Below are 57,671 nucleotides of genomic sequence, written 5' to 3' on the forward strand. Positions count from 1 at the left end.
GGGCAGAGGTGATTATCAGATCGGAGGGCGACCAGCCACGTTGCTGAAGGCTAACCGCCTTCCGTGATCCATCTTACGTTTAACTAAGCCTGCCCCCGCAACTGCGGAGGCAGGCTTTCCAGCATTTGGCCCCAATTCACGCAAAAAGTGACTTTTGTTACATCGGCGTGAACCGGTGCTCACCACCTAGAGGACGATGAGGCCCGTGGCGTTGGCGCGAGCGGCTTCAAAGCGCTTGGCGACATCGGCCCAGTTGGCGATGTTCCAGAATGCCTTGACGTAGTCAGCCTTGACGTTGACGTAGTCCAGGTAGAAGGCGTGCTCCCACATGTCCAACATCAGCAGAGGGGTGGTGCCGACTGCAACGTTGCCCTGCTGATCGTAGAGCTGTTCGATGAGGAGATTGCCGCCGATGGGCTCGTAGGCAAGGAAGGCCCAGCCGGAACCCTGGAGGCCCAGCGCTGCTGCGCTGAACTGGGCGCGGAAGGCATCGAACGAACCGAAAGCGTCATCGATCGCAGCTGCGAGCTCGCCTTCGGGCTTGTCGCCACCATCCGGGGAAATGTTGTTCCAGAAGACGGAGTGGTTGATGTGACCACCGGTGTGGAACGCAAGGTCCTTGGAGAGGCGGTTGATGTTGGCGAAATCACCCTGGTCGCGAGCTTCGGCCAGCTGCTTGAGCGCGTTGTTGGCGCCGGCAACGTAGGCCGCATGGTGCTTGCTGTGGTGCAGCTCCATGATCTTTGCCGAAATGTGCGGCTCGAGTGCTGCATAGTCGTAGCCGAGCTCGGGCAGAACGTACTCTGTCACGAAATCCTCCAATGTAATGGACTGAAGTCCGGTTTGGTAACTCTCGTTATTTCATCCGACCAGCGGGCCAGCCGGAAATCCTTGGCGAAGAAACCTGCTCTTGCCGCCACCGGGAATAACCCGCGGTGGCCTCAGAGTATTTCCTCCGCACTTTTTCGATTCTATGGGTGCGGACTACTCGTCCATCATTTCCGGAGTCACATTTGCCTCGGTGCCCGGGATGCCCAAATCCAAGGCCCGTTTGTCCGCCATTGCCAGCAGGCGGCGAATACGGCCCGCGATGGCGTCCTTGGTCATGGGTGGATCGGCAAGCCGGCCCAACTCGTCCAGGCTTGCCTGCTTGTGGGCTACGCGCAACGCACCTGCGTATTTGAGGTGGTCCGGTACGTCGTCGCCCAGGATCTCCAAAGCCCGGTCAACCCTTGCCCCCGCTGCCACCGCGGCTTGGGCTGAGCGGCGCAGATTGGCGTCATCGAAGTTTGCGAGCCTGTTGGCGGTGGCCCGGACTTCCTTTCGCATGCGACGTTCCTCCCAGACCATCAGAGCGTCATGGGCGCCCATGCGCGTCAACAGGGCGGCGATGGTGTCACCGTCCCGGATGACCACGCGGTCCACACCACGGACCTCGCGCGCCTTTGCCTGGATGCCGAGGCGACGGGCAGCTCCCACCAGCGCCAAGGCCGATTCAGGGCCGGGGCAGGTGACTTCGAGCGAGGACGAACGTCCAGGCTCGGTCAGGGAACCGTGGGCGAGGAACGCCCCGCGCCAGACTGCCTCTGCGTCTGCTGCCGAACCATTGACCACCACCGAAGGCAAGCCCCGGACAGGGCGCCCGCGTCCGTCCAGCAATCCCGTCTGGCGGGCCAGGGCCTCGCCATCCCGCACCACCCGGACTACGTAGCGGCTCCCCCGACGCAAGCCGCCGCCGGAAACCACAATGATCTCGCTCTGGTGTCCGTAGACTTCTGCGATTGCTGCTCGAAGACGACGTGCCGTGGAGGCAAGATCGACTTCGGCTTCAATGACGATTCGTCCTGAAATAATGTGCAAGCCGCCCGCAAAGCGCAGCATTGCTGAAACCTCAGCCTTGCGGACTGAGGATTTCTTGATGTCCAGCCGGGACAGTTCGTCCTTGACCGACGCAGTAAGTGCCATCGCGTGTTCCTAACTGTTCCCGAAAATATCGTGGTACGCCGCTGCCAGCAGCAGGGGATCATGGACGGGGCGGCGCCTCGACGCCCCTACTCTACCCAACACCACTTCAGCACCGATCATCCCCGCAGCCTTCTCGAAAGCCCTGAGATCCTGGATCGCAGCGGGATCGGCAAGGACCACGTCCACACTGAACTCAGGCGCGTAGCGGCGCAGGACATCCAGATGGTCGGCCGCCGACATGCCTGAGGTTTCCTTGGTTTCCACATCAAGGTTCATGGTGAGGCACCGCTTGGCAGCGGTGTCACCCAGGGCTTGCCGCAGCTCGGGAAGAAGTAAATGTGGCAGCACGGACGTGTACCAGGATCCGGGCCCCAGGATGACCCAATCGGCCAATTCGATGGCTGTCAACGCTTCAGTGCAGGCAGGGGCGTCTTCGGGCAGGAGCCGGACATCCTCCAGCTTCCCCGCCACTGCGCACTTTGCCTGCCCCCGGACGGTCTGCAACTGCTGGCCGCCGCCAGGCAACTCGACGTGCGCCTGACCTTCGATGGTGAGAGGAACGCTGGACATGGGCAGCACCTGACCCCGTGCGCCCAACAACGCGCCGGCCCATTTCAGGCCGGCGACGGTGTCGCCCAGGAGCTCCCACAGCGTAACGATCAGCAAGTTGCCCATGGCGTGGTGGTCCAGGGATCCACCTTTGGCCGTCCCGGCGTCGAAGCGGTGCTGCATCACATCACGCCAGGTCCGGCCCCAGTCGGTGTCGTCACACAGGGCACTCAACGCCATCCGCAGGTCTCCTGGCGGGAGGACGCCGTACTCGTCCCTGAGACGCCCGGAAGAACCGCCGTCGTCCGCTACTGTGACGATTGCCGTCAGCTCCGAAGTGAGCAGCCGCAGGGCAGAAAGCGAAGCTGCCAGCCCGTGCCCGCCGCCCAGGGCAACCACCGAGGGGCTCTTCTCTTGCTGACTGCCAGGGACGCCCTTGGGCGGGATCAGCGGCAACGGTCCCGTGAGGACGCCCACTACTCGCGTCCCAGGTCTCGGTGGGTGGTGGTCACGGTGACACGCGGGTACTGCGCCAGGCGCTTGGAGAGTTCGACGGCGACAGCCACCGATCGGTGTTTTCCGCCAGTGCAGCCAACAGCCAGTGTTGCGTAGTGCTTGTTTTCCTGGCGGTAGCCGTCCAGTACGGGCTCCAGAGCCCGGACATACCGGTCCACGAATTCGTGCACGCCGTTGGCGCCGAGCACGTAGTCACTGACGTCTTCGTCCAGCCCCGTATGCGGCCGTAGTTTGGGGACCCAGTGCGGGTTGGGAATGAAGCGGGCGTCGGCCACGAAGTTGGCATCCACCGGTAGTCCGTATTTGAACCCAAAGCTCATCACGTTGAGGCGGAGCGTTACAGGACCTGTGTCGCTGAACAGTTCAGTGATGGCCGTGGCAAGGCCGTGGACGTTGAAGTCCGAGGTGTCCAGGACGACGTCGGCGTGTTCGCGCAGCTCCCGCAGGACCTCACGCTCGATCCCAATGCCATCAAGGATCCTGCCCCCACCCTGCAACGGGTGTGGGCGGCGACCCTGCTCGAACCGGCGAACCAGGACGTCGTCGTTGGCGTCCAGGAAAAGCACCCGGAAGGTGATTCCGCTGGCGCTGAGGGCTCCCAGGGCCGTCTGGATATCGGTGAAGAGGTCCTTGCTGCGGACGTCCACCACCACGGCAAGTTTGGGGATTGATTTCGGAGCATGCGACACGATTTCAGCCAGGGTGCCCAGCATTTGCGGCGGGAGGTTATCCACGACGTACCAGCCGTGGTCCTCCAGTGCATCAGAGGCCGTGCTGCGCCCTGCCCCCGACATGCCGGTCACGACCAGCAGTTCCGCCTCCGGTGGCTTGACGGGCGTGAGGCCGTCCTGCTCCGTGCCGGACCCTGCCGTTGCCTCTTCCATCAAGTGTCCCCGTTTCGTTCGGAATGGTCATTACAGCAAGTTCTTACCCTAGCTAAGATTCAAGGATTTCGCCGGTGGTCATATTGACAGCGGGAACCGTTTCTCCAGCGTCATCCGTGGTACCGAGGTGCTGGACCACGGCAGCGGCCAACGCTGGCCCGATTCCCTTGGCGGACGTGAGTTCTTCCACAGACGCTGCCTTGATCTTCTTCAGCGAACCAAAGTGCGCCACCAGGGCCTTGCGCTTGGCTTCCCCCAAACCCGGTACACCGTCCAAGGCCGAGACCGTCATGGCCTTTCCGCGCTTCTGCCGGTGGAACGTGATGGCGAAGCGGTGGGCTTCGTCGCGAATCCGCTGCAGGAGATACAGGCCTTGCGATGTCCTGGGCAAAATGACGGGGAAATCGCTGTCGGGAAGCCAGACCTCCTCCAGCCGTTTGGCGAGGCCCACGACATAAACGTCGTCGATTCCCAGCGCCGCCAGGGCGCGGGCAGCAGCATTGACCTGCGGTTGGCCACCGTCCACCACCACCAGGTTTGGCGGATAGGCGAACTTCGCCTTGGGTGCCGGCATGGAAGGGTCCGACGTCGGCGCGTCACCCGCGCTCCGGGCCCCGGCTCGCGTCGGATTGACGATCTCGCCCGAGACGACGGGGACCTGGGCGGCCTTGTCTGTGAGGTAGTGCCGGAACCTACGCGTCAGGACGTCGTGCATGGCCGCGGTGTCATCGGCCGCAGCCGGGCCCGTAATGGAGAACTTGCGGTAATCGGACTTCTTCGGGAGTCCGTCTTCCACCACCACCATGGATGCCACCACGTTGGTGCCTTGGACGTGGGAAATATCAAAGCATTCGATGCGAAGCAGCGGCACCGGAATTTCCAAAGCTTCCTGTAGCTCCTGGAGTGCCACGGAACGGACGGTGATGTCTCCGGCGCGGCGCGTCTTGTGCAGTTTGAGGGCTTGCTCGGCGTTTTCGCGGACAGTGGACATGAGCGCTGCCTTGTCACCGCGCTGCGGTACGCGGATATCCACCTTGGCGCCGCGGAGTCCCCCTAACCACTCGCTGAGTTCGGCGTGGTTGCTCGGGTTTTCCGGTACCAGGACTTCCCGTGGGATCCGGCCCTGGACTTCGCTGTCTTCACCGTAGACCTGTTGCAGCAAGTGTTCGATGAGTTCCGGCGTGGTGGCGTCCTCCACCTTTTCCACAACCCAGCCACGCTGGCCCCGGACGCGGCCACCGCGTACATGGAAGACCTGCACGGAGGCTTCCAATTCGTCGTCATGCAGGGCGAAGACGTCTGCATCGGTGTCCTCGGCGAGGACCACGGCGTTGCGTTCAAAGACCTTCCGCAAAGCAATGATGTCGTCCCTGAGGCCGGCTGCGCGTTCATAATCGAGATCGGCTACCGCTGCCGCCATGTCCTTTTCAAGCCGGCTGATGAACCGTTTGGCTTCGCCACCCATGAAGGAACAGAAATCCTCCGCAAGGTCCCGGTGTTCATCCGGAGTGACACGGCCAACGCAAGGGGCCGAGCATTTGTCGATGTATCCCAGGAGGCAGGGCCGTCCGCTGGATTCCGCGCGCTTGAAAACGCCCGCACTGCAACTCCGTACCGGGAAAACCCGCAGCAGGGTATCCATCGTCTCGCGGATGGCGCCAGCTGTGTACGGGCCGAAGTACCGCGTGCCCTTCCTGCGTTCGCCGCGCATGACCTGAACGCGGGGAAATTTCTCCGCCATGGTGACAGCGAGGTAGGGGTAGGTCTTGTCGTCGCGAAACACAACATTGAATCGCGGTTTGAATTCCTTGATCCACGTGTATTCCAACTGCAGCGATTCCAGCTCGCTGCCCACCATGGTCCACTCGACACTGCTGGCTGCGTGGACCATTGCGTGCGTTTTGGGAAGCAGCCCAGCCGGGTTGGCGAAATATGAGTTCAGCCTGGAGCGAAGGTTTTTTGCCTTGCCCACATAGATGACCCGGCCATGGGGGTCGCGGAAACGATAGACGCCCGGGGTGGTGGGAATTTCACCCGTTTGGGGCCGGTAACTTGCTGGATCTGCCACGTTCCCAGTCTAGTGAACCGGACAGACACCCAACGCCACACCACTGCAGACGACGCTGAACGCCTAGTCCACCGACTTGCTCTGGTTGTAGCTGCTGGACCGTTCCTGACCACTGAGCACTGCAATGGCGTCCATGATCTTGTCTGTGACCTCACGGCGCGCGGGCAATGAATGATCCGGCCCGGTCTTATCAAAGTAAAGCGGCTCGCCGACCTTCATGGTGAAGTGCTGGGGGCGTACGGCATTCTTGTCCGCTGGCTGCAGCTTCTCGGTGCCGATCAGTCCCACGGGGATCACGGGCGCACCAGTGGTCAGGGCAAGCCACCCCACGCCGGTGCGTCCACGGTAGAGGATCCCGTCCCGTGAGCGGGTGCCCTCAGGGTAGATACCGATGCCCTTGCCCGCTTCGAGGATGTCCAGCAGGGTCTTGAGCGCCTGCACACTGGCTGCCTGCTCCCCACGCTCCACAGGAATGGAGCCCACTGCCTCAAAGAAGGACTTCATCACGGCGCCCTTGACGCCCTTGGTGGTGAAGTACTCGGCCTTGGCGAAGAAAGCCACCGGGCGGGGCATCAATGCCTGAACAATCACGCTGTCCAAAAAGGACAGGTGGTTGGGGGCAACAATGAAAGGCCCGTCCTTGGGGACGTTCTCCAGGCCAATGACGGTGGGACGGCATGTGGAGGAGATCAGGCCTCGGGTAGTCCATCGGATCGCATCAAAGACTGCCATCGTTTTGTACCTCGCTCAGGGCTGCCGTGCGGACAGCGTCAAGTTCTTCAATTTTGGTGCGCAGCTCACCTGTGGTTGACACAACGGCGACTGCTCCGGCTTCTTCGAGTTCACCATCCGGCGCGAACCCCCAGGTGACGCCGATGCAGTCCAGCCCGTTCGCCATGGCGCCCGCGACGTCCTGGTGCCGGTCCCCCACCATCACGGCCGGTTGGGAATGGAGGTCTGCGAGTGCAGCACCCACGATCTCTACTTTCCCCGACGCAGTATTGGCCCCCAGGGATTCGTCATCAGCCGCTCCACGGATGGAGACAAAGAAATCGGCGATCCCATGGTGCTCCAGGACCAGGCACGCTATGGACTGGGGCTTCTGGGTAGCAACTGCCACAGGCCGGCCGGATTCAGCAAAGAATTCCAGGAGCTCGTAGATTCCCGGATACAACGTGCTTTGGCCGATACCCGTTTCCTTGTAATGGCACCGATACCGCTCAATGGTTTCATCCACCAATTCGCTGGGGACGTTCGCCAAATGCAGCAGCGAATCACTGAGCTTGGGACCCACCATGGAATTCAGGACGGATTGTTCCGGGACCGGGAGATCCATTTCCCGGAGAGCCGCGGAAATGCCTCCCGTGATACCGCCTGCTGGATCGACAAGGGTGCCGTCCAGATCGAATATTACGGGCACCGTTGTTTGAGTCACCGGGTTAGTTTCTCACGAGTAGCGGCATGCCTGAAACTCGCATGCCGCTACTGGAATACTTCCAGGGTCTCGGAGATATTCCCTCGACGGTCTTTTGGCTGCCTTGCGGCAGCTAACCCAGAATCTCAGCCAGGAACGTCGCCGTATGGCTGTCAGTGGATTTAGCCACCTGTTCCGGAGTTCCTGTGGCTACGATCTTTCCGCCACCCGAACCGCCGTTGGGACCCAGGTCCACGATCCAGTCCGCTGACTTGATGACGTCCAGGTTGTGCTCAATGGTGATGACGGTATTGCCCTTGTCCACCAGGCCCTGGAGAACCATGAGCAACTTCCTGATGTCCTCAAAGTGCAGTCCGGTGGTGGGCTCGTCCAGGACGTAGATGCTGCGCCCGTTGGAGCGCTTCTGAAGTTCGGCTGCGAGCTTCACCCTTTGTGCCTCACCACCAGAGAGCGTGGTGGCCGGCTGGCCCAGCCGGACATAGCCAAGACCGACGTCCACCAAGGTGTTAAGGTGCCTGGCGATCGGTGTGAAAGCGGCAAAGAACTCTGCGCCTTCCTCGATCGGCATATTGAGCACATCCGCGATGGTTTTGCCCTTGTAATGAACTTCAAGGGTCTCCCGGTTGTACCGGGCCCCGTGGCACACCTCGCACGGAACATAGACGTCCGGCAGGAAGTTCATTTCAATCTTCAGCGTGCCGTCGCCCGAACATGCTTCGCAACGACCACCCTTGACGTTGAAGGAGAACCGACCGGGCTGATAGCCACGGACCTTGGCCTCGGTTGTCTCCGCGAAGAGCTTGCGGATGTTGTCAAACACGCCGGTATAAGTTGCCGGGTTGGAACGCGGCGTGCGGCCAATAGGACTTTGGTCAACGTGGACCACCTTGTCCAGATGCTCCAAACCCGCAACTGTCCGGTGCCGGCCAGCCACTTGCTTGGCACCATTGAGCTTGTTGGCAAGGACCTTGTAAAGGATCTCATTGACCAGGGTGGACTTGCCTGACCCGCTCACGCCGGTGACGGCGGTGAAGAGTCCCAGGGGGAAGGTAGCGTCAACGTTGTTAAGGTTGTTCTCCCGGGCACCAACAACCTTGAGCTCGCGCTTTTTGTCGTACTTGCGCCGCTTGGTGGGGATGTCGATCTTCCGGCGTCCGGAGAGGTAGTCCCCCGTCAGTGACTCTGTGTTTTCCAAGAGCTCCTTATAGGTTCCGGAGTGCACCACCTGGCCGCCGTGCTCTCCGGCGCCCGGTCCGATGTCCACCACCCAGTCGGCCTCATGGATGGTGTCTTCGTCATGCTCCACCACGATGAGGGTGTTGCCGAGGTCCCGGAGGCGGGTAAGGGTTTCAATGAGCCGGCGGTTGTCCCTCTGGTGCAGTCCGATGGACGGCTCGTCAAGGACGTACAGCACTCCCACCAGGCCCGAGCCGATCTGGGTGGCCAGTCGGATCCGCTGGGCTTCACCACCCGACAAAGTGCCGGAGGGACGCTCAAGATTCAGGTACTCCAAGCCGACATCCAAGAGGAAGGTCAGGCGGGCCTGGATCTCCTTCAGGACCTGGTTGGCGATCTGGGCTTCCCGGTTTGTCAGGGTCAGACTCCCCAGGAACTCTGCGCACTCCCGCATGGGCAAGGCCGCAACCTCGGCGATCGACTTTCCGTTGATGAGCACTGACAACGACGCCGGGTTGAGGCGCGCACCGTTGCACTCAGGGCAGGGAATCTGGCGCATGTACTCTTCGTACCGGTCCCGGGCCCACTCAGAGTCGGTTTCACCGTGCTTCCGGTGGACGTACTGGATGGCACCTTCGAAGCCGGTGCTGTACTTGCGCTCACGGCCAAATCGGTTCTTGTACTGGACAACAACCTTATGGTCCTTGCCATGAAGCACAGTATTGCGGACTTCCTTGGGGAGTTTCTCCCAGGAGGTCTTCATGGAGAAGCCGAGTTCGTGGGCCAGGCCCTCAAGGAGGCGGTTCCAGTACTCGGTGGTCGCGGTGCCCAGCGACCACGGGGCAATGGCACCCTCACCCAGTGAAAGCTCAGGGTTGGGAATGATGAGTTCTTCATCAACTTCAAGCTTGGTACCGATGCCACTGCAGGCAGAGCAGGCGCCGAAGGGGTTGTTGAAGGAAAATGAGCGGGGCTCGATCTCGTCGATCGCCAAGGGGTGCTCATTGGGGCACGCGAGATTCTCAGAGAAAGCCCTGATTCGTTCCGGGTCTCCGGCCTCGAGATCGACGAACTCGACCAATACGCGGCCTTCAGCCAAACCGAGCGCTGTCTCCACAGAATCGGTTAGCCTCTGGCTGATGTCTTCCTTCACCACCAGGCGGTCGACCACAACTTCAATGGTGTGCTTGAACTGTTTGCCCAGCTTGGGAGGCTGGCTCAGCTGAACCAGTTCGCCATCGACGCGTGCCCGGGAGTAACCCTTGGCTGTGAGTTCCTTGAACAGGTCCACAAACTCGCCTTTGCGCCCACGGACAACAGGGGCCAGGACCTGGAAGCGGGTGCCCGTCTCCAGTTCCAGGAGCTGATCCACGATCTGCTGGGGCGTCTGGCGGGCGATTGGCTCACCACAGACGGGGCAGTGTGGACGACCAACGCGGGCCCACAACAACCGCATGTAGTCGTAGATCTCGGTGATAGTGCCCACGGTTGACCGTGGGTTCTTACTGGTTGACTTCTGGTCGATGGAGACAGCCGGGGACAAGCCCTCGATGAAGTCCACGTCCGGTTTATCCACCTGGCCGAGGAACTGGCGCGCGTAGGCGGACAGCGACTCCACGTACCGACGCTGGCCTTCGGCGAAGATGGTGTCGAAAGCCAGGGAGGACTTTCCGGAACCAGAGAGTCCCGTAAACACGATCATGGCGTCGCGGGGAAGGTCCAGGTCCACATTGCGAAGGTTGTGTTCCCGGGCGCCCTTGACCACAAGCCGCGACAGGTCCGGCCTCGCGGGTTTGGTCTCAGGAACTGCAGGGACGCGGTTGGACGATTCGATGGCGGTATCTTCAGCTAAGGCTTTGGGCACTTACCAATGCTAATCGAAAACTTCTTCGAATTTCCATGTCGTGCCTCACACGCTACTGATCGGTATCAATCGGCGTCGTAGGCTGCCGCAAGAAGCTGCACCGCTTCAGCGAATGAAGCACCCTGGGCCTTCGCAGCGGCCGCATACTGTGCAGCGACATCCGCCAGGGCCCCCCAGCGGTCGTCCCTCGCACACACCACCGTGCCGTTGCGGCCGCGGGTAGCCACAACACCCGCTGCTTCCAGTTCCTTGTATGCCCGCGCCACCGTGTGGGGCGCGACATCCAGGACACCTGCCAGATTGCGTACCGGCGGAAGCTTTGCTCCTACAGCCAGGACACCGGAGTCGGCGAGTTCTATGATCCGCAGCCTCAGTTGCTCGAACAGCGCCACCGCGCTGCCGGTATTGGGGCGCCATGTGCCTGGGAATTCTCCTGCGGGGGTCATGATTCGCCCCGACGGAGTGCCGCCACATGAGGCGTTTGTTGTTCGAAGCGTCCTTGGTCCATGCCGAGAATTAGACCAGCGACTCCGCTACGGAACAAGCCATCCCGGCGCACCAAAGCCCTCGCTGCGGGAAGAGAAGCTGCGGCGTCGCTCATGCGTTCTTTCGTGCCACGGCAAAAATCCGCCGGAAGGAAAAGACCGTTCCGTGGGCTGTGGCCGGATAGGCCTCACGCAGCATCGCCGAGTACTCCTGTTCGAAGTCGGCTGACTCCTCCCGGGACAGGGCCGCCAGGACCGGTCGAAGCCCCGTACCGCGGACCCACTGCAGGACCGGGTCCTCGCCCGGCAGTACCTGCTGATAGGTGGTCTCCCACGCGTCAGCCGAGCAGCCGGCGTCGAGCATGATGCCCAAGTAGTCCGCAGGACTGCCTACTGCATCGTCATGCCGCAGCACGCCGTTCAACCGTGACGCCCATTGGGGTGACTCGGCCAGTTGGCGCATGAGTGTGTGGGACGGCGACGTGAAATTCCCGGGGACCTGCAGGGCAAACCATGCACCAGGTTTAAGCGAGCGCAACCATCCCCCCAACATCTCCTGGTGGCCCGGCACCCACTGAAGCGCGGCATTGGTGACAACAACATCGGTATCGGCATCCGGTGCCCACGTTGCAATGTCGCCTTGCGCGAACTCCAGTCTGCCGGACTGCTCCCCGCTAGTGGTCGCTTTGACCAGCGACTCAGCCTGGAGCAGCATCTCCTCCGACGAATCAATGCCCATCACGCGGGCATCCGGCCAGCGCTCTGTCAACGTGGCGGTCAGGTTTCCGGGACCACAACCGAGATCCACCACCTTCCTGGGCCCGCTGGACTGGACCCTTCCGAGGAGGTCATGGAATGGCCGGTCACGATGATTGCCGAACTCCACATATTTGTTCGGATCCCACTTCATTAGAGCCTCCTCGGATCTGGCTTCGCTGCTGGGCCGAGCCTAAACCGTGCGGGCACTAAGCTGGAAACCAATGAAACTTCTTGAGCAGCTCCCCGGTTCCACCGCCACCGGCCCGTTGGACCCGGACGAAATCTACACACGGTTCGTGCAGTGGACGGAGAGCCGCGGGCTGCAGCTGTATCCAGCGCAGGACGAAGCGATCATGGAACTCGCTTCCGGTGCCAACGTCATCCTCGCCACCCCCACAGGTTCCGGAAAATCGCTGGTGGCCATTGCAGCCCATTTTGAGGCGATGGCACGCGGTCAGCGGAGCTATTACACGGCCCCCATCAAGGCTTTGGTGTCGGAAAAGTTCTTTGCGCTCTGCGACATCTTCGGCGCCGAGAACGTAGGCATGATCACGGGTGATTCCGGGGTAAACCAGGACGCCCCCATTATTTGCTGTACGGCGGAGATCCTCGCCAACATTGCCCTCCGCGAAGGCGCATCGGCTGAACTCGGTTCCGTCATCATGGATGAGTTCCATTTCTACTCAGACCCTCAGCGCGGTTGGGCCTGGCAGGTTCCCTTGTTGGAACTCCCCCAAGCGCAGTTTCTCCTGATGTCAGCCACCTTGGGAGATGTGAGCCGTTTCGAAACAGGACTGACTGAGTTGACGGGCCGGACCACCACGACTGTGAGCTCCGCCGAACGTCCCATTCCGCTGCACCACTACTACCACCTGACCCCTGTGCACGAGACACTTGAGGAACTGCTTTCCACCAAGCAGGTTCCCGTCTATGTGGTGCACTTCAGCCAGGCAGAAGCCATTGAGCGTGCGCAGAATCTCATGAGCATCAACATGTGCAGCCGCGCGGAGAAGGACCGCATCGCGGAACTGATCGCAGGGTTCAGGTTTGCCGCTGGATTCGGGAAAACCCTCAACAGGTTGGTCCGCCACGGAATTGGCGTCCATCACGCAGGAATGCTGCCCAAGTACCGCCGTCTGGTGGAGCAGCTTGCCCAAGCCGGGCTCCTGAAGGTCATCTGCGGTACAGACACTCTGGGGGTGGGCATCAATGTGCCCATCCGGACAGTGCTGCTGACCGCTTTGAGCAAGTACGACGGCGTACGCACCAGGTCTCTTAACTCCCGCGAGTTTCACCAGATTGCCGGACGTGCCGGCCGTGCCGGCTACGATACCGCGGGCACCGTGGTTGTCCAGGCGCCCGATCACGTGGTGGAAAATACCAAGGCCATGGCGAAGGCAACCGCCAAGTTTGGCGATGACCAGAAGAAGTTGCGCCAAGTGGTGAAGAAGAAGCCTCCAGAGGGTTTCGTGTCGTGGGGCGAACCCACCTTCAAGCGTCTGGTTGAATCCGTACCAGAGCCCTTGACCTCCAGCTTCACGGTCACGCACGCTATGTTGCTCAACCTGATGGAGCGTCCGGGAGACCCCTTCCAGGCAACCCGCCGCCTTCTTAGCGAGAACCACGAGAGCCGCCCCGCACAGCTTCGGCTCATGAAGAAGGCGCTGGGGATCTACCGCGAACTGCTGGCCGCTGGTGTGGTGGAACGCATTCCGGAGGAGGAACAGGAGGCGGAGGGCCGGTCCGTACGCCTGACGGTCCATCTGCAGGCCAACTTCGCCCTGAACCAACCGCTTTCGCCCTTTGCACTGGCTGCGCTGGAATTGCTCGATCCGGAATCGCCGTCGTACGCCTTGGACGTCGTCTCAGTCATCGAATCGACGCTGGAGAAGCCGCGCCAGATTCTTTCGGCTCAACAGAAGAAAGCCCGCGGTGAGGCAGTTGCCGCCATGAAGGCCGATGGCATCGAATACGAGCAGCGCATGGCCATGCTGGATGAAGTCACCTACCCCATGCCTTTGGCGGAGATCCTCGGCGAAGCATTTGAGGTGTACCGTAAGGCCGCACCGTGGGTAGGCGACTTCGAGCTCGCGCCCAAATCGATCATCCGTGACATGTACGAGCGCGCCATGAACTTTGGTGAGTTCGTTCAGTTCTACGGCTTGGCCCGCTCGGAGGGCATCGTCCTGAGGTATCTGGCGGACGGCTTCCGGGCCCTTCGGCAGACCGTACCCCAGGACTCGCTCCGTGAGGATCTTGAGGACCTCATCGCGTGGCTGGGTGAGTTGGTCCGCCAAGTGGATTCGAGCTTGCTGGATGAGTGGGAAGAGCTCACATCCGGGCTGGCACCCACGCCGCATGACGCTCCCCCGCCCCCGCCACCACTCTTGACCGCCAACATCAGGGCCTTCCGTGTGATGGTGCGCAACGAGATGTTCCGCAGGGTTGAACTCTTTGCGGACGAGGACTCCGCTGCCCTGGGCGAACTCGACGCCGATGCGGGCTGGGACGCCGAACGGTGGGAAGAGGTCCTGGACGACTACTTCGACGAACACGACGACATTGGGACCGGTCCCGACGCCCGCGGTCCCGGACTCCTGATTATCACCGAGGGTCCCGGCATGTGGAAGGTCCGGCAGATCTTCGATGACCCGGCGCGCCATCACGACTGGGGTATCTCGGCCGATGTGGACTTGGCGGCATCTGATGAGAGCGGCACCGCAGTGGTCCGCGTCACGGACGTCAACAGGTTGTAGGCCCGGTCGCCGTGGAAGCCGTACCGGACGTGGCAGCCGGCCTGCAGGAGTTGCAAGCTTTCCGCAGGGAGCAGCCGGCTCCCTGCACAGGTCCACGTACATGGTGGGGCGGCCCCTTGGACGTCGAAGGACTGGCTCTGGGATCGGTTCAACTGGCAGCCACGGCGCTTAACGCACTCACGGGTTCGTCCGGCAGGTACTCAGTGGCCGCTGGGCCGACGGCGGCATCTTTCGACTCGCTGGGCCATCTCCTGATCTCAGACCGCAAGGCGCAGGGTTTCGCCCCGTTGTCCGGCTTCCGGGCCACCGCGGACGGCTGGATCCGCCTTCACGCGAACTACCCGCACCACGCTTCCCGGCTGATGAAGGCTCTCAAGGCAACCGGCCCGCAGGATGTGGACCGTACCCTTGGCTCCATGACGTCCCAGGAAGCCGAGGACATCATCGTTGCGCACAAGGGTGTGGCAGCGGCCGTGCGCTCGAGGGCGGAGTGGAAGGCGACGCCCATGTTCCGTGCCGCCACTGAAGGTTCTTGGGTGGTCGTGTCCCGTCCCGCCGGGCTGCGAGAGAGCCAGCGCCCGTCGTCATGGGTGCCTTCGAACGATCCGCACCGCCCCCTGGCTGGCTTGCGGGTACTGGACCTGACCCGGGTCATCGCCGGACCTGCGGCCACCCGGTTGCTCGGCGCCTTGGGCGCCGACGTTCTGCGCATAGATCCACCGGCACTTCCAGAGTTGACCGATGCCTTCATAGACATGGGGTTCGACAAGCGCAGTGCTGAGATTAGCCTGGAAGATCCCGATGCGTTGGCTGCAGTTCTGAGGCTGGCCCGCACGGCGGACGTCATCGTGACGGGGTACCGCAACGGCGGTCTGGACAGATTCGGCTTGGGCTCCGAGGCCCTGCTGGCAGAAAGGCCGGATGCCGTGGTGGTCGCCTTGACGGCGTGGGGAAGCACCGGGCCATGGAGCAGGCGCCGGGGCTTCGACAGCCTGGTTCAGGCGGCCTCCGGTATTGCCCACCACTACGGTCAGGATCACGACGGCGGTTGGAGACCAGGCGCGCTGCCCGTCCAGGCCCTGGACCATGCCACTGGGTACGGGCTTGCTGCCGCAGCCTTGGCCTTGCTGGCTGAGCGGCTGAGCACCGGGAGTGGTGGGTCCGCGAAACTCTCGCTGGCACGCACAGCAGAAGAGCTCTTCCAGTTAACTCCTGCCCCGGTATCCGCCCCATCCATTCAGCCGCCCCGGCCGGAGTATTTTGAGGTGGCGAGCCCCTACGGGCCGCTCCGCCATGTGGGGCCGCCGTTGATGGTGGACGGTAAGCCCCTGCTGTACGGCAAAGCCCCCGTGCGGTACGGAACGTCTGCTTTGGGGTGGCAATAGCAGGCAGGGGCGGGAGGAAGCGCGGCGGTCCTAGTAAGCTCGAATGCATGAGTGTAATCCGCCCGGCCACTGTCGAAGACGTTCCTGCAATCCTGCGCATGATTCATGATCTTGCGATCTATGAGAAGGAGCCGGACGCAGTCAGGAACACTCCGGAGATGCTCACTGACGTCCTCTTTGGCGGGAACCCCCGCGTGTACGCCACGATTGCGGAAAACAGTGCCGGGACGGTGCAGGGCTTCGCGCTCTGGTTCCTGAACTACTCCACGTGGGAGGGCGTCCACGGCATTTACCTTGAGGACCTCTACGTAGTCCCCGAGGCCCGTGGCGAGGGCCACGGCAAGGCCCTGTTGCAGCATTTGGCTGCGACCGCCGTCGAACGCGGTTACGCTCGGGTGGAATGGAGTGTCCTTAACTGGAACGAGCCCTCCATCAATTTCTACAAGAACCTCGGTGCCTTCCCGATGGAGGAATGGTCCACGTTCCGCCTGACGGGCGGTGCACTTGAAGCATTCGGCGGTGCCACTGCCCAGGGCAGCCACGAGCAGGCCGGCGGGACCCAGCCCAGCGAGGCAATGGCCCGTGGCTGAGCCGCACGTCTCCCCCGCTGTTCATGACGTCCGTGCCCGCCACGAGTTCCGTGGACTCCGAACGGCGGAACACTTCTTCACTGTTCCTTTGGTCCATCCGCCCGCGGAAGGTCAGGGTACCAGCGAAACCATCAAGGTCTTCGCCCGCGAGTACTCTTCAACGGAGCATTCTGCCGAAGCGGCTGCGAGGCTTCCGTGGCTTCTGTTCCTCCAGGGCGGACCTGGTGGGCGGGGTAACCGGGTCACCTCGTTGTCCGGGTGGATGAAGGCCGCCGCAAAGGACTTCCGCATCCTGATGCTCGACCAACGGGGTACAGGCTTGTCCACACCCATTGAGCGGCAGTCCCTGGAACTGCAGGGAGACGCCGCGGCCCAGGCAGAGTACCTGACCCATTTCCGGGCAGATTCAATCGTGGCCGACGCCGAGTACATCCGGCAGGTTCTGGGCTCCCCGCCGTGGTCGGTCCTGGGTCAGAGCTTTGGCGGATTCTGCGCTTTGACGTATCTGTCGTTCGCGCCGGAGGGACTGCGCGAGGTGCTGATCACCGGTGGGCTGGCGCCACTCCATGGCCCAGCGGACCGTGTGTACCAGGCCACCTTCCGACGCGTGGCAGCACGGAATGCCGAGTATTTCTCGTGGTATCCCGAGGACCGGGAGAAACTCACGCGGATCATTCGCCATCTGGAACAGCAACCCGAATTCCTTGCCAGCGGCGAGCGACTGACACCGGAACGGTTCCAGATGGTGGGATCTTACCTGGGCGGCAACACCCGGGTGGACGCACTGCACTACCTCCTGGAGGACGCATTCATCACCACGGCGTCCGGTGAGCGGCTGTCCGAAGCGTTTCTTGAGCAGGTGCGGGGACTCGTCAGCCGGGCCAGCAACCCGCTGTATGCGGTTCTGCACGAATCGATTTATGGCCAGGATGAGGCAACAAACTGGGCAGCATGGCGTGTGCTGGAGGACTTTCCCGAGTTCACGCCGGAGGCTGAGGAGCCCTTGCTGACGGGCGAAATGGTCTATCCGTGGTACTTCGAGCAGGATCCTTCGCTTTCACCTCTGCGCGAGGTGGCCGAACGGCTGGCGGCCAAGAAGGACTGGAAGCCGTTGTATGACATCGAGCGGCTGGCTGCGAACACGGTTCCCACTGCTGCGGCCGTGTACAAAGACGACATTTACGTGGACCACGATCTCTCCTTGGAGACCGCTGCCGCTGTGCGGGGACTGCAACCCTGGGTGACCTCCGAATTCCACCATGACGGGATCGGCGAAGATGGCGAAGGCATCTTCGGGCGCCTCTTCGGTATGGTGCGGGCCACGCGCTAGCCGGTGGTCCGGCGCGCTCCCATGACGGCCGCCAGAGCAAGCACCGCAGCGGCGATCACGCTGGAAGCGATGTTCAGTCCTTGGTAGCCGATCCAGGCCAGAAGCAGGCCCGAGGTGGCGCCGCCGACTGCACCGGCGGCGCCCATCAGCGTATCCGATACGCCCTGCACGGTGACCCGTTGGTCGGGTGCCACGCTCTCCGCCAACAAGGTTGAGCCGGCAATAGTCGCAGCGGACCAGCCCAACCCGAGCAGAATCAGCCCGGCAGTCACCAGTACGGGCTCGTGCTGGCCGAAGCCGGCGACGAACACCGCCAGCAGCAGGAGACCGTGCCCCATGGCGATGGTCTGCAGGCGCCCGGCCTTATCCGTCAGCCACCCCCACAGCGGCGACAAAGCGAACATCCCGGCAATGTGCAGCGAAATGGTCACTCCTATGATCACCAGGGCGTCCGTGCTGTCGCTGGTACCGCCGTGGTGTCCTTGGTGGGTTCCTCCCACAAGCTGCTGCAAGTGAAGAGGTGTCATGGACATGACGGCCACCATGACACCGTGGGCGGCAACTACGGCAGCCAGGGCCAGCAATGCCTGCGGCGATGACCGGACTGCTCGCAGGCCGGATCGGATGGTGCCCCTGATGGGGGGATTTCCCAGGTCCCCGCCCTTGAGGGCGTCCGAGGCCAAGCGCCGGGACAACAGCAGCGGATCCGGCCTCAGACCAGCAAAAAGGACTACGGCCGCCAAGAGCAGCCCTGCTGCAGAAAAGACAAACGGACCAGCGATGGGCGGCAGGCCAAGTGCCGCCCCCACGGCTGCCCCCGGTTGGATCAGGTTGGGCCCGGCCACAGCTCCTATGGTGATGGCCCAGACGACTGTGGACAGTGACCGTCCGCGGCGCTCCGGTTCGGCGAGGTCGACGGCGGCAAACCTCGCCTGGAGGTTCGCCGCAGTCCCCAGGCCCAGGAACGCTGCGCCCAGCAACAGCAAGGGGAATGCTTGGGCCGTGACAGAGCCGATGACCAGCAGTGCACCCATCATTGCGGCCAGCAACCCGGTGACCAGCCCCACGCGCCGTCCACGTGCCTCGGCCAACCTCGCCAGTGGCAAAGCCGTAACAGCTGCTGCCAAGGTCAGCACCGTTGTGATGGAACCCGCCCAGGCTTCGGAACCCGACAGATCCACGGCCAGCAACGAGCCTATGGAGAGGGTGGCTCCATTTCCAATACCGCTGAGCAGCTGGGCCGAACCAAGAAGGAAAACAGTACGGCGCTGAACCCGTTGAGGGTCCAGCGCCGTAGAAGAGGTGGTAGTCACTTCACGAGACTACAACGTCCAGGAGTCAGTTACTCGGCTTCGCTCATGCTCTTTTGTGCGTCCTTTTCCAGACGGGCGTCGAGCTTGGCCTGGCGGGCTGCCGGACTCAGGAGGCTGGCAACAACCGCCACGATGATGGTGCCAACAATGACCGCCAGGGAAACGTAGGTGGGGATCTCCGGAGCCCACTCGATGTGGTGGCCGCCGTTGATGAACGGGAGCTCATTGACGTGCATGGCATGAAAGACCAGCTTGACGCCGATGAACGCCAGGATGACGGATAGTGCGTGCTTCAAGTACACCAAACGGGTCATCAGGCCACCAAGAAGGAAGTACAGCTGGCGCAGGCCCATCAGCGCGAAGATGTTGGCCGTGAACACAATGAACGCGCTCTGGGTAAGCCCGAAGATCGCGGGGATGGAGTCAACCGCGAACAGGAGGTCGGTCAGGCCGATGGTGATGAAGACGATCAGCATCGGGGTGAAGACCTTCTTGCCCTCCACCACGGTACGGATCTTGTTGCCATCGAACTTCTCGGACATCGGAAGGACTTTACGAAGACGGGCGATCAGCGGGTTCTCGGCACCCTCTTCTTCGTCCTCGCCGGAATCCTTGGCCTGCTTCCATGCAGTCCACAAGAGGAACGCACCGAAGATGTAGAACACCCAGCTGAACTGTTCGATCACCACAGCGCCAAGGGCGATGAAGATACCGCGGAGGATCAGCGCGATGATGATGCCCACCATCAGCACTTCCTGCTGGTACTTACGGGGCACAGAGAAGCGGGCCATGATGATGATGAAGACAAACAGGTTGTCGATACTGAGGCTGTACTCAGTGACCCAGCCGGCGATGAACTGGCCGCCGTATTCATGGCCGGCAAAGAAGAACATGGCAACTGCAAAGATCAGTGCCAAGGCGACATAGAAGCCGACCCAGAGGCCCGCTTCCTTCATGGAAGGTTCATGGGGACGCTTGACGACCAACAGGAGGTCGATCAGCAGGATGATTCCGAGGACGACAAAGGAGCCGACCTCAAACCAGACGGGAAGCTGCATTAAAGGTGCCTTTCGCAGGGTACGGGAAAGCGGTGTAAGTCTCTCCGGCCTGCCAGGGTGCGGTGAATGCAAATGTTGGCGGCCCGCTAGATCCGGCGAGGCATCTGTGCCTTGCGTGCTGACGGACGTAGCGCTTGGGATACTCCCCTACGTGACCTCAACCTTACCTTAGGCGTGCCCTGCGGACTGCATCTGCCGCAATTCGCGCTTCAACTCCTTGACTTCATCACGGATCCTTGCGGCAACTTCGAACTGAAGTTCGGCAGCAGCGCCATGCATCTGTTCGGTCAGTTGCTCAATGAGGCCCACCAGATCCTCCGCCGGCGCTGCGGCAAGTCCGTCCTGCCGAACAGTCGCTGCACCCTTTGCGGCCGACTTTCCACGCTTCCCACCCTTGGCGAGCCGGTTATTGTTGAGCAGCTCCTGGGTGTCGGCGTCTTCCTTGGCCAACTGATCGGTGATGTCGGCGATCTTTTTCCGCAGCGGCTGGGGGTCGATCCCATGGTCAGCATTGTACTGAACCTGGATGGCCCGGCGGCGATTGGTTTCTTCGATGGCGTGGGCCATGGAGTCGGTGATCCGGTCCGCATACATGTGGACCTGGCCCGAGACGTTACGCGCGGCACGGCCGATGGTCTGAATCAGTGACGTTGAGGAGCGGAGGAATCCTTCCTTGTCCGCGTCGAGGATGCTCACGAGGGATACCTCGGGCAAATCCAGACCTTCGCGGAGCAGGTTGATGCCCACCAGGACATCGAAGACGCCCATCCGGAGTTCCCGGAGGAGTTCCACTCGCCGGAGAGTATCGACGTCGGAGTGCAGGTACTCCACCTTGACGCCGTGCCCCACAAGGTAGTCGGTGAGGTCCTCGGCCATTCGCTTGGTCAACGTCGTGACCAGGACGCGCTCGTTCTTTTCGGTGCGGGTCCTGATCTCACCCAGCAGGTCATCGATCTGGCCCTTGGTGGGTTTGACCACAACCTCGGGGTCGATGAGACCGGTGGGGCGAATGATCTGCTGGACGTAGCCATCGGCCTTGCCGAGCTCGTATTTTCCAGGTGTTGCGGACAGGTACACCGTCTGGCCGATGCGTTCCAGGAATTCGTCCCATTTAAGGGGCCGGTTATCCATGGCCGAGGGCAGTCGGAAGCCGAAGTCCACAAGGTTCCGTTTGCGGGACATGTCGCCTTCATACATGGCGCCGATCTGCGGAATGGTCACGTGCGATTCATCGACCACCAGCAGGAAGTCGTCCGGGAAGTAATCAATGAGGCAGTGCGGTGCGGTCCCCGGATTACGTCCGTCAATGTGAACCGAGTAGTTCTCGATGCCATTGCAGAAGCCCATCTGCTGCATCATTTCCAGATCGTAGGTGGTGCGCATCCTGAGCCTTTGCGCCTCCACCAGCTTGTTCTGGCCTTCGAGGACCTTCAAACGATCGGCCAGCTCGTCCTCGATGCGCTTGATCGCACGGGCCATCCGTTCCGGACCGGCCACGTAGTGCGACGCCGGGAACACGTACATCTCCTCTTCATCCCTGAGCACCTCGCCAGTCAGGGGGTGCAGCGTCTGGATGTTCTCAATCTCATCGCCGAAGAATTCGATCCTGATGGCGAGTTCCTCGTACATCGGGATGATCTCCACAGTGTCCCCCCGAACGCGGAAGGTGCCCCGGTGAAAGTCCATGTCATTGCGGGCGTACTGCATGGAGACGAACTTCCGGAGGAGGTGGTCGCGGTTCATCTCGGCACCCTTGCGCAAGGTCACCATTCCGGCGATGTATTCTTCCGGTGTGCCCAAACCGTAGATGCAGGAAACAGTAGCCACCACAATCACATCGCGACGAGTGAGCAACGCATTGGTGGCAGAGTGGCGCAGCCGTTCGACTTCCTCGTTGATGGAGGAGTCCTTTTCGATGAAGGTATCGGTCTGTGCGACGTACGCCTCAGGCTGGTAGTAGTCGTAATAGGAGACGAAGTACTCCACCGCATTGTTGGGCAGGAGTTCACGGAACTCATTAGCCAGCTGCGCGGCGAGGGTTTTGTTCTGGACCATCACCAGGGTGGGGCGCTGCACCTGTTCGATCAGCCACGCGGTGGTGGCGCTCTTACCGGTACCAGTAGCGCCGAGGAGGACCACGTCCTTTTCACCGTTGTTGATTCGTTCCGTCAGTTCTGCAATGGCGGTGGGCTGATCACCGGCGGGCTTGAACTCGCTGATCACTTCGAAAGGCGCGACGACGCGGTTGATTTCCTGGGCAAGGCTCATAAAACCAATCTACCCCCGCCCCAGGACAGCTACTGTCCGCGTTTGCCTTCAGCAGAAGACATATAAGACGGCGGACGCCAGTCGGTGCGATTGGCCCACTCATCCATGAGCGGCCAGGCAACCTCGGTGAACCAGGGCTCTTTCGCCTCCGCGTAGGCAGCCGTACCCTCACCCCCCGCATGCTGGGCAGTGAGTTCGCGTTTGTGGGCCTCATACGCAGCGTGCGCCTGCGGTTCTGCCCGCAACCAATCGCGGAAGAGCAGTGCATAGTGCCAGCCGCGGGACCCCACAGCACGGACGTGCAGGTTCACCGCCCTCCCCGGATCCGCATTCGCATGAAACCTCTTCTGCCACTGTTCAGGGTTGGGTTCGTTTGGCATTGGCGTGTCCCCTGTAATTCCCGGCACGGCCGGAAATCCCACCTCGGCGAGCAGTGGAGCTATGCGGTCAGCCGATTCAAGATCAGTCACAGCAACTTGGAGATCAATCACGTCCTTGGCGGCCAGGCCCGGCACCGATGTTGACCCAATGTGATCAACGGCCACAATGTCATCGGGTGCGGCCGCAGTTACCCGGGCTGCAAGTCGATTGGCCTGCGCGGCCCACTCACTGTTCGATGCGGCCAACACGGGGCCTGCGTGGCGGGCGGCCCTGACACCGCGGCCCAGGTTCTCCGCGAAAGGCAGCAGGCGCTGCTCCCATAGCGCATCAACTCTGGCCAGCAACTCTTCAGGACTCCCCACGTTGTCCAGCAAGACGTCGGCAGCGGCGTTGCGCTCTGGGCGTGTGGCCTGCGATGCGATCCTGGAACGGGCGTCTTCCGGTGTCATGCCCCGCATTTTCACCATGCGTTCGACGCGAACGTCCTCCGGTGCATCCACCACAAGGACCAGATGGAAATTGCTGCCTTGCCCGGTTTCTACCAATAGTGGGATGTCCTGGACCACGATGTCACCGGCAGAAGCTCCAGCAACGAGTGCGGCCGCGGTTTCCCGGACCAACGGATGGATGATGCTGTTGAGAACCTCGCGCTGCGACGGGTCGTGGAAAACGATGGAGCCAAGCTTGGGCCGGTCCAGCCGGCCGTCACGGTCCAGGACGCCTGGCCCGAATGCCTCCACAACACGCGCCAGCCCAGGAGTTCCTGGTTCGACCACTTGCCGGGCAATGAGGTCCGCGTCGATGAGGAGCGCACCCAATTCCTGCAACCTGGATGCCACCAGTGATTTCCCTGAGGCGATGCCGCCCGTCAGCCCGATCTTCAGCACTCCTCAACACTAGACTGAAGCGGTGGAAAATGAGGAAGACAGCCGTGCGACCACCTACACGACTCTGTCGGCAGGCCAAGACTTCCGCCACGAGCTGGAAATACGCCGGTCGCGCTTCATCACTGTTCTCCGGCGGTCCCCGGATGAGGAAACTGCCCGCTCCCTGGTATCGGAACTCCGACGTGAATTCCACGACGCCCGCCATCACTGCTCGGCCTTCGTCATTGGCCCGGACCGGATGGTTCAACGATCCAGTGATGATGGCGAGCCTTCGGGCACGGCCGGCATCCCCATGCTCGAAGCTCTTATCAAACGCGAGGCAGCACCGGGGGTCACCGACCTCAGTGACGTGAGTGCCGTCGTCGTGCGCTATTTCGGTGGGATTCTCCTAGGTGCCGGTGGGCTGGTTCGGGCCTACTCCGAATCCGTGTCGGCAGCCTTGGATGGTGCGCCGTTGGTGCAGCGACGCCGGTTGCGGCTGTGTGCCGTGGATGTTCCCCACGCCGAGGCGGGGCGCCTGGAAAATGAGCTTCGCAATGCCGGGTACGTCATGGCGGAGACCGGTTATGAGGCAGCGCATGCCGTTCTGCGAATAGCCCTGCCCGACGAAGCGGCAGCCGTTGCAGAAGCCCACTCGCGGGTGGCATCCCTGACCGCGGGAACGGCGGTACTCACGCCCCAGGGCACGGAATGGATAGATGTCCCCCACTGAACAAGAAACCGTTTTTGGGCCTAACTGGTGGACTTAATACAGAAGGACCCCTGCCCGGAGGCAGGGGTCCTTCTTTGGCTATTCAGCACATCCCCGGAGGGGAGGCAGAATTAGTTGCCGGTCAGCTTCTCACGCAGTGCAGCGAGGGCTTCGTCAGACGCCAGGGTGCCAGCGTTGGACTCAGCAGCAGCCGGCTCCGAGGAGTAGCTCGTGGTGCCGGAATCGCTCTCACCGGACGTTGCAGCAGCAGCGTCGTCAGCAGCGTGCTGGGCAACCTGCTTCTTGTGGGCTTCCCAGCGGGTCTGGGCGTCAGCGTACTGCTGCTCCCAAGCTGCACGCTGGTTCTCGTAGCCCTCGAGCCATTCGTTCGACTCGGGGTCGAAACCCTCGGGGTACTTGTAGTTGCCCTCTTCGTCGTACTCGGCGGCCATGCCGTACAGAGCGGGATCGAACTCGGTGCTGTCAGCGTCAACGCCCTCGTTAGCCTGCTTGAGGGAGAGGGAGATGCGGCGACGCTCGAGGTCGATGTCGATGACCTTGACGAACAGTTCGTCGCCAACGGAGACAACCTGCTCTGCGAGCTCCACGTGGCGGACAGCCAGCTCGGAGATGTGCACGAGGCCTTCGATGCCGTCTTCGACGCGAACGAACGCACCGAACGGAACCAGCTTGGTGACCTTACCCGGAACAACCTGGCCGAGGGCGTGGGTGCGGGCGAAGGTCTGCCACGGATCTTCCTGCGTAGCCTTGAGCGACAGGGAGACACGCTCGCGGTCCAGATCCACTTCGAGGACCTCGACGGTGACTTCCTGGCCAACCTCGACAACCTCGGACGGGTGGTCGATGTGCTTCCAGGACAGCTCGGAAACGTGAACGAGGCCGTCTACGCCGCCCAGGTCCACGAAGGCACCGAAGTTGACGATGGAGGAAACGACGCCGGGACGAACCTGGCCCTTTTCCAGCTTGTTGAGGAACGTGGAGCGAACCTCGGACTGGGTCTGCTCGAGCCATGCACGGCGGGACAGAACAACGTTGTTGCGGTTCTTGTCCAGCTCGATGATCTTGGCTTCGATCTGCTGACCGATGTACGGAGCCAGGTCGCGGACGCGACGCATCTCGACGAGGGATGCGGGCAGGAAGCCGCGCAGGCCGATGTCCAGGATGAGGCCACCCTTGACAACCTCGATGACGGTACCGGTAACGACGCCGTCTTCTTCCTTGACCTTCTCGATGTCGCCCCAGGCGCGCTCGTACTGAGCACGCTTCTTGGAGAGGATCAGACGGCCTTCTTTGTCTTCCTTGGTGAGAACCAAAGCTTCGACCTGATCGCCAACGGCGACGACGTCACCGGGATCAACATCGTGCTTGATGGAAAGCTCGCGGGAAGGGATGACACCTTCGGTCTTGTAACCGATGTCGAGCAGAACTTCGTCGCGGTCGACCTTGACGACGGTACCTTCGACGAGGTCTCCGTCGTTGAAGTACTTGATGGTGGCGTCGACAGCTGCGAGGAAGTCCTCAGCGGTACCGATGTCGTTAATGGCGACTACGGGGGTACCGGGCTTCTCGGTGGAGGTGATGGTCATGTAGTAGGGGCTCCGTTGTGGATAGATAGTCGGTCAGGCAAACCGCTGCCGCCCGGGTCCGGACGGCAGAACACGGCAAATCGCCGGGTCATCCTGATTTGTGGATTAATACAAAATGGATGCATGCACGTAGTACACGCCCGTTTATTCTAGTCGCATTGCCAAAGCGGGGTCAAAAGGAGTGTTACGGCGACAGGACGTCTCCGAGGCGCCCGAAGGAAACTCCCCGGTCAAGCAGCCGCGGCAATGCCCGCGCGTAACCTGCTGCCGTGCCGGCAGCGGGCCGGTTGAAGTGTGAAATAACGATGTCGCCCGGCACCACCTTGCCCACTTCGGTGGCTACGGTGGCCGCTGCGTACGTGGCACCCCCATCGCCGTTGACTGTGAAGTTGACCGGCAGCAAGCCCAGGCGTCGCGTCATTTCCACCGCAACCTCGTCATAGTAAGCAGTCCCGGGCCGGAAGAACCGTGGGGTTTTGCCGCTGAGCTCCTGCATGACGGCCTGGTTGCCCATGAGTTCGTCGTAGGCTGCCGCCGCTGTGGGCGTCCCAGCGATTCCGTACGCGGATTTGCCGTTCACGGAGAGCGGGAGATGCGAGGTGCCATGGTTGGCGAGCTCGAACAACGGGTCCGCCGCCAGCTCCGCCGACAGGGTGGGGTTTGCTTGGATCCAGCGGCTGTTGAGGAAGAGTGTTGCTGGAACCTTGAGCCGCCGAAGGGTTTGCAACAAGACCTCGTCACATCCGGAGCCTCCGGGTCCTCCGCACGCATCGAACGTGAGCACCACCTGCCGGGACTGGGAGTTGTTCACCACGCCCGTCACATGCAGCCCCCATTCCCTGGGCCGCCGCCCCGCGAATTCGGCCAGGATCCCGGCTTTCTCCGGCGCTGCCGCCAGCGTGGACTGTCCTGCTGACTTGGACGGTGCTGCCGGCGCCAAGGCAGCAGCGGCCTGCTCACTGGATTTTGCCGCGATGGACGGGGGCGGCGTGGCTGGCCCCGTGTTCGGGGAACTTCCCGAAGTCTGGTCCGGGGAAGGAACGGCCCGCCCCGGTTCGCTGCCAACGTCCGCGCACGCTGCCAGCGCGGCAGACGCTAAGCCCGCCATTCCAAGCAGCACTGATCGCCGGCCGGCCAACGGCCGCCGCCTGGAATCCCCCATGGATGTCCTTATCTGGTTGTGACTATGTGGTTGTGTTTATTCGGCGCCCTAGAGGCGTGGGTCTAGAAATGGGTAAGGCAATGCGCGGAACGCTCGACGGCAAAAATCTGCTGGGCCTGGAGCGCTGCACCCGGCGTCTTCTCCTGGATCCGCGCAGCGGCGGCCAAGGTCACTGGCGACACCGCACCGAGGTAGATGGATGCGAGGTCTGCGATGTCCATGCTGAGGTGGGGCGCCTCACCTGAGGCATCAGTGACGACGGCGGCAGCACCGGCGTCGGACGTCAGAACAAATGTCCCACCCGCCAAACCCAACGGATCCGTCACTTCCAGCACCAGCCGGCCGGAGGCAGGAAAGCTGCGTGCCTGCAAGGCAGCCGGCGTATCCAGGATCCTCAGCCAGAGCATGTCGCGGATTTCAGAAGCATCAATGCACCGGGGATCCTCGAGCGCCCACGTCAGCGGGTCATCCACAGGTGCCTCGGCCCACGTCACCTCATCAATGAGGTCGATGCTGCCCAGAAAGCGCCAGAGGTCAAGGTAAGCGGCATTGGTGGCCGCAACGATGTCCACGATCTCCATGGTGTATGGCTTGTGGTCCCAGCCCTTGAAGCGATAGGACACGAATCCATCCAGGGTTCCTGAAGGGTCGTAATGCAGGGCGCAACGAACACTGGTATCCGGTTTGCCGTCATGGCCGATCGAACCGGATGCAACCAGACGGTAATACTCCTGGCGGTCAACGGAACCCGGAGAGACCCGCTGGACACGCTCAAATACCTGCGGCGCCACGTCCAGCAGCACTGCAGGATCGGCCACTTCCACGGTGCCGTCCGGCTGTCCCTTGAGCCGGAAGCGCGGGCCCGTATCCACCTTGATGCTCCGCTCAAAAGTGGCAACACCAAAGCCGAAGCGGCCGTAGATGGTGCCTTCGGAAGCCGTGAGGGCAGCCATGGCCAGTCCGTCGTCCTTGGCTGCTTCCAAGTCGGCAGTGATCATCCCACGAAGTATGCCGTTTCGACGATGCGTACCGCGGACTGTCACAGCCGTGACCAGATTGGCTTCCAGTTGGCGGCCGAAGCCTATGTTGAGGGACTTGCGCATGGTGGCGTAGGTGGCCACCGGAACGTCCCTGCCCAAAGAGTGATCCGGCACGCCGCCATTGACGTAGACGCCGGTGAACTCCCGCTTGTCCGTTTGGTACGCCGACAGGGTTTTGGCCAGGTACTCGGCATCGCGCCGTTGCTGGTGGAAGCCGTGCGAAACCGCCTGCACCCAGGTGGTGCAGCGGCTGTAGTCCGCGTCCCCCGGATCGGCTACGGCAGGAAAACGCCGGACGGAGTATTTTTCAAGGTTTGTTTCATTGGGATCAGCCACGTCCTCGAGCCTAGCCAGACGCCGGAGGGCACGCCACCATCTGGGCGGCGCGCCCTCCGGCGATCCATCGAATGCCCGTCCGGACTAGTGACCGGCCTCGTACCAACTCGAACCAACACCGATCTGGACGTCGAGCGGGACGGACAGCTCAGCTGCGGAACCCATCTGCTCGATGACCAGCTTCTCCACGGCCTCGCGTTCCCCTGGGGCAACTTCGAGGACGAGTTCGTCGTGGACCTGGAGCAGCAATCGCGACTTGAGGCCCTGGCTGGCGAGTTCTGCCGCGACACCCAGCATGGCGCGCTTAATGAGGTCCGCCGCGGAACCCTGGATGGGTGAGTTCAGTGCGATGCGCTCGGCGGCCTCGCGCGCCTGGCGGTTGGTGCTGGTCAGGTCCGGCAGGTAGCGACGGCGGCCCTCAATGGTAGCCGTGAATCCCTCTGTCCTGGCCTGGTCCACGACGCCACGGAGGTAATCGCGAACTCCGCCGAAGCGGTCGAAGTAGTCCTTCATCAGCGTCCGGGCCTCGTCCACGGAGATCTCCAGCTGTTTGGACAGCCCAAAGGACGTGAGGCCGTAGGCCAGGCCATAGGACATCGCCTTCACCTTGGAGCGCATGGCGCTGGTGACGTCGGCCGGCTCGACGTTGAAGATCCGTGATCCGACGAAACGGTGCAGGTCCTCGCCATCACGGTAGGCCTGGATCAGAGCTTCGTCGCCGGACAGGTGCGCCATGATGCGCATTTCGATCTGGGAGTAGTCGGCGGACAACAGGCACTCGTAGCCTTCACTGACCACGAAGATGCCGCGGACACGACGTCCTTCCTCACTGCGGACCGGGATGTTCTGCAGGTTGGGGTTGTTGGACGAGATACGGCCGGTAGCTGCGATGTTCTGCGCGTACGTGGTGTGGATGCGCGCGTCATCTGCCACGGACTTCTTCAGCGTCTCCACCATTTGAGCCAGCTTGGAGGATTCGCGGTGCGCCATGAGCTGGACCAGGAACTCGTGGCCGGTCTTCTCCAGCAGGCCTTTCAAGGACGCAGCATCCGTGGTGTAGCCGGACTTGATCTTCTTGGTCTTGGGAAGTCCCAGTTCATCAAAAAGAACTGTCTGCAACTGCTTGGGCGAGCCAAGGTTGACCTCGTGCCCAATTGCCGCGAATGCCTGCTCCTGGGCATTCTCGATCACCTTGGTGAGGTCCGCGAGTTGCTCATCCATGCGGTCCGTAGACACATAGATGCCTGTCAGTTCCATCTGGGCCAGCACGCGTGCCACCGGAAGTTCCAGGGTGGTCAACAAGGCATCAGCCTTGATCTCGGCAAGTTCCGTTTCGAAGTGTTTGCTGAGCGCATGCACGACGGCGGCATGCTGGACGAGTGCTGTTGAGGCAACCTCATCAGTGTCGCCGGACAGGTCCAATTCCAACTGGCCTGACTGGGCTGCAGCAGCTGCCAACGTGATCTTCAAGTGAACCTGGGCCAGCTCGGCGAGGTCATAGCTGCGACGGTCAGGTTGGATCAGGTAGCCGGAGATGGACGTGTCATCCACCACGCCTTCCAGGCCAAGGCCGCGGTTGTGCAGAGCCTTGAGAGCCGACTTGAACTCGTGAAGGACTTTGGCTTCCTCGGGATCCTGGAGCCAACGGGCCAGGACAGACTCTGCGTCCGCGTCCAGCCCCGCAAGGTCAATGAAGGCTGCTCCGTTGTTCCGCACGATGGCCAGCGCGCTGGCGTCGTCGCCAATACGTCCCGGCACCAACTGAACAGCAACGGCTGAACGAACACCCGATCCGGCAGCGAAGAACGCCTCAAGTGCTGCCGCGTCAGTGAGTCTGGCAAATTCCGGTGCTTCTATGGTGTCCGGCGCAGCTCCGGCAGTGTCGTCGCCGTAAAGATCGAAAAGTCTGGTGCGGAGGGTCCGGAATTCGAGCTCTTCAAAGAGTTCCTCGATGGCCTGGCGGTCCGGCCGGGGCTCGTGCAGATCGGCCAACGTGACCGGCAAGTCCAGATCGGTCAGAAGTTGGTTGAGCCGGCGGTTTCGCTTGACGTTTTCAAGGTTCTCCTTGAGCGCTCCACCCACCTTGCCGCCGATCGCATCAAGGTTCTCCAGGATGCCCTCAAGGCCTCCATAGAGGTTGATCCACTTGGCGGCGGTCTTGGGGCCAACGCCCGGAACTCCGGGAAGGTTGTCCGCAGTCTCACCCACCAGGGCCGCCAGGTCCGAGTACAAGCCTGGCTTGACGAAGTACTTCTCCTCGATGGCCGCAGCGTCCATCTTGGGGATGTTGCTGACACCCTGCTTGGGATAAAGCACAAAGACATTGTCATTGATGAGTTGGAACGCGTCCCTGTCACCGGAAACGAGAAGGACTTCAAAGCCTGCGGCGTCGCCTTGTGCCGCCAGGGTGGCCAGGACGTCGTCTGCCTCGTATCCGGGCATGGCGATGGTCCTGATGCCCCAGGCTTCCATCACCTTGGCGATCAGGCCGATCTGGCCGGCGAACTCGGCTGGGGTGGCGTTGCGGCCGCCCTTGTATTCGCTGTACTCAGCCTTACGGAACGTGGTGTCGTCGGAAACATCGAAGGCTACGGCGACGTGGGTGGGCTTCTGATCCTTGATCAGGTTGATCAGCATGGAGGTGAACCCGTGCACGGCATTGGTGTACTGACCCCTGGCCGTCGAGAAATTCTCCGCAGGAAGGGCGTAGAAAGCCCGGAATGCCATGGAGTGGCCGTCCAGGACCAAGAGCCTGGGCCGGCCCTCCCCCGTGATGCTGGTGGATGGTGTTGCAGAGGGGGCGGGTGCTGTAGCGATGGCAGCAGCTTGGGCCGTTGGAACCTGGTCCGGTTTGGTTGTTTCACTCACAGGTGCCAGCCTAGTTGGCATGATGGACAATTTCACGCCGAACCGGTTTGTCGACGAGCTCAACGAGGCAGGTGTGCCGGAAGAATTCCACGATTGGCTCTCGGCGCACGGGGTGGGCGCCCTGGTGGTGAAACTCGGCATCAAGTTCACCGAAATGAGTGCCGAGCGCACAGTGGCCACCATGCCGGTGGAAGGAAACACGCAGGTTGCCGGCATTCTCCATGGCGGAGCGCACGTGGTCCTGGCCGAGACCCTGGGATCGTTTGCTGCTTCCCTGCACGCAGGCAGGGGCCGGCATGCAGTCGGCATCGAAGTGGGTGCAACCCATCACCGTTCCGTTGCCACCGGCCTGGTGACAGGCACGTGCACCGCCATTCACCTGGGCGGCACCCTTGCCACGCACGAGATCGTCATCACTGACGAGAAGGGCCGCCGCCTCTCCACGGCACGCATCACCAACATGATCCGCGACAACCGCCACTGAGACCGGCTGACGCTCAGCCGGTGCTCTGCGGAAGCCGGTAATGCAGCTCAGCCGCGGCCCCACCGAGGATCCTGGACGAGAGCAACTCCAGTGGCGCCGTCGGGCCGTTCAACGGCAACAGCCGCTTTCCGGCGCCCAGCACCACAGGAATAATGGTGACAATTATCTCGTGGAGCAGTCCTGCATTGGCGAATTGCGCCACGAGGTCCCCGCCACCCACCAACCAGACGTTCTTGTCGCCGGCATCCCTCAGGAGATCCGGAGCGAACTCGTGGACGTCACCGCGGACGAAAGTAATATCAGAGCCTGCGGGTGCGGAGTACTCATGGTGCGTGAAGACCCAGCATGGGGTTTCCGGATACGGCCACTTGCCGGGCTCGTGCTCCATCAACCAGCGGTAGGTGTCTCCGCCCATGGCAATGCAGCCAACTCCCGCCATGAACGCCTCGATGCTCTCATTGACGCCGTCCACCTTGTCGAACTGCAGGAGCCAGCCAAGGTCGTCATCCGGGGAAGCGATAAATCCGTCAATGGTTGAAGCTACGTAGTACTGGAAAATCGACATGGCCCCAGACTAATCAGTCGGCAGAGGCGTTCCCATACTCCACGCGGACGCTCCCGTCATCGGGCAAAACCACTACCCTCCCCTGGGCCAGGTTCCACCCCTCATTCAGCAGGAAGATCCGGCCGCCGCTGACCACCAGAAGCCGGAGGCCGGTGTAGCGGAACAGCGGCGCAGTTTCTGTGCCGACTGAATCCTCACGGACGTTTGGAACGGTTACTGCCAATCGCTCTTTGCTGTAGACCACAGCCGTGGGCAGCAGCCCCGAGCGCTCCTGGTAGTCAACGGCAGCCCCGCGACCCAGCGCCTGTGCGTAATCGGAGGTGCCCCAAAACAGCAGCAGCGTGACAAGGGTGAACACCAACGCCCTTTCAAGTGCACGCGGAGTGATGCGCAACGCCCGGCCCGCAGGCTCCACGGCGCGGCGCCGAACGCTGAGTCCCCAAGCTCCCACGACGAGGCCGGCCGCGATGAGAAAGGGCGCATAAAGAACGATCTGGCCCGGCCGTGCCACGATTACTGTCCACATCACGGCTGCATAGGCGAAGCCCAGTACCGTCACCACCGTCGCAGTTCTGCGGATGAGCGTCCGGTGGTCTGCCGAGTCAAGGAGCCGCGACACCGCCCGGTCCAGGATGAGCCACAGCAGTCCAATCACCACGAGCCACGCCAGCGGCTGGAAGAGCGATTGGATGCTCCTGAGGATGAAATCCTGCACCGTGTATCCGAACAGGCTGACATCCAAGCCCATGGCCTTGGCCTGCGCATCCGTCCGGGCCCAGCCGAAATAGACCAGCAAGGCCGTGGCAACTGTCAGAGGGGGTCCAATGACAGAGAGGACCTCCAGGGTCCTTTGCCATCGGGTGTTGATGAGGCTGCGTTCTTCGGACTCCTGCGGTTCACTCACGGCGCGGCCGTCGAGGATGCTGCATTTGGCGTTGGGGCGGGCGTGGTGGTGCTGCCTGGAGGACTCGTTGGCGGAACGGTCCCGGCAGTTTCCGACGCCCCGGGGCTGCTGCTGGAGGTGCTGGAATCCTCGTAGAAAAACGTGACTGTCCCAGCGACGTCCACCGTGTCAGTGATGCTGATCCGAACTGAGTCCCGGCCGTTCGCCGGCGGCATGCGCAGGTAAACAATGCCGTAGTCATCCCTGTCGCCAACGAATTCAACGTCTGCTACGGCGCCGTCGAAGAGGACGTCCCCCACGCGAACGTAGTAACCGTCAAGGCGCACAACAGTGCCGCCTGTACGAGGACCCGAGGCCCTGGATGTTCCCGGAACCGGCTTCAGGTCCTGGTCCACCACTGTCAACCCGACCAACTGGCGGGGGCACGCCTCGCCCTGGCCTGGCTCCACCTTGAAGGCAACGCCGGGATTGCTGCGATGTTGGGCCACCAAGGACGCCGAGGTGGCCGCCACCCTGGACTCCAGGCATTGTGTCTGTGGAATCCGTGGTGTCGCGGCCACAGCATTGGAAGCTTGTTGCCAGTCCTGCTCGCTGCCGCTCTGCAAGGCCCGGCATACAGCGGCGCCCGCTAACCAGACAGCGGCATCCTCGGCGCCTTCCACACTCTGCGCCAGGGCGTCGCACTGGAATTGCTGGAGCAGGAGATAACGCTGCCCTGACGTGGGGTCATTCGGACCGACCGGCCCAATGGGGACCCACCGCACCACCGGCGCCTCTGCCTGTGGTGCCCCGGGACCGGCGGGACCTGCCGGCTGCCCGGCGGTGGGTACGGCGACGGTTGAGGCGGGCTGTGGCATGGTTCCTGACCGCGACGAACTGGCGCTGGTATCCGGGGACAGTCCGTCAGAGGAGGGCGGGAGGCAAGCAGACAGACCCAGCACCAGGACCGGAAGCAGCGCCAGTCCGATGATGTGGCTTCGGGAATGGCACTTCATGACAGCCCCACATCTGCCGGATCACAACCACGCAGTTATGTGCATAACTACACTGCTGATTATTCTCCCGAATGGACGTGACTGCCAGAGAGGGAGCTACTTTCCGAAGTACGGAACGATCAGATAAATGCCAAACAGCACGGCAGCTCCACAAATGGCAAAGCACACGTAGGCAAGGGAGCGCATGAGGCCGGGCGACTTCTGCTGCGCATCACCGGCGATGGCCGTAAGGCGGACACCCAATGAGTACAGGACCACCAACGTGACGGCGGAGAAGAGCGTGACTCCGGCTACCTGCAGCAATTCCAACCATTTCATCGCTGCACATCCTCACTGGGGGTGGTCTTTCGGGACTTCTTTTTCTTGCGGAACCGCACTGCGTGGCCGGCTTCCTCAACCTCGACGGCGTTGTGGTGGCCAACGTGCGACTTGCGGGAGGCCACGAACATGAACAGCACGGCGGCCGTGCCTGCAACGGCGGCAATGATGACGCCCACAACGCCAGTGCCCACCAGCAGGGCCGTCAAGGCACCGACAATCGCCGAGGCCGGCAGCGTAAAGAGCCACCCCAGGGCGATCTTGCCGGCGGTGCCCCAGCGAACCGAGGTGCCTTTGCGGCCCAGGCCCGAGCCGATGACGGATCCGGAGGCGACTTGCGTGGTGGAGAGGGCAAAACCCAAATGGGACGAAGCAAGGATTGCCGAGGCCGTGCTGGTCTCAGCGGAGAAGCCCTGGGCGGGCTTCACTTCCGTGAGTCCCGAACCCATGGTGCGGATGATCCGCCAGCCACCTGCGTAGGTACCAATGGCGATGGCGAAGGCACAAGCTGCAATGACCCAGAACTGGGGGCCGGAGCCCGGCGTCTGCGTGCCTGCGGCAATCAGGACCAGGGTGATGATGCCCATGGTCTTCTGGGCGTCGTTGGTGCCATGGGCGAGGGCTACCAGGCTTGAGGTGAAGATCTGGCCGGTACGGAAACCGCCGCGCTTCTGCGTGAGCTTGTCACCGGTTTCCGGGTCATGCCTCGAGGTCAGCGCATACGCAAGACGGGTACAGATATAGGCCACGAGGCCTGCGATGAGCGGCGCGAAGATCGCGGGCAGGATCACCTTTTGAAGGACGGTTTCAAAGTTGATGGAGTGGAACCCGATGCCCACAACGGCGGCGCCGATGAGGCCACCGAACAGGGCATGGGAGGAACTCGATGGAAGGCCCTTGAGCCACGTCACCATGTTCCAGAGGACCGCCCCCATGAGACCGGCAAAAATGATGTCCGGTGTGATGTGGATGCCGTCCGTGCCTTCCCGGATCAGACCGCCGGAGATGGTCTTTGCCACTTCCGTGGAGAGGAACGCCCCTACGAGGTTGAGGACAGCGGCCAGGGCGACGGCCGTCTTGGGCTTGATCGCCCCCGTAGCGATAGGCGTAGCCATCGCATTGGCTGTGTCGTGAAACCCGTTGGTGAAGTCAAAGAATAGGGCCAACGCTATTACCAGCGCGACCATGAAGGTGATATCCACCTGTTGCCCAATCTGCAGAGTCGACGTTCAGCAGTTTCACTTCCCCATACCTGCCATCCACAGCATAGTTCAGCAAATGTTCAACTGACTCGACTTGCGGGATTCTCTCTGGCGGGCTTGAAACCTTAAGAATCCTACGTGCCATACCCTGAGTGGACAAACGTGCCGGGGCTCCGGTTCAGCCCAGAAAGGCCTTCACGGCCGCGAGCTCGCGACGCGACAGACCCTTGCGGGGATTCGGTGAGATGCAAAGCACACGGTCCTGCTGGTACTCAGCCCAGGATCTGGCATCGGACTCCTGGCTGAGTTGATCGTCGAGCCAGATGATCCGCTCGCTTCCAGCGGCGGCCAGGTCCTTTTGGAGTGCCACGAGTTTCCACCATTCGGGCCCTTCGTCCCAACCCTGGCTGGACAGTACCGGCCAGTCCTGCCCGTTCAGTCCGATCGCAGGGCACAGGAACTCCGGGGCGAGGCGTTCCCACGTGGTCAGCCAAACAAAACGGGCGGCAGGGTGGGTGGCAAGAGCGTTGAGCTCAGCGACCACCTCCGGGGCGAAAGCGACCTCAAGGATCCCGGCGTCGGCAATGCTCCATTCGGTGCCCCAGTCCGTGGTTCCGGCCGGACTAAAGGGATTCACCACGCCGTCGACATCCAAATAGATGGACACCGGCACTACGGCTTCTTCCTCGGATCCCATGGACGATCCCCCTTCCCCAATGACTGAGCCTCAGCCTACGGGACGACTGTCCAGTACGAGTCAAATCAATCCCTTGACGTTCGTCATGGAAGTGATAATCTCAAACCATGGAAAAGCCCGCAGTCCATTCCCCCCAAAGCGTCCGCCAGATCGAGGACACCGTCCGCACTGATTTCCGGCATGCGATGTCCTATGGCGGATACCTGGACCTTGACAGCCTGCTGAGTTCCCAGCACCCGCTCAGCCAACCGGAGCACCACGATGAGTTGCTGTTCATCATCCAGCACCAGACCAGTGAACTCTGGCTCAAGCTGGTGCTCCATGAACTGCTGGAAGCCCGCAGGCTTTTTGACGCCGACAACCTGGGCAAAGCCCTCAAATGCATTGCCCGCGTGAAGGCCATCCAGCGCACCATGACGGAGCAGTGGTCCGTGCTGGGAACCCTTACGCCCCGTGAGTACGCACAGTTCCGCGGCTTCCTGGGCAGCTCGTCCGGTTTCCAGTCGTATCAATACCGGGGTGTTGAGTTCCTGCTGGGCAACAAGAACCGTGGCATGCTGCGTGTTTTCGAAAGCGAGCCGGAAGCCCACGCGCTGCTCAGCACGCTCCTGGAGGAACCCACGCTGTACGATGCCTTCCTGGCGGTGCTCGCCCGTGCCGGATACGACATCCCTGCCGTGATCCTTGAGCGCGACAAGAGTGAACCGTGGACGTTCCATCAGGACCTTGTGCCCATCTTCCAGCAGATCTACGAATCCGACGACACTCCTTGGGGCCTCTACGAGGCCTGCGAGGACCTGGTGGATATCGAGGACAATTTCCAGGCCTGGCGTTTCCGCCATCTGCGGACAGTCCAGCGCACCATCGGTTTCAAGGTAGGCACCGGTGGATCGTCCGGAGTGGACTTCCTCAAGCGCGCCCTGGACCTGACCTTCTTCCCAGAGCTCTACGCCGTCCGCACCGAGATCGGCAACTAAGCACAACATCGGGGCAACGCCGCCCACTACTTCCGCAGGAGGAACCATGACCACCGCACAGCAGACCCAACGGCCAACCTCTGCCGAGTTGGACGCCGCCGATCCTCTCGCCTCCCAGCGTGATGCCTTCTACACGCCCGACGCCGATCAACTGGCCTCGTACCTCGACGGGAACTCATTGGGACGCCCGTTGAAGGTTACGGCAGCGAACCTTGCCTCCTTCGTCCACGACGCCTGGGGCAGCCGGCTGATCCGCGGCTGGGATGAGCAGTGGATGGATGAGCCTACCGCTGTGGGTGACCGCATTGGCGAAGTGGTACTCGGCGCTGCCCCCGGGCAGACCACTGTTGGCGACTCCACGTCCGTCATGCTGTACAAGATGATTCGTGCCGCCGTGGACGCCCAACCTGGTCGGGATGAAATCATCATTGACCGCGACAACTTCCCCACCGACCGGTTCATCATCGAAGGCATCGCCAAGGAACGCGGAGCAACCATCAGGTGGATCGCCGCCAATCCCGCCAGCGGTGTCCGGGTTGAAGACCTGGACGGGCTGCTTGGCGAGCGGACTGCCGTGGTGGTCCTCAGCCATGTGGCCTACCGCTCGGGATTCCTGGCAGATGCCAAGGGGATCACCGCCAAGGTGCGTCAAGCCGGGGCCCTCATGCTGTGGGACCTCTGCCACTCCGTTGGCTCGGTGCCCCTGGAGCTGGACGAATGGGGAGTTGACCTCGCCGTGGGCTGCACCTACAAGTATCTCAACGGCGGGCCGGGCTCGCCCGCCTTCGCCTACGTGAACTCGTCGCAGCAAGACCGTTTGCAGCAGCCGATCTGGGGTTGGATGGGTGCCGATAATCCGTTTGGGATGACGGACGCCTACCGGCCGGCTCAGGGCATGCGCCGTTTCATCACAGGAACCCCGCCGGTCCTGGCCATGCAGCCACTCAAGGACATGGTGGAACTGATCGCCTCTGTGGGCATGGACGCCGTTCGTGGGAAGTCCATCAAGCTCACCGAGTACGCCATTGCTCTGTCCGAAGAACTCCTGGTACCGCTGGGCGCCCAAATCGTCAGTCCCCGGGATCCGGCTGAGCGTGGCTCGCACATCACTGTGGACCACCCCCTCTTCGCGGATGTCACTGCCAAACTGTGGGAGAAGGGCGTCATTCCCGACTTCCGCCCCCCGCACGGCTTGCGTATTGGCTTGTCGCCCTTGAGCACCAGTTACGCCGAGGTTGAGCTGGGAGTGGCTGCCATCCGCGACGCGCTCTCCGAGCTGCTGTGAGCCGGGGATGAGTTCCGTTCTTGACGACATGGACTCCCGGCCCGGGAGTACTACGTCATTGCTGCGTACCGTCGTAGGCCTGTATCTGCGCGACGCCGGTGGTTGGATGTCCGCCAAGGACATTGTGACGCTGATGGAGGCCCTGGGCACGTCCGGGACAGTCACCCGGACGGCCCTGGGCCGCCTGCGCAAAAAGGATGTGGTGTTGCAGGAGGCCCGTGACGGCGTCCCCGGATTTACCCTGACTGATGGTGCCGCCGGCATGCTGGCCCGGGGCGACCGCCGGATTTACAACCCCCGGAGCATGTCTGCACAGGATCCCTGGTGCTTGATCTCTTTCTCCATCCCTGAAACGGAACGGGAAAAGAGGCACCAGCTGCGGCGCAGGCTCCATTGGATCGGTTGCGGGACGGTGGCGGCAGGGCTGTGGATCTGCCCCGATTCCTTGCGCGGGGAAGTGGAGGAAATCCTGGCCGACCTTGGCCTGCGGGACTTGACCACCATCTTCGTGACGGAAGCACCGCTGGTAGGTGGCAGCCTCCAGGACGCCGCGTCCAAGTGGTGGGACCTGGAAGCCGTGGCCACTCTGCACAGGGACTTTATCGACGAGCACAGCGCGGCCGTTCCCCTGCAAGGGGCTGCTGCCGTGGAACCTGACTCCGGGGCCTTTGCCACGTATGTCCAGTGCATTGACCGATGGCGGATCATTCCCTACCTCGACCCCGGGCTGCCGGCAGCATTCCTGCCTGCGGATTGGCCCGGGGCCGAGGGAACACGGTTGTTCAACAGGATCGTGGCTGCCTACGCCGAACCAAGTGCGGAGTTCGTGCGCAGTACGTTGGGTGAAAGCGCCGTGGTTACGGTCTCCTGATTCCCACCCCGCGCCAGTAGGACTCGCCGAGCTCTTCGAGAGGGGTCTTGGCCGTCTCCCTCGAGAAGAAGGCGGCCACACCCGCAATCACCATGCACAGGACCGCGAAACTGGCTACGGGCAACCAGCCGTCATGGCCTTTGCCCAGCAGCAGCCCGGCGATCAAGGGGGCAAAGCCAGCCACCACCAAGCCCAACTGGTTGCCCAGGGCCATGCCGGAGTACCGCACCGGCGCCGCAAAGAGTTCCGCAAAGTACGCAGGCCAGATTCCGTTGAAGCAGGAATAGAGCAACGTCATATTGACGAATGCCGCAACAAACACCAGCAGGATGTTGCCAGTAGACAGTGTCCAGAAGTAGGCGAAGATCGTCACCGAGCAACCGATGGCAGCCGTCAGGAGGAGTGGCCGCCTCCCCACCTTGTCCGAGAGTTTGGCTGTCAGTGGCATCACGAACATCGACAACCCGATGGCCACCGCGTTGACGGTCAGGATCGAGGCCTTGTCGAAACCAGCCGAATTGGTGGCATAGGACAAGCCGAACACCGTAAAGATGGTCTGCATGACGGACATGATGGACATCCCGGCTACGCGTGCCACGTCCGCCGATTGGAAACGCAGCACCTCCCGAAGCGGCATGGGAGCAACGGCCCGGCGGTCCTTCGCTTCCTCGAACACCGGCGTCTCATCCAAATGGGTCCGCACCCAGTAGGCGATGGCCAGAACCACGATGGACAACCAGAACGGCACACGCCAACCCCAGGTCATCAGGGCTTCGGTGGGCAGCGCTGCTACGGGGATGAAGACGAGGGTGGCCAGGACCATCCCGGAGGCGTAGCCGGTCATGACGAAACTGGTGAAGAAGCCGCGGCGGCCTTCAGGAGAGTGCTCCAACGTAAGAGTTGAAGCACCTGCCGACTCCGCACCGGCAGAGAAGCCCTGTGCCAGGCGTCCGATCACCAACAGGATGGGGGCCCATACGCCGATCTGGCTGTAGCTGGGCAGGAATCCGATGCCCAGGGAAGCCAACCCCATGACGCCCAGGGTGATGAGCAGTATTTTCTTCCGGCCCAGTTTGTCGCCGAAATGGCCCATGACCAGGCCACCCACGGGACGTGCCACGTAGGCCACCCCAAAGGTCGCAAAAGCGCCAATCAGGCCTACCGAGGGGTCTTCAGACGGGAAGAACAGCGGACCGAAGACCAGCGCTGCAGCTGAGCCATAGATGCTGAGCCATAGATAAAGAAGTCGTAGTACTCCAGGGTGCTACCCAGAAAAGAAGCAAGAGCCGCTTTTCCAGGAGTTTTGCGCAGCGTTGTTGACTGCCGGGTTGTGATTGACATGGCTATTCTCCTTCGAATGGCACAGTTCGCTGATCGCAGCTAGAGCGGAAAATCAACGGCAATGATCTGCTCGCTGTTGGGAAACGAGTACACCTTGAGGGGTTCATGCAGTGGGTGGGTGTTGTACACCTCGATGTCCTCTGCCGAGGCGAAGTCAGCCACAATCGCATAGTCGAAGGAACGGCGATGCTGGAGGACGTCGGCTCCGTGCGTGAGCTTCAAGAGCCCCGGAATGTTGCCGTCCATCCGATTCAGGCCCGCAATCCACGCGGCCTTGTCCGCCGGAGGGAAGTCCGGTTTGAATTTGAAGAGCACGGCGTGGCGGATCATGCTCCAACTCCGGCGGTAGCGGGTACAGGCACATACTCGGCTGGCTGGCCGGCAACGGTCCGGCCCGCAAGGTATCCCATGGTCATGATGGGCCCCAAGGTAGCGCCGGCACCGGGGTAACCGGCGGCGTAGGCGTTCTCGGTAGTGTTGCCGGCAGCGAAGAGTCCGGGGATCGGCTCCCCGTCCACGTCCAGAACCCGGGCGAGGCCGTCAGTGGCTACTCCCCCGTTGCTGCCAAATGCCCCGTTGACTACTTCCATGGCATAGAACGGACCTGTGTGCAGAGGACCCAGCGACGGGTTGGGCCAAGGGCACTCGTCATCGCCCCAGTACTGGTCGTAAGCGCTCTCTCCGCGGCCGAAGTCAGGGTCTTCGCCCTTCACCGCGTACTCGTTGAAACGGCCTACGGTTGCTTCGAGATTCGCTGCGGGAACACCCATCCGGGCAGCGAGTTGGTGCAGGGTGGGAGCCTCGATCAGGTAGTCGGGTGTTGGCTGGCCGGCCCGGTGCGCCAGGACGCCGTACCGCTCCAGATAGCTGTGATCGAACACTACGTGTGCAGGCGTGTTCAGTGTCTGGTTGTTGGGCGAATCCCAGGACTGCAGGCAGCGGGCGAGGTCGTTGTAATTCTGTGACTCGTTGGCGAAGCGGCGTCCGTGGCGGTTGACCATCAGCGAGCCCGGCCCTTGGCGTTCGAAGCGGAGCAGCGTGCCTACGGGGGCGCCGTCCCTGGTGTCCCCCGTGACGGCCATGGGCGCCCACCAGGCTTCACGCGTACCACGGGTTTGCGCCCCAACCCGCTGGGCCATCTTGAGGCCGTCCCCGGTATTCGATGGGGGTGAACACATGATGTAGAGGCGTGAGGCCAGGAGTGAATCGGCCAAGGCCTTGTCCCATTCGAATCCTCCGGTGGCCAGGACCACACCGTCGTTGGCGTGGAAAGTTTCACCCGACTCGAGTTGGACGCCCACTACCCTACCGGCGTCGAGCATTAACCGGTGCCCGCGGGCACCGGCCACCAGCGCAACGCCGTCGCGGACCAGGCTGGCCAACAGCATGGCCACCAGCGCCTGACCTTTGGCAACAAGTCCCTGCTCCTGCCGCTGGTTCAACTCCTCCCAGGGAAACTTGGTGAACGCTCCCCAAGTCTCGTATTCCTGCATGGTGAATGGCGCACGCCCGTCAGAGCGCACGTGGACCGCCAGGTCACCGAGAGCTTCACGGATGCTGAACAGTTCGGGTTCAACAGTCCGTCCGCCTTCCACGGAACCTGGCAAGTCCTGGCGGTAGTCCGGAAAGTTGTCGAGGAAAATGAAGCGGACGCCGCATTCATCCTCGGTGAAACTGAGCATGGTATCTCCGTAGTTCAGCGCAGCGTCCAGGAGCTCTTCACGGCTGCGGCCGCGGGCCACGGCCCGGACGTACTGCGCCGCGGCCTCCTTGGAGTCACGCAGCCCCGCCTCGCGGGCATGGTGGTTGTCTGCCACCCAGAGCATGCCGCCTGAAACGGCTGACGTGCCGCCCAGCAATTCGGTTTTTTCAAGCACGACGACGGACTTGCCGCCCCGTGCGGCTGTCGCCGCTGCGGTCAGCGCGCCTGCGCCGGAACCGACAACAACGACGTCGTAGGTCCCGGAAGGTGTTCCGTTCAGGAACTTCATGGTGTTGCCTCTCATGGGAAAGATGTGGGTTTGTTATGGAAAGGAATGAGGTGCTCAGACGGCCGTGTAGCCGCCGTCGATGACCAGCTCGGAGCCGGTGGTGAACCGGGATTCGTCGGAGGCCAGATAGAGGACTCCGTAGGCGATTTCATCGGGCTCGCCCTGGCGTGGGAGCGGATTTCCACCAACAAGCTGCTGGTAGTAGGCCTCAGCTCCGATGTCCGATTGCTCTGCCGAGTGGCGGCTCATCCTGGTGTTCATCGAACCGGGGTGGATGGAGTTCACCCGTATGCCATACGTGCCGTAGGCTGCGGCATCTGACTTGCTCAAGAGCCGGACCGCCCCTTTGGTGGCGTGATACAGCGGCACGTTGCGTCCGCCGGTCAAACCGTGAATGGACGAAAAATTGATGATGCTGCCGGCCTGCTTTTCGATCATGGCCGGAATAATGTGTTTGGTCAGGAGCCAGACTCCTTTGACGTTGACATCAAAGATGGCGTTGAAATCATCCGTGGTGGCGGTGTGGCTGGCTCCTGCGGGGCCAATAATTCCGGCCGCATTGACCAGGACATCCGGCACGCCGAGTTCGGCAGTGAGCTGCCGGACAACCTCGGCCACGCTGGCTTCGTTGGTGACGTCCACGGCGTACTCTGTGATCCCGGGGTAGCTGGCCGGGGAGTGGGTTTCAGCCCGGTCCAGGCTGGCGACAGTTGCTCCGTGATCGGCCAGCAGGCGGGCAGTTGCTCCGCCGAGGTCTCCCCTGCCGCCGGTGACCACGGCCACCTTGCCAGCCACCCGCGCGGCGCCTGCTTGTCTACCAGCCAACGTTGTTGTGTCCATGACGAACTCCTCCTGCCGCGGCATTGCGGCTGCTGAACTCTGAGTAAGGCGCAGGGCAGCACGGAACAGGGCCTATGGGCCGCAAAGTGTGGTTACCGGGCGAACTGCCCTGCTGGATTCCACTCTGCCAGCGGACTTGTGAGTGGCACCACAGGGTTACCGATGAACGGGAATTAGAAGTTGCCGTTGCTTTGGCGGAGGGCACCTTTGAGTTCGTCGCGCCAACCCAAGGCACGGGAGATGCCGCGTGCAGCGGTCATCAGGACCGGCACACGCGCCGCAGCGTTTTCCTCGTTCCGGGGCACAACAACGCTCAGTGCGGCCACCACGGTGTTGGTCCTGTCAAAAACGGGGACTGCAATTCCACTGGACTCCGGGACGATAATTCCGGGCATGGAAGCAAAACCGCGCTGCCGTATATTGGCCAAATGGCGTCGGAGTTCGGTGGGGCTGGTCAACGTCGCATCCGTGAATTTCTCCAGCGTCCGCGACAGGAAAAGGTCCTGGTACGCCGGCGATGAATGGGCCAGCAGCACCAACCCGGAGGACGTTCCGTGGACCGGTAGCCGGCCCGCCACCTTGGTGATATCCACCATCGAGTCGCGGGAACCGATCCGCTCGATGTAAAGCACCTCGTCCGAATCCAGGATCCCCAGCGTGGTGGAGTGCTGGACCACCGACTGAACGTCCTCCATGAACGGCAGGGCAGCTTCGCGAAGGCCCACCATGCGTGAACTCCGGGAGACCAGTTCCCAGAGCCGCGTGCCAATTCGAACCTCGGCGTTGGGTTCGCGTTCCAACAGCCCTTCGGCAAGGAGTTCGTCCACCAGCCGGTACGTGGTGGTGACCGGAAGTCCTGACCGTCGGGCCAAGGTAGCAACACTCATGGTGCGGTGACCGTCGTCGAACGCTCCCACCAGCCGGACGACGCGGCGGATGACCGACTCACCCGACGACGAGTTGGCCACCTCAGCCTCCGGACTTCACGCGGGAGACGAACCGGAACCTGTCTCCCCGAAACGAGCTGCGTGTCCATTCCACTGGAACACCTGCCGCGTCACGGGCCAGGCGGTGAACCAACAGCAGGGGTGCCCCCATCTCGATGCCCAGCAGCCGCACATCCTCCGGCCCGGCAAGTGCCGTCTCCACGGTGTCCTCGACGTCGGCGATTCGAACCCCGTAGACATCGGCCAGCACGGCATAGAGCGAGCCGGCCTTGGCCAGACTGGACTTAAACCTCGGGAGCCTGCCTGGCAGCCAGGCGATCTCGTGGGCCAAGGGCTCCCCGTCGATCAGGCGGATGCGTTCCAGCCTGGTGACCGGATCGCCTTGGTCAAGGCCCAAATGGGCTGCAACCCCGGCATCGGATTTGACCACTTCCAAGGCAATGAGCCTGGAGTCCGGCCTCAGGCCCTGCGTACGGGCGTCGTCGGAAAATGACGTCAACTGCCGGACGTGTGTCACTTTTGGAGGTGCCACAAACGTTCCATGCCCCTGGATGCGGCCCAGCTTTCCCTCCGCCACGAGCTCGCTGATGGCCTGCCGGACTGTGGTGCGGGATGTCGCGTACTTTTCTGCGAGTGCCCGCTCCGTGGGGATGAGAGTTCCCGGCTGGAGTCCTGCAATCAGCCCCAGCACCTCGGTCTTGAGGAGGTAATACTTGGGGGTCGCCGGCGCGACATCTGTGGACATATTGGACATCCTACTTGTAGACAACATCATTGGTCTATGCCAATCTTGGCAGGTTGGTCTAAACCAGTTCCGGAAGCATTCCGGCAAGACCCTACTTTTCCACAGATCCAAGGGACAAAGATGTCGATCCTGCATGACCTCCGGCAAACACCCCGACTCGGGCTTCTGGTGGGCGGCGCTGCTGCCACCATCGGCGTAATTTACGGGTACGACATGTCAAACATCGCCGGCGCCCTGCTGTTCATCACCAAGCAGTTCAACCTCACCACTTCCCAACAAGAGCTGGTGACCACCGCGGTGGTTGCAGGAGAAGTGCTGGGCGCCCTGGTGGGCGGCTGGCTGTCCAACCGACTGGGCCGGAAGACGTGCATGGTGGGCCTGGCCGTAGGGTATGCGCTCTTCGCCGTTTTGAGCGCGATGTCGAACGACGTGCCCACCTTGCTCCTTGCCCGTCTCCTTCTTGGCCTGACCATCGGAGTCTCGGTGGTGGTTGTCCCGGTCTTCGTCGCAGAATCGGCCCCGGCGAAAGTTCGTGGCGCCCTGCTGGTGGCCTACCAGGTGGCCACGGTCATCGGCATCATCGTGGGCTATGTTGCCGCCTATGTCCTGGCCGGAACCGGATCCTGGCGTTGGATGCTGGGACTCGCCGCCGTTCCGGCTGTGATTGTGCTGGCCATCGTCATCAAACTCCCCGATACAGCCCGCTGGTACATGATGCGGGGCCGGACAGCGGATGCCCGGCGAACCCTCTCCGCTATCGAACCGGATGCTGACGTGGAAGCTGAACTTTCCCGAATGCAGCGTGCCATCAGCGAAGAACGCGGCGGAGGGCTCCGGGAGATGCTCCGCGTCCCGTACTTGCGGGCCACAGTATTTGTTGTGGGTCTGGGCTTCTTCATCCAGATCACCGGCATCAACGCGGTGGTCTACTACAGTCCCAGGATCTTCGAGGCCATGGGGTTCAGCGGCAATGCGGCTCTTCTGCTCCTTCCGGCGGCCGTTCAGGTAGCTGCCCTCTTTGCCGTTTTTGTGTCGTTGTCCCTGGTGGACCGGCTGGGACGCCGTCCAGTGCTGTTGACGGGTATTGGGATGATGGTGCTGGCGAACATCCTGCTGGTGTGCGTCTTCATGGCGGGACAGAACTTCGGTGGGCTCCTGACCGTTCTGGGATTCCTGGGAGTTCTCCTGTTCACCGTCGGATTCACCTTTGGCTTCGGCGCCCTGGTGTGGGTCTACGCCGGCGAGAGTTTCCCATCGCGTCTGCGTTCCCTCGGTGCGAGTGCCATGCTGACCTCCGATCTGGTGGCCAATGTCCTGGTTGCGGCCTTCTTCCTCACGATGCTCCAGCGACTCGGCGGGGCAGGAACCTTCGCCGTTTTCGGTGTACTGGCTATCCTCGGGTTTATGTTTGTCCGAAAGTTCGCACCTGAAACGAAGGGACGTCAGTTGGAGGAAATACAGCAGTTCTGGGAAAACGGTGGCGAGTGGCCCGACGTCGAAGGCGGGACGAACAGCGGCATGAACCCCGCGGAAACCACCACAGAACCGGCGGCAGTCCGGTGACGCCCGCAGTTCTGGGCCTCCACATCGGCGGCTCAAAGACGCACGCTGTGCGGTCGGATGACTCCGGCGAGGGTACCGGCGTCGAGATCACCGAAGCGAGCGCCAACCTCTCATCCGTGGGCCACCAGGGCGCTGACGCCGTGCTGCGCCGGATCGCGTCGAGCGTCGGGACGGGAGTCGAAGCCGTGTGCGCAGGAGCGGCAGGCGCTGACACCCCCGCAAGCCGTGCGGTCCTGTCTGCCTTGCTGACCGAACACTTCCCCGGCGCAAAAATCGACGTGGTCCACGACACTCGCATTGTGCTCGCAGCAGCCGGACTGGACGCAGGCGCTGTGGTGGTTGCCGGTACAGGCTCGGTGGCCTGGGGCCGGAACGCTGACGGACGGGAAGCCCGCAGTGGAGGGTATGGTTACCTGCTGGGCGACGAAGGTGGAGCCTACTCTGTGGTGCGCGACGCCGTGCGGGAGTCCCTACGCGAATACTATGCAGGCCTGGAACCCGGCACGCTTGTTCAGTCCCTGATGGCTGCTACGGCCAGTGCCGATGCCCTCCAACTCATGGATTCCTTCTACGCCAAGCCCGAGCCCGACCACTGGGCAGGGCTTGCTCCCCTTGTCCTTGAATTGGCTGCCGAAGGCGACCCCGCGGCTTTGCGGATCCAAGCCGAGGCAGCCCACCATCTGGCCGCCCTGGCCAGGCAGGTGCTGGGTGAGCTCGGTTTGGAACTGCCGCTTGTCATGGCCGGCAGTTTGTTAGTGAACCACAACGGCCTGTCCAGCGCAGTTGCACGGAAGGTTGCCTTGGAAGATCCATCGTCCATCAGGATCCTGACGCAGCCCCCCGTCCACGGCGCCGTGGAATTGGCGCGGCAACTGATCCTGCCCTGACCTGATGGCGCGTGATCCCCACAGGTAACCGGAGTAGTCTGGATCCATGCCTTTCACATGCGGTGGTTGGTAGCGATGACACGGGCTCAACAGCGATGGCTGCCTGCTCTCCTCATCCCCGTTGCCTTGGTTATGGCGGTTCTGTTTGGTTCGGTCCAGGCAGGCGCGGCCGTATCTTTGCCGTCCAAGACTGCTGACGAGATCCTGGCCATGATCGCACGCACCGACGTGCGGGCGTTGTCCGGTACGGTGGAGCAGTCCGCAGGGTTGGGGCTGCCTGAGGTTCCGACCACCGGCCCTGGCATTGCGCCAGGAGCGGCCTCGGCCCTGGAACTGTTGACCGGCACGCACACGGCCAGGATCTTTGTGGACGGCCCGTCAAAGGCCCGGTTGCAGGTTCTTGACCAGTTGGCCGAGCGTGACGTGGTGATCAACGGCGGCAACGCCTGGTTCTATAACTCTGCGGACAACAGCGCCACCCATCTCAGCGCCCCGGCATCGCCCGCTTCCCACGGCCATGAGTCGATGCCTTACCGTTCCACCATGCCCACACCCGAGGCAGTGGCAAGAAGCTTCCTGGCGGCCATTGACAGCTCCACCGAAGTCAGCGTTGGAGACGCCCGGTCTGTTGCCGGCCGCAGCGCCTACCGGCTGACCCTGAACCCACGCAGCCAAGAGACTTTGGTTGACTCGGTGTCCATCGACGTTGATTCCCAGACTGGACTTCCGCTGGGAATAGAGGTGCGCGCCAAGGATCAGGAAGAGCCCGCCTACTCACTCGCCTTCACGGAGCTGAATCTGTCCACTCCGGACGCTGGACTGTTTGAGTTCACTCCTCCTTCCGGCGCCTCAATCACGGAAGAAGTCCTACCGCCGAAACCCGTACCAGCGTTGGCGGCGCCGCCGGACGCCGGACAGCTCCGCCACAGTGGTCCAGCACCCACCGGTGAAGGCTGGGACACGGTGCTCGCGTTCCCCGCAGGATCCTTTCCACCCGGGTTCTTGTCCAATCCGCAGCTGTCCCAGGCCCTGCAGCCGGTTGCTGGTGGCCGGGCGTTGACGACGTCCCTGCTGAGCGTCCTGGTGCTCGACGACGGCCGCGTCTATGCGGGCATGGTGCCTATTGACCGGCTTCAGTCAGCCGCTGCCGCCCAGTGAAGGAACCTGCCGGGCTTGCCATAGAGACCCAGGGTCTGGTGAAGCGTTTCGGCCGCCGCGCCGCCGTAGACGGCATTAACCTCGCCGTTCCCCGCGGCTCGATATTTGGCTTCCTCGGCCCCAACGGCTCCGGGAAGACCACCACCATCCGCGTGCTGCTGGGACTGGCATCAGCGAACAGCGGGAACGTGCGCGTCCTGGGCAAGGAGATGCCCGGAGCTTTGGCCTCCGTACTGCCGGACGTGGGAGCCCTGGTGGAAGGTCCCGGGTTCTATCCCTTTCTGTCCGGCACAGGAAACCTCCTGCGTCTGGATGCCGCTGACCGACACGCTTCGTCGGCCACCAGGCGGGAGCGGGTCCATGACGCGCTGGACCGGGTGGGGCTCAGCCACGCCGCCGGCAAGAAGGTCCGCGCGTACTCCTTGGGCATGAAGCAGCGCCTTGGCCTGGCCAACGCAATGCTCAGGCCGCGGGAGTTGCTGGTTTTGGACGAACCCACCAACGGACTCGATCCCCAGGGGACGCGTGAAGTACGGGCCTTGGTTCGTTCACTCGCTGCCGGAGGAACCACCGTGTTCGTCTCCAGCCATCTCTTGGCTGAGGTGGAGCAGATGTGTACCCATGTGGGCGTCATGAGTGCGGGGCGGCTGGTGGCCCAGGGGCCGCTGGATGAGCTGCGCTCTTCCGGTGAGGCGCACGTTGTGGTCCACACGCCCGACGTCGAACGTGCCGCCGGTGTTTTGACGCGCCTGGGGCTGGTTCCCGGCCAAGGCGCAGGCACCGGTTCCTCGTGGGATTCCAGGGCGCTGCAGGCAAGCACCGCGCTGCACCCTAGCATCGCACTGCACCCAAGCATGGCACTGCACCCAAGCATCGCACTGCCAGAGGCCAAGGCGCTGGTGGCTACAGGGCTCAACGGACTGGCGCCTGAAGCGATCGTGGCCGCACTGGTGGCCGATGGTGTGCGGGTCCGCGGGTTCACTGTTGAGAGTGCGAGCCTTGAGGAACGCTTCGTCTCGCTCACCGGGGAGGGGTTCGACGTTGTCGGCTGAAACTGGCGCGGCCCAGGCGGGGTCCAGCGTGGGGTCCAGCGCGGGGTGGGCGCTGCTGGGCTCGGAGTTGTCTGTGCTGTTCCGTCGCCTCCGTACATGGGCCATGCTGATAGCCCTCGCGGCTGTACCCATACTCATTGCCGTCGCCGTTAAGTTGTCGTCACGGCCGGCGACTCCTGGCCGTGGTCCGTTGTTCCTGGACCGCATCACCCAAAACGGACTCTTCGTTGCAGTCACGGCCTTGGTGGTGTGCGTGCCACTGTTCCTCCCGCTGACCGTGGGCGTCGTTGCCGGAGACACGATTGCCGGGGAAGCGAATCTGGGTACCTTGCGATACCTCCTGCTGGCACCGGCGGGGCGGATACGCCTGCTCCTGGTGAAATACGCCGGGGCCGTCGCTTTCTGCTTCGCCGCAACGGCTACCGTGGCAGCGTCAGGTGCCCTGGCCGGCGTCGTACTTTTTCCAGTGGGTCCTGTGACCCTGCTGTCCGGGGACACCATCAGTGTGGGTGAGTCAGCGCTCCGATCCCTGTTGATCGCCGCCTACATCACGGTTTCCCTGCTGGGCCTGTCCGCGATCGGCTTGCTGATTTCCACCTTCACGGACGTACCGGTGGGCGCAATGGCCGCCACGATTGTCCTTTCGGTGGTCTCGCAGGTGCTGGACAATCTGCCACAACTGGAGTGGCTGCATCCGTGGCTGTTCAGCCACCATTGGTTGGGCTTCGCGGACCTGCTCCGGGAGCCGGTCTCGTGGACCTCGTTCGGCGAAAACGCCGTGCTGCAGGCCGCGTACATTGCCGTATGCGGCGCGTTGGCCTACGCCAGGTTCTCCAACAAGGATGTGTTGTCCTAGCTTTGTCGTAGGCTCTTCCCATGGCCAGATTCTTTGATGTTCACCCGGAAGATCCTCAACCACGCGCCATTGGCCAAGTGGTTAAGATGCTGCAGGACGGTGGCTTGATCGCCTACCCCACCGACTCCTGCTACGCCCTGGGGGCCCAGATCGGCAACAGGGATGCACTGGACCGGATCCGGACCATCAGGCAGCTTGACGACAAACACCACTTCACGCTGGTGTGTAAGGATTTCGCCCAAATGGGGCAATTCGTCATGCTGGACAACGACGTCTTCCGCAGCATCAAGGCCGTTACGCCCGGCAGCTACACCTTCATCCTTCCCGCCACACGGGAGGTTCCCAAGCGGCTCCTGCACCCCAAGAAGAAGACCGTGGGCGTGCGCATCCCGGACCACAGGGTTGTCCAGGCCCTCCTGGCCGAGTTGGGCGAACCTCTGCTGTCCAGTACGCTCCTGCTTCCGGATGCGGAGGAACCGTTGACCCAAGGCTGGGAAATCAAGGAAAGACTGGATCACCAGGTGGACGGCGTGATCGACGCCGGCGACACCGGTTCCGAACCCACCACCGTGATCGACTTCTCCAGCGGTGTGGCCGAAGTGGTTCGGCGAGGAACCGGAGATCCTTCGCGCTTCGAGTAGGCCTACGCGCCGGCGTCAGTGGAAATGTCAACGGAACTGAAAGCGGCAGCCCGAGTTCAGGGCTACCTGCGCGACGCCCGTCATTTCCAAGGCCAGTGCTGACGGCTTCTCCGAGAGGGGCTGCGGTGGATACGCCATCAAGATGGCCAGTTGGCGGTTTCCGTCGGCGCTGCTGATGGCAATGCTTCCGTACCCGGGCACATCTCCCACATGGCCGTAGTAGTAGCCGTTGGTGCAACGGTCATTCCAGTGGTCCAAGCCGAGTCCGTAATCGGCGAACACAGTGCCTTTCATGGCATCGAGACCTTCAGGCGACAGCAACTCTCCGCCGAGCAGGGCAAACTGAAACGCCGTGATCTCCTGGACCGTGGATAAGAGGGCAGGTGAAGCCGTCCCGCTGGCCGGTCCGAGGCCTACGACGTCCACAACTGCACCGCCCACCTGGACATAGCCGTGGACAAGGTCCCCGGGCCAGGCGTTGGACTGCTCTTGAAGGACCGTGGAACGAAGGTCGAGGGGCGTCAGGATGTCTGTTCGCAACACAGCCTCGAGGGGCTGCCCGCGAAGCTGCGTGACGAGTTGGCCCAGCAGGGAATCTGCCCGCGAGGCAAGCCCGGCAGGCAGCTCGCTCAGGTCCCCAAGGAGCTGGCGGACGGTCACAGTGCTTTTGCCTGCAAGCGAACCGGGGAGGTGGGTGATGATGGCGTCGTCCAACCGCACCTGAGCTTCTTCCACAAGCTTCATGACGGAGACCCCCAGCATTGTGCGTAACTGGCCCCCAACGTTGAAACGGTCACTGGTCTGAACAGCAATCTGCCCGTCACGGCTCCTCACCCCTGCCGCATGCGTCCACTCTTGTTGGCCGGCCTTCGCCCTGATGATCACCGCAGACGCGCCCTCCTGCAGCTTCTCCCTGCTGAAGAGCTCCAGGGCGGCACGAAGTTCCTGGAAAGAGGGGGTAACTGCCGCCGTGTCCGAAGGCGACGGAGCCCCCTCGCCCGTGGGGGCCGGCACGGCTGGCGGGCCCGTCGTCGACGGCTGCGTCGTAGCTGTTACCGGCGGCGGCAACGGGGCGGTTGGCTGGAGCGGGGGTGGCTCCGGCGTGCCGGTGCAGCCGGCCAGGAACACACCGCAGACGAGTGCGGCGGTCAGAATTCCGCTGGCTGGACGTCCCGGCACATGGTCCCCCGGGTTTATTCCTCCGGCTTGCGGGCCCGGCTCGGTTGGACACGCATGGGCTCACCCGGCATCTTGGGGAATTCCGGCGGGAAGGGCATCTCGCCCTGACCCTTCTTGACATCCCGTTCCCACCACTTGAGCAAGATGTCTATGTCCCCGGGTTCCTGGTGCATGGCTGCCCAGGGATCGCCGCTCTCCTTCAAACGGCCCGGCACGGTGGCAATGGTGTACTTGGCGGGATCTGCGTTTCCCAGTTCGTCCCATGTCAAGGGACAGGAAACCTGCGCGCTGGGCACAGCGCGGGGACTGTAGGCACCGGCAATGGTCCTGTCCCGGTTGGCTTGGTTGAAGTCCACAAAAATCCTGGTGCCGCGTTCCTCTTTCCACCAGGCAGTGGTGACTTTCTCCGGCATGCGGCGTTCCAGTTCACGGCCGGCGGCGATGACGGCGTGCCGGACGTCCAGGAACTCATGCTTGGGATGGATGGGGGCGTACACGTGGAGTCCACGGTTGCCGGACGTCTTGATGAAAGCAGTCAGGCCCGCCTCCTCAAGGACGGAACGAAGTTCCAGCGCGGCCGGAATCGCATCGTTGAAGTCCGTGCCCGGCTGGGGATCCAGGTCAATCCGCAGTTGGTCTGGATTGTCTGGGTCATTGGCCCGGGAGGCCCAAGGATGAAACACCACCGTATTCATTTGCGCCGCCCACACCGCAGCCGCCGGTTCGTCGATCACCAACTGTGGATGGGACCGTGCGCTGGGGTAGGTCACCGGAACCGAACGAACGTAGTCGGGGGCACCTTTGGGTGGATTCTTCGAGAAGAACATCTCCCCCTCGATGTTTCCCGAGTAGCGCTGGAGACTGATGGGCCGGTTTCCGTTCGCAGTCACAAAGGCCTCACCGACGTCGATGAGGTAGTTGGCGAGGTCAAGCTTGGTCAGGCCTGCCTCTGGCCACATGACGCGGCTGGGACTGGAAATGCGGACCTCGCGCGGCCCGTCAGGCCCGGGCACGGTAACTGTGGTTGCTTCGCTCGCCATGGGCACAAGCTACCCCGTTAAGGCATGGCACGTCAGCACCCTTGGCGTATTTCGGTGGCGTCTCTTCTGATTTCAGCACCTGCGCCCTGGCCCGGATGGGCCATGATGGAGGCATGCCAAGCACAGAGACGCCCTTGTCCATCACCGTGGAGAACAGCGAAGTATCCGCCCTCCACATCCGGCCCGCTGAGCCTTTCGCCACCCTGGTGGTGGCCCACGGTGCCGGTGCCGGCATGGAACATCCCTTCCTGCAGGGTTTCGCAGAAGCGATGGCTGACCAGGGCGTCGCCACGTTGAGATTCAACTTTCCCTACCGCGAGGCCGGCCGCCGCTTTCCTGACCGGCCACCGTTGGCCATTGCCACGTGGAAGGTGCTCATGGACAGGGCTGCTGAACTCAGCGACGGCGAACCGCTGTGGGCCTCTGGCAAGTCGTTCGGCGGCCGGATGGCGTCCATGGCAGTAGCTGAAGGAATGCCGGCCCGGGGACTGGTGTACCTCGGGTATCCACTGCATGCCCCGGGCAAGCCGGAGAAGCTGCGCGATGAGCATCTCTACGGCGTCACCGTGCCCATGCTCTTCCTGCAAGGGACCCGCGATACTTTTGCTACCCCGGACCTGCTGGAGGGTGTGGTGGACAGGATAGGTCCGACGGCGACGCTCCAGTGGATCGAGGGCGGTGACCATTCGTTCGTGGTCAAGGGCGTGAAGCGCAGTACGGCCGATGTGGGGGCGTCGCTTGCTCCCGCCGTGGCCTCCTTCATCAAGGCCAACCCATAGGGTTACTTCGGAAGTGGTTCGTGGCGAAGGTAGGAGCGCCTGAAACGGCCGGTTCCTGCAGTTAGTGCGCGCAGTTCGATCGCATAGCGAAGAAGTTCCTGGTCCGGAACTTCTGCACTGATTTCCGTGCCGCCGGTGTCCTCGGCGATGGTACCTGTGACGCGTCCCCGCCGGCCGGACAGATCACTCATCACCGACCCCACATAGTGGTCAGGAACGCTGACCACCACCGTTGAGACCGGCTCCAGCAGTTGGATCCTGGCACCGGCCGCCGCCTCCCGCAGCGCCAGGGCACCGGCTGCTTGGAAGGCCGCGTCCGAGGAATCCACGCTGTGGGTCTTTCCGCCTACCAGGGTCACCTTGATGTCCACCACGGGGAATCCAGCTGAGACACCCTTGAGCATCTGTGAGCGGACGCCCTTCTCCACGGAACCCACGAACGTCCCTGGGATCACACCCCCCACGATTTTGTCCGCGAAAGAGAATCCTTCGCCCCGGGCCAAGGGCTCCACTTCAATATCGCAGATGGCAAACTGACCGTGGCCTCCTGATTGCTTGACGTGCCGGCCGTGTCCAGTGGCCTTGGTAGCGAAAGTTTCGCGAAGCGGGGTGATCACTTCAACGGTCTGGAGCTTGACGCCCTGGTTGCGCAGCCTGTCCAGGACCACTTCGGCATGCGCTTCTCCCATGCACCAGAGGATCAGTTGGTGCGTGTCCTGGTTGCGTTCCAGACGAAGGGTGGGATCGGCAGCGGCCACTTTGCCGATGCTCTTGGCCAGGGCGTCTTCGTCGCTCCGTGAGGCGCCTTCAATCGCGATCGGCATCAAGGGCTCGGGCATGTTCCAGGTCTCGATCAGGAGCGGCGCTTCCCGATCAGATATGGAGTCTCCCGTCTCCGCGTTGGCAAGCTTGCTGATGGCACAGATGTCACCGGCAATGCACTGCGGTACCGCTTTCAAGCTGGACCCGACTGGCGAATAGAGATGGGTAACGCGTTCATCGGCGTCGTGATCCTCGTGGCCCCTGTCCGCAAGTCCCCTGCCACCTATGTGGATCGACGAATCTTCCCTCAAGGTCCCCGAGAAGACGCGAACCAAGCACACCCGGCCAAGGAAAGGGTCTACCGTGGTCCGGACCACCTCGGCAGCGAGGCGGGCAGTGGGATCACACTCAAGGGGCTTTAGCGAGGATCCGTCCAGCCTCATGGCGGCCGGAGGAATGCGTTCCAAGGGGGACGGCAAGGCATCGGTGATCAGGGACATGAGCTCCGCGAGACCCAGGCCTGTTTCGGCCGATGCAGGCAGAACCGGGAAAAAACTCCCGCGGGCAACTGCCGTCTCCAGATCCCTGACGAGGTCCGCGAGTGGCAGTTCTTCACCCTCCAGGTACCGGTCCATCAGCGTCTCATCTTCGCTTTCGGCAATAATGCCTTCGATCAACGGACCCCGGGCCTCCTCCACCGACTCCTCATCACTGGTGCCGTGGATGATCCCGATCAGGCCCGCATTGCCTTCAGCCGGGAGGTATAGCGGTAAGACGGAGTCACCGAACGCTTCCCGGCAGCGAACGACGGCGGCACTGAAGTCGGCCCGCGGATGGTCCAGCTTGCTGAGCACCACCGCCCGCGGCATGCGGATGCTCTGGCACTCGCCCCATAAGGCAACGGTGGCACCATCAATGGCTTCCACAGCCGACACAACAAAAAGGGCCGCATCTGCGGCCCTCAAACCAGCGCGAAGTTCGCCGGTGAAATCGGTGTAGCCCGGGGTGTCAATCAGGTTGATTTTGATATCCCCCACCATGATGGGTGCCACTGACATGGTCACGGAGCGTTGCTGATGGATGGCCGAGGGATCAGAATCACTGACCGTGGTCCCATCGCTGATGGAACCCATCCGGGGAATGGCTCCGGTGGCCGCGAGCAGGGCCTCCACAAGCAGTGACTTGCCGGCACCCGAGTGCCCCACCAGGGCCACGTTCCGGATTCCCGCAGGGTGGTTGGCGGCCAAGGCCGCTCCGTTCTCCCCACGCCTGGGATCAGGCGCGCCCGGTCCGGTTCCCTTGGCTGATTCGCGCGTCCCCTTCGTGGACATGGGCACCTCCTGGTGTTGTATCCCGGCACGGAGTCCAAACGTCATGAAGATCAAACGTTAAAGAGGATTTGACACCCTGAGGCGACCACAGGGCAAGGGGTGGCGCCGAGGAAACCCAGCCCGCCGCCGTCGGGCCCGTTGAACTCCTGCCGAACCTCGGACTAAACGGCCAGCATCCCCCATAACAGCCAGGCAGACGTCAGCGCTGATCCGGCGATAACCACGGTAAAGCCGGCCAACCAGAGGGAAGCCGGGACTCCTGTGGTGCGACCCAGAATGAACGCATCCGACGCAGCCAAGCGGTCACGCCGACGGGTGTGCACCCCAACGAGTTTGAACAGATCACGGACACCGCCCACGGAAAGGGCAACGCCGAGGGCCAACACCACATAGTTCACGAGGGTGGGCGTCGCGAACAGGATCAGGATTTGGGCAATGGCCGCGCTGCATACGGCTACGAGAATCCCGGTGAGGTTGCGAAGGAAGATCAATGACACCAACAGGATTAATGCCCCCACGGACATGGCTGCGCCCGAACGCCCTGCAGCAAACGCCCCGATCAGGCAAAGTCCCACGACAGACGGTGCCGGATAGCCCCAGAAGCCCGACCACGCCGCACCGAAGGCTCCCCGTCCGCTGCTGACCAGCCGGCCTGAATGGTCCAGCCCGATGCGGAGGCCATGCACAAATCGCCCCGTCATCAGTGCGGCGTAGGCGTGGCCGAGTTCATGGATGAACGTGACGTACAGTCCGAACCACCGCCACGTGACCCGCGGAATGCTGAGGATAACGGAGCAGGCAAGAATGCCAAGGAGCGCAGGCAACGGCACCGCAGTGGTATGCGTGTCCGTGAATCCGCGAACCACTGCGTCCCACCAGGTTTGGGCC

At 62.5% G+C, this 57,671-nt stretch carries 50 protein-coding genes (1 of these 50 only partly in view); 16 read left to right on the forward strand and 34 right to left on the reverse strand.

Translation table 11 applies throughout. From position 1 onward, the window contains the following. Nucleotides 1-186: 186 nt before the first annotated feature. The 10 genes from BLW08_RS07680 to BLW08_RS07725 form a co-directional block, all read right to left on the reverse strand. Complete coding sequence (locus BLW08_RS07680; protein ID WP_090821316.1) at nt 187-810, reverse strand: superoxide dismutase; 624 nt, start codon at nt 808-810, stop codon at nt 187-189. Between the two features lie 174 nt (nt 811-984). Next, entirely contained in the window at nt 985-1,965 is a 981-nt protein-coding gene (gene whiA, locus BLW08_RS07685) for a DNA-binding protein WhiA (protein ID WP_091324206.1), read from the reverse strand. 9 nt (nt 1,966-1,974) lie between these two features. Further along, nucleotides 1,975-2,991, reverse strand: coding sequence for a gluconeogenesis factor YvcK family protein (gene yvcK / locus BLW08_RS07690; RefSeq protein ID WP_090821314.1), 1,017 nt, complete (start codon nt 2,989-2,991; stop codon nt 1,975-1,977). Continuing rightward, nucleotides 2,991-3,914: an RNase adapter RapZ gene (gene rapZ / locus BLW08_RS07695; protein ID WP_090821312.1), complete on the reverse strand. Its 924-nt coding sequence runs from the start codon at nt 3,912-3,914 to the stop codon at nt 2,991-2,993. The genes yvcK and rapZ overlap by 1 nt, the downstream gene beginning before the upstream one ends. 52 nt (nt 3,915-3,966) lie before the next feature. Beyond that, nucleotides 3,967-5,982, reverse strand: coding sequence for an excinuclease ABC subunit UvrC (uvrC, locus tag BLW08_RS07700; protein ID WP_090821310.1), 2,016 nt, complete (start codon nt 5,980-5,982; stop codon nt 3,967-3,969). Nucleotides 5,983-6,045: 63 nt separating this feature from the next. Then, the gene (locus BLW08_RS07705) at nt 6,046-6,714 is read right to left on the reverse strand and encodes a lysophospholipid acyltransferase family protein (protein ID WP_091324209.1); all 669 of its coding nucleotides are present in this window, start codon (nt 6,712-6,714) and stop codon (nt 6,046-6,048) included. Beyond that, complete coding sequence (locus tag BLW08_RS07710; RefSeq protein ID WP_091324210.1) at nt 6,701-7,417, reverse strand: HAD hydrolase-like protein; 717 nt, start codon at nt 7,415-7,417, stop codon at nt 6,701-6,703. Before BLW08_RS07710 ends, BLW08_RS07705 begins: the two co-directional genes overlap by 14 nt. Nucleotides 7,418-7,529: 112 nt before the next feature. After that, nucleotides 7,530-10,457: an excinuclease ABC subunit UvrA gene (uvrA, locus tag BLW08_RS07715; RefSeq protein WP_091324212.1), complete on the reverse strand. Its 2,928-nt coding sequence runs from the start codon at nt 10,455-10,457 to the stop codon at nt 7,530-7,532. Between the two features lie 65 nt (nt 10,458-10,522). Beyond that, nucleotides 10,523-10,903 carry a GntR family transcriptional regulator gene (locus tag BLW08_RS07720; protein ID WP_090821303.1) on the reverse strand — a complete coding sequence of 127 codons (381 nt, stop codon included), beginning with the start codon at nt 10,901-10,903 and terminating at the stop codon, nt 10,523-10,525. 151 nt (nt 10,904-11,054) lie between these two features. Further along, nucleotides 11,055-11,852, reverse strand: coding sequence for a trans-aconitate 2-methyltransferase (locus BLW08_RS07725; RefSeq protein WP_175538613.1), 798 nt, complete (start codon nt 11,850-11,852; stop codon nt 11,055-11,057). A gap of 70 nt (nt 11,853-11,922) precedes the next feature. On the opposite strand from BLW08_RS07725, the gene BLW08_RS07730 reads away from it, so the two are divergent. From BLW08_RS07730 to BLW08_RS07745, 4 genes are read left to right on the forward strand one after another with little or no spacing between them, the layout of a single operon-like run. Then, entirely contained in the window at nt 11,923-14,457 is a 2,535-nt protein-coding gene (locus tag BLW08_RS07730; protein ID WP_091324213.1) for a DEAD/DEAH box helicase, read from the forward strand. Nucleotides 14,458-14,468: 11 nt separating this feature from the next. Then, nucleotides 14,469-15,842: a CoA transferase gene (locus tag BLW08_RS07735; RefSeq protein ID WP_091324215.1), complete on the forward strand. Its 1,374-nt coding sequence runs from the start codon at nt 14,469-14,471 to the stop codon at nt 15,840-15,842. Nucleotides 15,843-15,889: 47 nt separating this feature from the next. Continuing rightward, complete coding sequence (locus BLW08_RS07740; RefSeq protein WP_091324217.1) at nt 15,890-16,432, forward strand: GNAT family N-acetyltransferase; 543 nt, start codon at nt 15,890-15,892, stop codon at nt 16,430-16,432. Further along, complete coding sequence (locus BLW08_RS07745; protein ID WP_091324218.1) at nt 16,425-17,762, forward strand: alpha/beta fold hydrolase; 1,338 nt, start codon at nt 16,425-16,427, stop codon at nt 17,760-17,762. Before BLW08_RS07740 ends, BLW08_RS07745 begins: the two co-directional genes overlap by 8 nt. Here the strand turns inward: BLW08_RS07745 and BLW08_RS07750 are convergent. The 4 genes from BLW08_RS07750 to coaE form a co-directional block, all read right to left on the reverse strand. After that, complete coding sequence (locus tag BLW08_RS07750) at nt 17,759-19,075, reverse strand: MFS transporter (RefSeq protein ID WP_090821292.1); 1,317 nt, start codon at nt 19,073-19,075, stop codon at nt 17,759-17,761. The two genes, BLW08_RS07745 and BLW08_RS07750, sit on opposite strands and share 4 nt — an antisense overlap. Before the next feature lie 29 nt (nt 19,076-19,104). Next, the gene (locus BLW08_RS07755) at nt 19,105-20,133 is read right to left on the reverse strand and encodes a TerC family protein (protein WP_090821290.1); all 1,029 of its coding nucleotides are present in this window, start codon (nt 20,131-20,133) and stop codon (nt 19,105-19,107) included. Between the two features lie 168 nt (nt 20,134-20,301). Continuing rightward, nucleotides 20,302-22,401: an excinuclease ABC subunit UvrB gene (gene uvrB, locus BLW08_RS07760; protein ID WP_090821288.1), complete on the reverse strand. Its 2,100-nt coding sequence runs from the start codon at nt 22,399-22,401 to the stop codon at nt 20,302-20,304. Between the two features lie 29 nt (nt 22,402-22,430). Next, nucleotides 22,431-23,669: a dephospho-CoA kinase gene (coaE, locus tag BLW08_RS07765; RefSeq protein WP_091324220.1), complete on the reverse strand. Its 1,239-nt coding sequence runs from the start codon at nt 23,667-23,669 to the stop codon at nt 22,431-22,433. A gap of 22 nt (nt 23,670-23,691) precedes the next feature. Here coaE and BLW08_RS07770 point away from each other — a divergent pair, with 22 nt between their 5' ends. After that, nucleotides 23,692-24,381 (forward strand): IMPACT family protein, encoded by a 690-nt coding sequence (locus tag BLW08_RS07770; protein ID WP_091324222.1) that lies wholly within the window; start codon nt 23,692-23,694, stop codon nt 24,379-24,381. 110 nt (nt 24,382-24,491) lie between these two features. Here BLW08_RS07770 and rpsA read toward each other — a convergent pair whose 3' ends face one another. From rpsA to polA, 4 genes are all read right to left on the reverse strand, one after another. Next, the gene (rpsA, locus tag BLW08_RS07775) at nt 24,492-25,967 is read right to left on the reverse strand and encodes a 30S ribosomal protein S1 (RefSeq protein ID WP_090821282.1); all 1,476 of its coding nucleotides are present in this window, start codon (nt 25,965-25,967) and stop codon (nt 24,492-24,494) included. A gap of 184 nt (nt 25,968-26,151) precedes the next feature. Next, the gene (locus tag BLW08_RS07780; protein ID WP_091324223.1) at nt 26,152-27,129 is read right to left on the reverse strand and encodes a polysaccharide deacetylase family protein; all 978 of its coding nucleotides are present in this window, start codon (nt 27,127-27,129) and stop codon (nt 26,152-26,154) included. Nucleotides 27,130-27,191: 62 nt separating this feature from the next. After that, nucleotides 27,192-28,505: a GNAT family N-acetyltransferase gene (locus BLW08_RS07785; protein ID WP_091324225.1), complete on the reverse strand. Its 1,314-nt coding sequence runs from the start codon at nt 28,503-28,505 to the stop codon at nt 27,192-27,194. 84 nt (nt 28,506-28,589) lie between these two features. Beyond that, nucleotides 28,590-31,232, reverse strand: coding sequence for a DNA polymerase I (gene polA, locus BLW08_RS07790; RefSeq protein ID WP_254779788.1), 2,643 nt, complete (start codon nt 31,230-31,232; stop codon nt 28,590-28,592). Between the two features lie 160 nt (nt 31,233-31,392). Here polA and BLW08_RS07795 point away from each other — a divergent pair, with 160 nt between their 5' ends. Next, complete coding sequence (locus tag BLW08_RS07795) at nt 31,393-31,857, forward strand: hotdog fold thioesterase (protein WP_090821274.1); 465 nt, start codon at nt 31,393-31,395, stop codon at nt 31,855-31,857. Between the two features lie 13 nt (nt 31,858-31,870). On the opposite strand, the gene BLW08_RS07800 is transcribed toward BLW08_RS07795, so the two are convergent. From BLW08_RS07800 to BLW08_RS07825, 6 genes are all read right to left on the reverse strand, one after another. Then, complete coding sequence (locus BLW08_RS07800; RefSeq protein ID WP_091324227.1) at nt 31,871-32,422, reverse strand: dihydrofolate reductase family protein; 552 nt, start codon at nt 32,420-32,422, stop codon at nt 31,871-31,873. Between the two features lie 13 nt (nt 32,423-32,435). Continuing rightward, the gene (locus tag BLW08_RS07805) at nt 32,436-33,326 is read right to left on the reverse strand and encodes a hypothetical protein (protein WP_254779761.1); all 891 of its coding nucleotides are present in this window, start codon (nt 33,324-33,326) and stop codon (nt 32,436-32,438) included. Further along, on the reverse strand, nt 33,323-34,321 hold the full coding sequence (locus BLW08_RS07810) for a hypothetical protein (protein ID WP_091324228.1): 999 nt from the start codon (nt 34,319-34,321) through the stop codon (nt 33,323-33,325). The genes BLW08_RS07805 and BLW08_RS07810 overlap by 4 nt, the downstream gene beginning before the upstream one ends. Before the next feature lie 96 nt (nt 34,322-34,417). Continuing rightward, nucleotides 34,418-34,639: a hypothetical protein gene (locus BLW08_RS07815; RefSeq protein WP_090821269.1), complete on the reverse strand. Its 222-nt coding sequence runs from the start codon at nt 34,637-34,639 to the stop codon at nt 34,418-34,420. Continuing rightward, complete coding sequence (locus BLW08_RS07820; RefSeq protein WP_090821267.1) at nt 34,636-35,841, reverse strand: inorganic phosphate transporter; 1,206 nt, start codon at nt 35,839-35,841, stop codon at nt 34,636-34,638. The genes BLW08_RS07815 and BLW08_RS07820 overlap by 4 nt, the downstream gene beginning before the upstream one ends. A gap of 178 nt (nt 35,842-36,019) precedes the next feature. Continuing rightward, the gene (locus BLW08_RS07825) at nt 36,020-36,538 is read right to left on the reverse strand and encodes an HAD domain-containing protein (protein ID WP_090821265.1); all 519 of its coding nucleotides are present in this window, start codon (nt 36,536-36,538) and stop codon (nt 36,020-36,022) included. Between the two features lie 107 nt (nt 36,539-36,645). On the opposite strand from BLW08_RS07825, the gene kynA reads away from it, so the two are divergent. From kynA to BLW08_RS07840, 3 genes are read left to right on the forward strand one after another with little or no spacing between them, the layout of a single operon-like run. Continuing rightward, nucleotides 36,646-37,515: a tryptophan 2,3-dioxygenase gene (gene kynA / locus BLW08_RS07830; RefSeq protein ID WP_091324229.1), complete on the forward strand. Its 870-nt coding sequence runs from the start codon at nt 36,646-36,648 to the stop codon at nt 37,513-37,515. Between the two features lie 46 nt (nt 37,516-37,561). Next, a complete protein-coding gene (locus BLW08_RS07835; protein WP_091324230.1) occupies nt 37,562-38,800 on the forward strand; it encodes a kynureninase in 1,239 nt (412 codons plus the stop codon). A 7-nt stretch (nt 38,801-38,807) separates the two neighbouring features. Then, nucleotides 38,808-39,671: a PaaX family transcriptional regulator gene (locus tag BLW08_RS07840; protein WP_091324232.1), complete on the forward strand. Its 864-nt coding sequence runs from the start codon at nt 38,808-38,810 to the stop codon at nt 39,669-39,671. On the opposite strand, the gene BLW08_RS07845 is transcribed toward BLW08_RS07840, so the two are convergent. The 6 genes from BLW08_RS07845 to BLW08_RS07870 form a co-directional block, all read right to left on the reverse strand. Next, nucleotides 39,658-40,896 carry an MFS transporter gene (locus BLW08_RS07845; protein ID WP_368086876.1) on the reverse strand — a complete coding sequence of 413 codons (1,239 nt, stop codon included), beginning with the start codon at nt 40,894-40,896 and terminating at the stop codon, nt 39,658-39,660. The genes BLW08_RS07840 and BLW08_RS07845 overlap by 14 nt on opposite strands. 155 nt (nt 40,897-41,051) lie before the next feature. Continuing rightward, on the reverse strand, nt 41,052-41,342 hold the full coding sequence (locus BLW08_RS07850) for a Dabb family protein (RefSeq protein ID WP_091324234.1): 291 nt from the start codon (nt 41,340-41,342) through the stop codon (nt 41,052-41,054). Next, complete coding sequence (locus BLW08_RS07855; protein WP_091324235.1) at nt 41,339-43,003, reverse strand: 4-oxocyclohexanecarboxylate 2-dehydrogenase; 1,665 nt, start codon at nt 43,001-43,003, stop codon at nt 41,339-41,341. Before BLW08_RS07855 ends, BLW08_RS07850 begins: the two co-directional genes overlap by 4 nt. Nucleotides 43,004-43,057: 54 nt before the next feature. After that, nucleotides 43,058-43,843 (reverse strand): SDR family NAD(P)-dependent oxidoreductase, encoded by a 786-nt coding sequence (locus BLW08_RS07860; protein ID WP_091324237.1) that lies wholly within the window; start codon nt 43,841-43,843, stop codon nt 43,058-43,060. Between the two features lie 173 nt (nt 43,844-44,016). Further along, entirely contained in the window at nt 44,017-44,811 is a 795-nt protein-coding gene (locus BLW08_RS07865) for an IclR family transcriptional regulator (RefSeq protein ID WP_090821250.1), read from the reverse strand. A gap of 1 nt (nt 44,812) precedes the next feature. Beyond that, nucleotides 44,813-45,544 carry a GntR family transcriptional regulator gene (locus BLW08_RS07870; protein ID WP_091324239.1) on the reverse strand — a complete coding sequence of 244 codons (732 nt, stop codon included), beginning with the start codon at nt 45,542-45,544 and terminating at the stop codon, nt 44,813-44,815. A 111-nt stretch (nt 45,545-45,655) separates the two neighbouring features. Here BLW08_RS07870 and BLW08_RS07875 point away from each other — a divergent pair, with 111 nt between their 5' ends. From BLW08_RS07875 to BLW08_RS07900, 6 genes are all read left to right on the forward strand, one after another. Next, a complete protein-coding gene (locus BLW08_RS07875; RefSeq protein ID WP_091324240.1) occupies nt 45,656-47,098 on the forward strand; it encodes a sugar porter family MFS transporter in 1,443 nt (480 codons plus the stop codon). After that, nucleotides 47,095-47,985, forward strand: coding sequence for an N-acetylglucosamine kinase (locus BLW08_RS07880; RefSeq protein ID WP_091324242.1), 891 nt, complete (start codon nt 47,095-47,097; stop codon nt 47,983-47,985). Before BLW08_RS07875 ends, BLW08_RS07880 begins: the two co-directional genes overlap by 4 nt. A 75-nt stretch (nt 47,986-48,060) precedes the next feature. Next, entirely contained in the window at nt 48,061-49,143 is a 1,083-nt protein-coding gene (locus tag BLW08_RS07885; RefSeq protein WP_091324244.1) for a LolA family protein, read from the forward strand. Continuing rightward, nucleotides 49,140-50,195 (forward strand): ABC transporter ATP-binding protein, encoded by a 1,056-nt coding sequence (locus tag BLW08_RS07890; protein ID WP_091324245.1) that lies wholly within the window; start codon nt 49,140-49,142, stop codon nt 50,193-50,195. The genes BLW08_RS07885 and BLW08_RS07890 overlap by 4 nt, the downstream gene beginning before the upstream one ends. Further along, complete coding sequence (locus tag BLW08_RS07895) at nt 50,185-51,051, forward strand: ABC transporter permease (RefSeq protein WP_175538614.1); 867 nt, start codon at nt 50,185-50,187, stop codon at nt 51,049-51,051. Before BLW08_RS07890 ends, BLW08_RS07895 begins: the two co-directional genes overlap by 11 nt. A 20-nt stretch (nt 51,052-51,071) precedes the next feature. Further along, on the forward strand, nt 51,072-51,692 hold the full coding sequence (locus tag BLW08_RS07900; protein WP_090821240.1) for an L-threonylcarbamoyladenylate synthase: 621 nt from the start codon (nt 51,072-51,074) through the stop codon (nt 51,690-51,692). 27 nt (nt 51,693-51,719) lie between these two features. Here the strand turns inward: BLW08_RS07900 and BLW08_RS07905 are convergent, their stop codons facing one another. Continuing rightward, on the reverse strand, nt 51,720-52,871 hold the full coding sequence (locus tag BLW08_RS07905) for a serine hydrolase domain-containing protein (RefSeq protein WP_254779764.1): 1,152 nt from the start codon (nt 52,869-52,871) through the stop codon (nt 51,720-51,722). Nucleotides 52,872-52,885: 14 nt separating this feature from the next. Next, the gene (gene ligD, locus BLW08_RS07910) at nt 52,886-53,911 is read right to left on the reverse strand and encodes a non-homologous end-joining DNA ligase (RefSeq protein WP_091324512.1); all 1,026 of its coding nucleotides are present in this window, start codon (nt 53,909-53,911) and stop codon (nt 52,886-52,888) included. 113 nt (nt 53,912-54,024) lie between these two features. Between ligD and BLW08_RS07915 the strand changes: the two genes are divergently transcribed. Beyond that, nucleotides 54,025-54,690, forward strand: coding sequence for an alpha/beta hydrolase family protein (locus BLW08_RS07915; RefSeq protein WP_091324249.1), 666 nt, complete (start codon nt 54,025-54,027; stop codon nt 54,688-54,690). A gap of 2 nt (nt 54,691-54,692) precedes the next feature. Here the strand turns inward: BLW08_RS07915 and BLW08_RS07920 are convergent, their stop codons facing one another. Continuing rightward, nucleotides 54,693-56,783 carry an elongation factor G-like protein EF-G2 gene (locus BLW08_RS07920; RefSeq protein ID WP_091324251.1) on the reverse strand — a complete coding sequence of 697 codons (2,091 nt, stop codon included), beginning with the start codon at nt 56,781-56,783 and terminating at the stop codon, nt 54,693-54,695. 161 nt (nt 56,784-56,944) lie between these two features. Further along, a protein-coding gene (locus tag BLW08_RS07925) for a M50 family metallopeptidase (RefSeq protein WP_091324253.1) crosses the window boundary here: on the reverse strand, nt 56,945-57,671 show its 3' portion. The gene runs 20 nt beyond the window's last position; only the last 727 of its 747 coding nucleotides appear in the window; its start codon lies beyond the right edge, outside the window; the stop codon is at nt 56,945-56,947.

This window comes from Arthrobacter sp. cf158, assembly GCF_900106835.1.
Taxonomy (GTDB): domain Bacteria; phylum Actinomycetota; class Actinomycetes; order Actinomycetales; family Micrococcaceae; genus Arthrobacter.

Coding starts and splice junctions, on each gene's coding strand:
- whiA (WP_091324206.1), bottom strand. CDS start 1,965: ATGGCACTTACTGCGTCGGTCAAGGACGAACTGTCCCGGCTGGACATC.
- rapZ (WP_090821312.1), bottom strand. CDS start 3,914: ATGGAAGAGGCAACGGCAGGGTCCGGCACGGAGCAGGACGGCCTCACG.
- BLW08_RS07705 (WP_091324209.1), bottom strand. CDS start 6,714: ATGGCAGTCTTTGATGCGATCCGATGGACTACCCGAGGCCTGATCTCC.
- BLW08_RS07720 (WP_090821303.1), bottom strand. CDS start 10,903: ATGACCCCCGCAGGAGAATTCCCAGGCACATGGCGCCCCAATACCGGC.
- BLW08_RS07725 (WP_175538613.1), bottom strand. CDS start 11,852: ATGAAGTGGGATCCGAACAAATATGTGGAGTTCGGCAATCATCGTGAC.
- BLW08_RS07730 (WP_091324213.1), top strand. CDS start 11,923: ATGAAACTTCTTGAGCAGCTCCCCGGTTCCACCGCCACCGGCCCGTTG.
- BLW08_RS07740 (WP_091324217.1), top strand. CDS start 15,890: ATGAGTGTAATCCGCCCGGCCACTGTCGAAGACGTTCCTGCAATCCTG.
- BLW08_RS07755 (WP_090821290.1), bottom strand. CDS start 20,133: ATGCAGCTTCCCGTCTGGTTTGAGGTCGGCTCCTTTGTCGTCCTCGGA.
- uvrB (WP_090821288.1), bottom strand. CDS start 22,401: ATGAGCCTTGCCCAGGAAATCAACCGCGTCGTCGCGCCTTTCGAAGTG.
- rpsA (WP_090821282.1), bottom strand. CDS start 25,967: ATGACCATCACCTCCACCGAGAAGCCCGGTACCCCCGTAGTCGCCATT.
- BLW08_RS07780 (WP_091324223.1), bottom strand. CDS start 27,129: ATGGGGGATTCCAGGCGGCGGCCGTTGGCCGGCCGGCGATCAGTGCTG.
- polA (WP_254779788.1), bottom strand. CDS start 31,232: ATGGCATTCCGGGCTTTCTACGCCCTTCCTGCGGAGAATTTCTCGACG.
- BLW08_RS07795 (WP_090821274.1), top strand. CDS start 31,393: ATGATGGACAATTTCACGCCGAACCGGTTTGTCGACGAGCTCAACGAG.
- BLW08_RS07800 (WP_091324227.1), bottom strand. CDS start 32,422: ATGTCGATTTTCCAGTACTACGTAGCTTCAACCATTGACGGATTTATC.
- BLW08_RS07810 (WP_091324228.1), bottom strand. CDS start 34,321: ATGAAGTGCCATTCCCGAAGCCACATCATCGGACTGGCGCTGCTTCCG.
- BLW08_RS07815 (WP_090821269.1), bottom strand. CDS start 34,639: ATGAAATGGTTGGAATTGCTGCAGGTAGCCGGAGTCACGCTCTTCTCC.
- BLW08_RS07825 (WP_090821265.1), bottom strand. CDS start 36,538: ATGGGATCCGAGGAAGAAGCCGTAGTGCCGGTGTCCATCTATTTGGAT.
- kynA (WP_091324229.1), top strand. CDS start 36,646: ATGGAAAAGCCCGCAGTCCATTCCCCCCAAAGCGTCCGCCAGATCGAG.
- BLW08_RS07835 (WP_091324230.1), top strand. CDS start 37,562: ATGACCACCGCACAGCAGACCCAACGGCCAACCTCTGCCGAGTTGGAC.
- BLW08_RS07840 (WP_091324232.1), top strand. CDS start 38,808: ATGAGTTCCGTTCTTGACGACATGGACTCCCGGCCCGGGAGTACTACG.
- BLW08_RS07850 (WP_091324234.1), bottom strand. CDS start 41,342: ATGATCCGCCACGCCGTGCTCTTCAAATTCAAACCGGACTTCCCTCCG.
- BLW08_RS07855 (WP_091324235.1), bottom strand. CDS start 43,003: ATGAAGTTCCTGAACGGAACACCTTCCGGGACCTACGACGTCGTTGTT.
- BLW08_RS07860 (WP_091324237.1), bottom strand. CDS start 43,843: ATGGACACAACAACGTTGGCTGGTAGACAAGCAGGCGCCGCGCGGGTG.
- BLW08_RS07870 (WP_091324239.1), bottom strand. CDS start 45,544: ATGTCCAATATGTCCACAGATGTCGCGCCGGCGACCCCCAAGTATTAC.
- BLW08_RS07875 (WP_091324240.1), top strand. CDS start 45,656: ATGTCGATCCTGCATGACCTCCGGCAAACACCCCGACTCGGGCTTCTG.
- BLW08_RS07885 (WP_091324244.1), top strand. CDS start 48,061: ATGACACGGGCTCAACAGCGATGGCTGCCTGCTCTCCTCATCCCCGTT.
- BLW08_RS07900 (WP_090821240.1), top strand. CDS start 51,072: ATGGCCAGATTCTTTGATGTTCACCCGGAAGATCCTCAACCACGCGCC.
- ligD (WP_091324512.1), bottom strand. CDS start 53,911: ATGGCGAGCGAAGCAACCACAGTTACCGTGCCCGGGCCTGACGGGCCG.
- BLW08_RS07915 (WP_091324249.1), top strand. CDS start 54,025: ATGCCAAGCACAGAGACGCCCTTGTCCATCACCGTGGAGAACAGCGAA.
- BLW08_RS07920 (WP_091324251.1), bottom strand. CDS start 56,783: ATGTCCACGAAGGGGACGCGCGAATCAGCCAAGGGAACCGGACCGGGC.